Raw genomic sequence first — 56875 nt, 5'->3', positions numbered from 1 at the left:
GTTCGAGCCCGAGGAGCGCCGGGCGCTCGTGGAGCACGACTACGTGGCGCTGTTCGAGCAGGGGGCCCACTTCTTTCTCTGCCTCACCCTGTTCATCGCCGTCTACGACGAGGACTACGCCGCGTCGCAGGGTCCACTGTCCTTCCAGCGCGAGTACGCCGCGAAGCTCTCGCACTGGCTCGGCAAGGACTACCCGACCGTCGCCCTCTGACCCCTCCACCCCCTCCCTCACTGATCACTCCGGCAAAGGAGCCGCCCATGTCCACCCCCGCACCCGCCCTCCCCACCGACGGCCGACCGGTCGTCTTCCGCGACGCCCTCGTGCTCACCCTGAACGACTGGCACGACATCCTCCGGCACGGCGACGTGCTCGTGGTCGGCAGTGAGATCGTGGCGATCGGCGAAGCGCTCGCCGTGCCCGACGGGACCTTCGAGATCGACGCCGCCGGCGGCATCCTGATGCCCGGCATGATCGACACCCACCGCCACATGTGGCAGACGGCGATGCGCGGCTACGGAGCCGACTGGACGCTCACGCAGTACTTCGTCTGGTACTACCTGGAGTACGGCCAGCACTTCCGCCCCGAGGACATCTACGCCGGCAACGCCCTCTCGGCGCTCGACGCCATCGACGCCGGGGTCACCACCACGGTGGACTGGTCGCACGGCCTGCGCACGATCGAGCACGCCGAGGCGGCCCTGCAGTCGCTGCGGGACTCGGCGGGGCGCTTCGTGTTCGCGCCCGGCAACATCTTCGGGGCGCCGTGGGAGTGGGCGTCGAACCCCGATTTCCAGAGCTTCGTGCGCGCCAACGACACGGGCTCCGAGCTGCTGCGCTTCCAGCTCGCCTTCGACGTCACCGGTGACCCGGCGTTCCCCGAGCGCGGGGCGTTCGAGGCGGCGCGCGAGCTGGGACTGGCCGTCACCACCCACGCGGGCGTCTGGGGCGCCACGAACGACGACGGCATCCGCCTGATGTACGAGAACGGCTTCATGACGCCGGAGACCGTCTACGTGCACGCGGCGACGCTCAGCAACGACTCCTACCAGCGCATCGCGGCCACCGGCGGCTCGGTGTCGCTCGCGACCGAGAGCGAGCAGAGCTGCGGGCAGGGCTACCCGCCGTCGTGGGTGCTGCGCGAGCACGGCATCCCGATGTCGCTCTCGGTCGACACGAGCGTGTGGTTCTCGAGCGACCTGTTCACGGCGATGCGCTCGACCCTCGGGGCCGATCGCTCGTTCGAGCACCTGCAGGCCCACGAGAAGGGCGACACCGTCACCCACTCGCACCTGAGGGCCGAGCACGTCGTGGACTGGGCCACCCGGGGCGGCGCGAAGGCGCTGGGGCTGGATGCGGTGACCGGGAGCATCGAGGTGGGCAAGAAGGCCGACCTCGTGCTGCTGAAGAACGACGACTCGCCGTCGATGTTCCCCATCACGAACCCGTACGGCCACGTGGCGCTGCAGGTGGGCCGGGCGGACGTGCACACCGTCGTGGTCGACGGGCGCATCGCCAAGTACGACGGTTCGCTCGTCGGCCACGACCTCGCACGCACGCGGGCGGCCGTGGAGAACACGGTCGACTACCTGCAGTCGACGCTCGGTGCCGACACCTGGGACGCCGGCATGAATCCCGACATCCCCGAGACGAAGGTGCTCGACAACCCCTACATGTACACCGACTACCGCACGGCGGCCACGCACGCGGCCACGCCGGAGGGCTGAGCGCGCCGCCCCGGCTCGCGCCGCGCCCATGCGGGCATGGTAGACACGGAGGATGTCCACGACGAGCTGGCGGTTCTTCCAGCCGCGCAAACCCCCGAAGCTGCCCCCGAAGGGCGAGCCGTGGGGCGGGCTGCTGAGGCCGGCTACCTTTGTGACGCTCGGCATCGTGCTGGCCGTGGTGGCCGCGGTGTGGATCGGGGTGGCGACGGCGAGGTCGGATGCGCCCACCACGCTCGACGGCGTGACCGCCGAGGTCATGGTGGAGGTCGACGCCGTCACCGCCGCCCTCGCCGATCCCGGGGCGGTGCCGGCCGATTCGACCGCGGTCGTGCCCTGCCCGGCCGGCGGCGCGGGCCAGCAGTACACGATCACCCGCACCGTCCCGCTGCGGCCGGGGGTCAGCGGGGCGGATGCGCTGGCCGGCATCCGCTCGGACTACGAGTCGCGGGGCTGGAAGGTCTCGACCTCGTCGTTTGGCGGGCAGGGCGGCGTGCAGTCGGAGCTCATCGGCCTCAACCTCGTTCCGGTGACCGTCACGATCACCTCGGCCGACGAGCCGCTCTCGCTGCGCATCGAGAGCGCGTCGCGCTGCACGGCGCCGTAGCAGCTCGACGAGGTCGAGCGCGGCATCCGGCTGGTGCTCGCGCTGTAGGCGCGGACGACTGCGACCGGGCTGCCCGGGGCGGCAGCCCTCAGCGGCCCTGGCGCTTCTTGAAGGGCTTCGGTTCGCCCTTCACGACGGGGGCGCGGCCTCGGCCCTTCGAGGCCTTGGCCTTGCCGCCGGCCTTCGGTGCGGGAGGCGGGGCGGCGGCCACCCGGGCTCGGGCTTCGGGCCGGAACGCGATGCCCGCCGGGGTGAGGGTGAGCGACGGGGCACCGGCTTCGACCTCGGCCGGCTCGGTCTCGTGCACGAGCTGCTCGCCGCGCTCGGCCTCGAGGGCCGCGAGGGAGGCCTGGATGGTCGCCCGCGAGACGTGCGCGGCGTTCGCGGCGCGCGAGTAGTCGCCCTCGTCGGAGATCGCGAGGAAGTGCTTCAGCCAGTCGATGTCCACGCCCCGAGACTACGGGGTGAGCGGCGAAGAGCGACCACTCCATCGGCTCGCCCGCTGCGAACGGCCGGCCGCAGCATCCGTGATCCGCCCCGTCGACGACCACCTCGATCAGCGTGGGCCGAGCCTGACGGGGAGGGAGGAGCGGGGAGGCGGGTAATGCTGGGTCCTCCCAGCGTGGGCGCCGCGGACGTAGCGTCGAGGCATGAACGAGATGCTCACCCTCAACAACGGCGTGCGGATGCCCGCCCTCGGCCTCGGCGTGTTCCAGAGCTCGCCGGAGGAGACCGCCGCCGCCGTCACGGAAGCCCTGCACGTGGGGTACCGCCACATCGACACCGCGGCCGCCTACCTGAACGAGCGCGAGGTCGGCGACGGCATCCGCGCCTCGGGGCTCGACCGCGACGAGATCTTCGTCGAGACCAAGGTGTGGATCACCCAGTACGGCTACGACGAGACCCTGCACGCCTTCGACCTCTCGACTCGCAAGCTCGGCGTCGAGGCGCTCGACCTGCTGATCCTGCACCAGCCGGCCCCGTGGCTGTGGGAGTCGACCCTCGAGGCCTATCGCGCGCTCGAGACCCTGCTCGCCGACGGGCGGGTTCGCGCGATCGGCGTCAGCAACTTCAAGCCCGCCCATCTCGAGCGCCTGCTCGAGGTGCGCGAGGTGGTGCCCGCCGTCAACCAGATCGAGCTGCACCCCTACTTCGTGCAGAAGCAGACGCAGGCGGCGGATGCCGAGCGCGGCATCGTGACCCAGGCCTGGTCGCCGATCGGCGGCATCAACTTCTACCCCGGCTTCGGCGACGGCACCGCGAAGAACCCGCTGAACGACCCCGTGATCGCCGCCATCGGCGAGGCGCACGGCAAGACCGCGGCGCAGGTGATGATCCGCTGGCACCTGCAGCAGGGCCGCAGCGCCATCCCCAAGTCGGTGCGGCCCGCGCGCATCGCCGAGAACTTCGCCGTGTTCGACTTCGAGCTGACCGCGGCCGAGCTGGCGGCGATCGACTCGCTCGACCTCGGCATCCGGCGCGGACCCGAGCCCGACGAGGTGCGCCCGCCCTCGCGCATGTGGGAGATCCCCGAGGTCTGAGCCCCGAGGTCTGAGCGCCGAGGTCTGAGCGCCGAGGTCTGAGCGCCGAGGCTCCAGCGAGGTTGCGCGAAGTGCTGCCGGCGGGCTCCCGCAGAGCATTTCGCGCGACCTCGGCGGGACGGGGCGGGCGGATGAGCGCGAAGGGGGGACGGGCGGGAGGGGGCGGGTGGATGCGCGCGAAGGGTGAGAGGGCTCGCGTCAGGGGTTCGGGAGGCTGGCCACCGCCTCGATCTCCACGAGCGCGCCGGGCCGGGCGGGGGAGACGGCGAGCACGGTGACGGCGGTGCGCTGGGCGCCCCAGACCGCGGCGGTGGCGGCGTAGGCCTCCGTCGGGTCGATGCCGGCGGCGAGGTAGATGGTGAGCTTCGCCACGTGCTCGCGGTCGGTGCCGGCCTCGGCCAGCACCGCGAGCACGTTGCGCAGAGCCTGTTCCGTCTGGGCCTGGAGGCCGTCGAGCAGCGCGCCCTCGGCATCCGTGCCGTTCTGGCCGCCCACGTAGAGCGTCGGGCCGGCGGGGGCGAGCATGCCCTGCGCGAAGGCGGGGCTGCGGTAGAGCGTCGGCGGGTCGACGGGCACCGGATGCGTGGAGCCCGGCTGGCTGGTCATGGTGCGTCCCTTCCGCGCTGCGGGGCGTCTCGGGCCCGCGCGTCTCAGTTCCCCGAGTATCCCGCCGGGCGGCGCTGCTCGTCCACCCATTCGGCGAAGCGCTGCCGGCCGAGCTCGGCCGCCGGACCGGCGAGGAGGGTGCCGTCCCGCAGGGCCTTGCCGAAGCCCCCGGGGAGCGGAACCTCGAGCACCCGCCGGCGCCGCCCGGCCGTGGTCGGGGTCGCGGCCGCGGCCGCGTAGGAGCGCACCATATCGGCCATCCGCAGCACCTCGGGGCCCGCGAGATCGGGCGCCCGCCCGGCCGCGCCGCCCTCGGCCAGCAGCACGAGCTTCTCGCCCACCTCCCGCGCGGCGACGGGCTGCGACACCATCGTCGGCACCACGCTGACCGGTCCGAGCGAGAACTGCCCGAGCAGCTGCTGGGCGAACTCGTGGAACTGCGTGGCCCGCAGGATGGTGAACGGGATGCGCCCCTCGCCCACGAGCCGCTCCTGCAGTGCCTTGCCGGCGTAGTAGCCGAAGGGCGCCCGATCGCTGCCCACGATCGAGAGCGCGAGGTGATGGCCGACGCCGGCGGCCTCCTCGGCGGCGAGCAGCGTGCGGGTGACGGTGCCGAAGAAGCGCTCGGAGGCCGCGGCGGACTGCGTCTGCACCGAGGTGACATCGATCACGGCGGCCGCGCCACCGAGCATCCCTGCCAGCCGCGGATCGACCGCACCGGATCCGGCCGCGCCTGCGAGGTCGACGCCCACCGCCCGCGAGAGCACCACCACCTCGTGCCCGCGTTCGCGGGCGGCGTCCACCACGTGGCGCCCGACGGCCCCGGTGCCTCCAGCAACAGCGATCTTCACAACGACATCCTCTCCTCACGGGCCTGGCATCTCCATTCCGCTCACCCCTACGACGGCGTAGCCGGCCGCGATGTGAGGTGCCGCACACCGCGCACACCGCCCACGCCGACGGGGCATGTCCCCAGAACGTGGGGTCCACTGTTCGTTCACTCACCCCGGGCGTGTCCGACACCTGTTGGTAAATAGTTAGTCAATATGAAGTAACTAGGCGTTCTCCCAGGCGGTGTGAACTCGTCGAGGTCGCACGGACGCGGGCAGTCCTCCCTGTGCGGATGCCGCGCCGTCGCCCTTCCCTCAGCAGCAGAACCTGGAGACGCTCGGTGTCCAACCCCCTTCTTTCCCGCGCGGTCGCGACCTCTCTCGCGATGGCGCTCACCGCATCCGTCGCCGTGGCCGGGCTCGCGCAGCCCGCCTTCGCGGCGCCTGCGACCCTCTCGGCAACCGCATCCGCCGCACCCGCCGCATCCGGCCAGGGCGCTGTCGCCGACGCGAGCGGCCCCGACTACACCTCCTTCGTCGACCCCTTCGTGTCGACCGCGGGCGACACCGGCAACGACCTGCCGGGCGCCCAGGCGCCGAACGGCATCGCCAAGGTGAACCCGCTCACCACGCCGAATCGCACCCACTCGGGCTACGACTACACCGAGAACCAGATTGCCGGCTTCACGCAGACGAACCTCGACGGCGTGGGCGGTTCGGGCGGCGGCGGCGACATCCTCGTGGTGCCCACCGAGGTGAAGTACACCGCGCGTCCCGGCGCCGGCAGCTACGCCCACGACTACTCCCACAGCGACGAGACGGCGACCCCCGGGTACTACCAGGTGGGCCTCGGCGACATCGCCGGCACCGACAACGCCGTCACCGCCACGGGCGGCACCATCGAGGCGCAGGTCACCGCCACCACGCGCACCTCGGTGCAGAGCTACTCCTTTCCGCAGACCGGAGCCGAGACGCCCTCGCTCGTGCTCGACCTCGCGAACAACTTCACGAGCCGCACCGGATCGTCGGTGACGGTCGAGAAGCTGGCCGACGGCCGCGCCGGGCTCTCCGGCCGCATCGCCGGCAGCTTCAACGGCGCCGCCTACGAGCTCTTCTACTACGCCGAGACCACGCAGCCGACCACGACCGTCAAGACCTGGACCGACGGCGGCGCGCTCAGCGACACGATGAGCCAGACGGGCGCCGACACCGGCGCCATCCTCTCCTTCGATCCGGCCGCGGCCTCCGAGGTCGGCCTGCGCGTCACGATCTCACCGATCAGCTCCGAGCAGGCGCGCATCGACCAGGGGCGCGAGGTCGGCGGCCTGAGCTTCGACGACGTGAAGGCCCAGACGAAGCAGGTGTGGAACGATCGCCTCGGCACCGTCGACGTGTCGGCATCCGTTGCCAACGACCCCGACGGCTCGCTCAAGAAGCTGTTCTACACGCACCTGTACCGCATGTTCGCCATGCCGATGAACGCCACGAGCACCGACGGCACCTACAAGGGCGTCGACGGCGCCATGCACCAGGCCGACGGCTACACCTACTACGACGGCTGGTCGTCGTGGGACGACTTCCGCAAGTACTCGGTGTTCGCCTACGTGGACCCCACCATGTACCGCGACATGATCCAGTCGCTCATCACGTTGTTCGCCGACACCGCCTCCACCGGCAAGAGCCTCGGCTCCCTCACCCAGTCGGTGCCCTCGGTGCGCTGGGAGCGCTCTGCCGTGATCGTGGCCGACGCGATCTCGAAGGGCTACACCGGCTTCGACCGGCTCGATGAGGCCTACCCGGCGCTCAAGGACTACACCGGCTACTACACCGGTGAGCAACTCCGCCAGGGCTACATCACGAACGACCCGGGCAACTCGGTGCAGCGCGGCTACGACCAGTGGGCGCTCTCGATCGTGGCGGATGCGCTCGGCAAGTCCGATGAGGCGGCGAGTCTGCGCCAGCAGGCCGGCCTGCCCATCGCGAACCTGGTCAAGACGGGCGCCTGGACGGCCGGCGACGGCACCCCGGTGGGCCTGCTCACCCCGCGCGACGCGTCCGGGAACTTCGGCTCGGTGAACTACGAGCAGTTCGAGTCGTCCGGCCTCTACCAGGGCACGCTCTGGCAGTACAACTGGTACGACGCCTACGACATGGCCGGCCTCTCGTCCGCGATGGGCGGCACGGATGCGACCCGCCTCGCCCTCGAGCACATGTTCGGTGAGGACGACCCCGGCAACGGCCACGCCATGCTGCACTCGAACGCCAACGAGATCGACCTGCAGGCGCCCTACCTCTTCAACTACGTGGGAGAGCCGAGCCTCACGCAGAAGTGGGTGCGTGCGATCTACACGGGCGAGACCTGGAACCGCTACATCGCCACGGGCTCCACCGGCGAGGCGCCGAGCGGGGGCGGCGAGTTCACCCCGCCGATCAAGACGAAGGTCTACAAGCTCGACCCGCAGGGCTTCCTGCCCACCATGGACAACGACGCCGGCACGATGTCGACGATGTTCGTGGCCGCCGCGCTCGGCCTCTTCCCGGTGACCGCGGGCTCTTCGCAGTACCAGATCGGCTCGCCGTTCTTCGACTCGAGCACCATCCACTACGCCGGCGGCAAATCCTTCACGGTGGCCGCGAAGAACGTGACGCCCGACAGCTTCTACGTGCAGTCGGCGACGCTGAACGGCACCGATTTCGGCAACACCTGGCTCGACTACTCCGACGTGCTCGCCGGTGGCACCCTGCAGTTCTCGATGGGCTCGACCGCCTCCGACTGGGGCACGAAGACCACCCCGGCCTATTCGCTGAGCACCGCAGGAGACGGCGGCAGTGGCGGAGGCGTCGCGACCACCTATGCGGTCGCGGCCGACCGCACCTCGGTCGAGGCCGCCTCCGACGGCACCGTCTCGGCCTCGGTGGCACTGAAGCTCCCCGCGGGCGCCTCCTTCGCCGGCACCGCAGGCTCGAGCCTCGTCTCCGCCGGCTCCGCCACCGTCGCCGGGCTCCCGGATGGCGTGCACGCCGACGTGGTGCTGACGGATGCGCAGACCGCCTCGGTGCGCCTCGCCGGCTCCACCACGGCGAATGCGAAGTTCTTCGTGACCTTCACCGACGCCGCCTTCGCGAACGGCGTCACGGCGGGGCAGGTGACCGGGCAGGGCGTGTCGGACGTCAGCCCGCTCGCACTCTCCGTCGCCTCCGTCGATCGCACCGCCCTGCAGTCGCTCGTCGACGAAGCGGTGCTCGTGCGCACCGGTAGCTACTCCTACGCCAGCTACCAGGCCTTCACCGCGGCGCTCCAGAGGGCTCAGACCGCGGTGGCCGACTCCTCGTCCACCAGCGCCAAGCTCCGCAGCGCGAAGGACGCGCTGCAGTCGGCCGCCGACACCCTCACCCTGAACGAGGGCGCCTACCGCGTGCTGCAGGCGGAGACGCCCGACGAGTGGAGCGGCGGCCAGCTGAAGGCCGAGGCGTACTACTCCAACGGCGACCTCGGCGGCGTGACCGACGGATCCTGGATCCGCTACAACGGTCTCGACTTCGCCGGCGTCACCCCCGTGCGCCTCGACGTGCGCTACGCCAGCTCCGCGTCGAGCACCGGCGCCCCCAGCTCGGTCGACGTGCACGCGGGCGGCACCGACGGGCCGATCGTCGGCACGCTCGACCTTCCGGGCACCGACGGCTGGCAGTACTACACGACCGTCTCGACCACCATCACCGACCCGCAGGCGCTGATGGACGCCAAGCAGGTGAGCTTCGTCTTCCACGCCCCGGGCGGGCAGCAGTGGGTGTCGAACTTCGACTGGCTGCAGTTCGCCTCCACGGCGGCGCCCACCACGCCCACCGGCCCCACCTCAGTGGCGCTGCTCACCGCACCGAACGTGACCACCACGGGCAACGGCTCCAAGCCGCTGAACCTCGCGAACGGCCTGTTCGAGAACGTGGCCAACGGCTCCTGGGCCGAGTGGGCGGGCCGCGACCTCGGCGCGGGCGCCGACACGGTCTCGGTGGTCTACGACAAGCCCCAGTCGCGCGCAGCGAGCGACTCGCACATCGAGCTGCGGCTCGGGTCGAGGGATGCGGCGAAGAAGGTCGACATCCCGCTCGCCTACACGGGCTCCGGCTGGGGCACCAAGGGCACCGCGACGGCCGCGCTCGATCCTTCCCTCTTCACGGGCGTGCAAGACGTCTACGCCTCCTTCGTCTCCACCACGCAGACCGACGCGAACCCCTACGTCGCCAACATCACCTCTCTCGAGCTCACCCGCTCCCCGGTGACGGATGTGCGCATCCACGCCGCCACCTGGGTCGCGAACAGCGGCAACGGCCTCAAGTCGGAGATGAGCAGCTGGGACGACGGAACCACCGTCACCGACCTCGGCGGCACCACCAACGGCTCCTGGCTCGACTACGGCACCATCGACTTCGGCTCGACCCCGCGCACCCAGCTGTCGGTGCACTACGTGAACAACTCGAGCCGCTGCGGCACGAACTCGGCGATCCAGCTCTACCTCGACGGCTTCACCGCGGCGAACCCGGGCACCCCGTACGCCACGGTCCCGCTGCCGGTGACGGGCTCGGCCTGGTCGAACGCCGGAACCACCACGGTCGGCCTGCCCGCCACCACGGGTTCGCACCACGTCTGGATGCGCCTCGTCACCACGCCCGACGGCAGCCACCCCTACGTGGCCAACATCGACACGCTGACCTTCCTCACCGCCCCGGCGGGCACCCCCGAGCCGGTCGACTTCAGCGACCTGCAGGCCGCGGTCACCGAGGTCTCGCCGCTGGCCGCCGACGCTGCCCGCTACGGCAGCATCGACTTCGCGGTGTACACCCGTGAGCTCGCGGCGGCCGACGCGCTGCTCGGCTCCGCCACCGCGAAGCAGGATGCGGTGACGGCCCAGGCGCGCAGCCTCCGCCTCGCGGCGGGCCAGTTGGTGCCCCGCGTGCGGCTCGTGCTCGAGAACCAGCTCGACGCCGCCGCCCTCGTGGTGAACGCCCGCTACACGGACGAGTCGTGGGCGGCCTTCCAGGCGGCTCTCTCGGCAGGCACGGCGGCGGTGGCGGATGCCTCGGCCTCCGATGACGCGCTCGCTGCGGTCTCCGCGGCGCTCGCCTCGGCCTCCGGCGCTCTCGCCGTCAAGCCGCAGGTGGTGCCGCCCGCCCCGGCCTCCGTCTCGGCGGCGGTCGACGGCACGAGCGTGACCGTGGAGTGGGCCACTCCGACCGATGACGGCGGATCGCCCGTCACCGGCTACGTGGTGTCGCTCGACGACGGCCACAGCCTCCGCATCGACGACCCCACGCAGCACAGCGCGGTGTTCACCTGGCTGCCCGACGGGGCGGTGCGCCGGGCACACGTCACCGCGGTCAACGCGGTGGGCGAGTCGGCGGCCACGCCCGACACCGAGCCCTTCACCGTCGGCACCTCCACGCCGGTGCCGCCGCTCGTGAGCTCGGTCACCACGACCGGCGCCGAGACGGTGGTGGCCTGGCAGGCGCCCGTCTCGAACGGCGGCACGCCGGTTTACGCCTACCAGGTGTCGCTCGACGGCGGGGCGGCCCAGACGGTGCCCGCCTCCGCGCTCACGACGGTGTTCACCGGAACCAGCGGTGACGCCCACGTGGCCACCGTGGTCGCGATGAACGCACTCGGCGGCTCGGCGCGACCGGATGCGGTGGCGGCCGACCCGGCGACGACCGCAACGGCCTCGGCCGACGCGAGCGGTGCATCCGGAACCGGCTCGGCCTCGGCCGACGTGGCCGTGGCGCCCGCCGACTTCCCGGCGGCGCTCGCGGCGAGCTACAGCTCGGACTCCTGGCCGGCCACCCCCACCGGGCAGGGCGTGTTCACCTTCATGCTCCGCGGCCAGAAGGAGCTCGGGGCCGGGGTGCTCGCGCCGAACCAGACCGTGCCGCACACGCAGGACGCGACGGCCGAGAACGACACCATCGCGATGCAGATCAACAGCTCCGCCTCGGCGGCGCAGGTGGCCCGCGCCGTGACCGACGCCGACAACAGCCCCACGGTCACCATGGCCGACGGCTTCGGGTCGCACCTCGGGCAGATCTACCTGGCCGCGCTGCAGTCCGGCCGTCTCCCCGAGACGAACGCGCTCTTCGGGCGCGTGACCCAGGGCCTCGACGACACCGGCAGCGCGAAGGACGCCTTCGCCTACCAACGGCCGTACGTGCGCCTCGGCTTCGTCGGCGACGGCGGGAAGATCCGGGAGTCGGTGGAGGGTTCCTACGGCGGCCTGGCCGGCAACGGCTCCTTCCCGAGCGGGCACAGCTGGGGCGGTTACACCTCGGGCACCCTGCTGGCGACGCTCCTCCCGGAGGTGTCGTCGGGCATCCTGGCGCGCGCCTCGGAGTACGGCGACAACCGCATCGTGCTCGGCTTCCACTACCCGCTCGACGTCATGGGAAGCCGCATGATCGCCCAGGCGGCGATCGCGCACCGCTGGGCGGACCCGAGCTTCGTTCCGCTGCTCGAGGCGGCGCACGAGGAGCTCGAGAGCGTGCTGCTCGCAGACTGCAAGACGCAGGGCTACGGCGACACCCTCGCCGAGTGCCAGGGCGACAGCTATGACGGCCTGGACGTCACGGCCGCCGTGGCGCAATACACCAGCCGTCTCAGCTACGGCTTCTCCCAGCCGGGTGTCTCGGGCCAGCCCATCCAGGTGCCGGTCGAGGCGGCGGCGCTGCTGCAGAGCTCGTTCCCCGAGCTCAGCACCGAGCAGCGCCGGCAGATCCTCGCGCAGACCGCGCAGGACTCGGGCTTCCCGCTCGACCTCACCGCCCGGGGCGACGTGAGCTGGCAGCGCCTCAACCTCGCCGAGGCCATGACGGCGAAGTACACCCTGAACGCCGACGGCAGTGTCACGGTCACCAACTACGCCGACGAGACGCTCGCGAGCATCCCGGATGCAGGCAGCATCCAGGTGGGCGGGATGCCGGTCGACGGCTTCTCGGCCGCCACCGGCAGCTACTCGGTCGACTGGCCCGCGGGCTACGCGCTCCCCGCCGTCACCGCCACCGCGGCGGAGGCCGGTGCCACGGTCGCCGTCACCGGCGGCAGTGCGACGGTGACCGAGCCGGGAGCCGCCGTGGCGGGCCAGGTGAGCACCATCACGGTGACCTCGGCCAACGGGATGTTCACCCGCCAGTACGTGGTGCTCTTCCACACCACGGCCGACGATCACCTGCCGGCCGGCGTCGACCCGGGCAGCCCGGTGAACCCGGGCGACCCGGGCACACCGACCGATCCGGGAACCCCGACGACCCCCGGCGACCCCGGAACGCCGGCCGACCCCGGCACGCCGGGTGCGGGTGAGGGCTCCGGCGGCACGGGAGACGCAGGCGGAAGCGACAGCGGCGGCGCGGCCGGCTCCGGAAGTGCCGGCGCCGCCCAGGGCTCGGGCGACGGCTCGCTCGCCAGCACCGGATCGGACATCGCCTCCGTGGTCACGGGCGCCCTGCTCCTGCTCCTCCTGGGTGCCGGAACGCTCCTGGTTCGCCGCCGTCGCCGCGCATCCTGACCCCGACACCGCAGCGCCGGGKCGCGCGAAGTGCCCTCCCCGATCGGGAGCCCAGCACTTCGCGCGACCTGGCGCTGCGGTTAGGGTCGTGGCATGACGAACGAGCGCGAGTTCTGGGCCGATGTCGACGCGCACGTGCTGCGCTACGGAACGGCCTTCGTGCCCGAGATCATCGAGCGGGCCGAGGGCGGCTTCGTCTACACCGAGTCGGGGCGGCGCATCCTGGACTTCACCTCGGGCCAGATGAGCTCGATCCTCGGCCACGCGCACCCGGACATCGTGGCCACCGTGCAGCGGGAGATCGCGCACCTCGACCATCTCTACAGCGGCATGCTGTCGAGACCGGTCGTGGACCTCTCGCGCCGGCTCGCCGAGTCGCTGCCCACGCCGCTCGAGAAGACGCTGCTGCTCACCACCGGCGCCGAGGCCAACGAGGCCGCCATCCGGCTCGCCAAACTCGTCACCGGCGGCTACGAGGTGGTCTCGTTCGCGCGCTCCTGGCACGGCATGACGCAGGGCGCGGTGGGTGCCACCTACAGCTCGGGCCGGCGCGGCTACGGGCCGGTGGCGCCCGGCAACATCGCCATCCCGACACCCTACGCCTACCGGCCCGACATCGTCGACGCGGAGGGCCGGCTCGACTGGCGGCGCCAGCTCGACCTGGCCTTCGAACTCGTCGACGCGCAGTCGACCGGCGCGCCGGCGGCGTGCATCGTCGAGCCGATCCTCAGCTCCGGCGGCATCATCGAGCTGCCCCTCGGCTACCTCGCGGCGCTCAAGCGGAAGTGCGTGGAGCGCGGGATGCTGCTCATCCTCGACGAGGCGCAGACCGGCCTCGGCCGCACCGGCACGCTCTACGCCTTCGAGCGCGACGGCGTGGTGCCCGACATCCTCACCCTCTCGAAGACCCTCGGCGCCGGGCTGCCGCTTGCCGCCGTGATCACCTCGGCGGAGATCGAGCAGGCCGCCGCCGACCGCGGCTTCCTGTTCTTCACCACGCACGTGTCCGACCCGCTCGTGGCGGCCGTGGGCAACACCGTGCTCGACGTGATCGAGCGCGACGGGCTCACCGCCCGGGCGGCCCTCCTGGGGGCGCAGTTGCGCGAGGGGCTGCTCGAGATCCAGCGCCGGCATCCCGTGGTGGGCGACGTGCGCGGGCGGGGCCTGCTGCAGGGGCTCGAGCTGGCTCCGGATGACGGCACCCAGGCGGATGCGCTCGGTGCGGCCGTCACCCGCCGGGCCTTCGAGCTCGGGCTGCACATGAACATCGTGCAGCTGCCCGGCATCGGCGGCACCTTCCGCCTCGCCCCGCCCCTCACGAGCAGCCCCGAGGAGATCGCGCTCGGCGTGGAGCTCATCGACCGCGCGCTCACCGACGTGCTCGCCGGCCGCGGGGCGTAGCGTCGCAGCATGACCGTCGTCATCGCGTTCCTCGCCAACATCCTCGTCGCGGTCGCGAAATCGGTGGTGGCCGGGCTCACCGGCTCGGCGTCGATGCTCGCCGAGGCGGCGCACTCGTGGGCCGACGCGGGCAACGAGATCTTCCTGCTGATCGCCGACCGGCGGGCCGGCAAGGAGCGCGACGCCGCACATCCGCTGGGCTACGGGCGCGACGCATACATCTTCTCGCTGTTCGCGGCCTTCGGCATCTTCACGGTGGGTGCCGTGGTGTCGGTCTACCACGGCATCCAGAGCCTGGCCGCGCCGGAGGCCGTCGAGGACTTCACCCTCAACTACATCGTGCTCGCGGCGGCTTTTCTGCTCGAGGGGTTCTCGCTGCTCCAGTCGGTGATGCAGGGGCGGCGGGTGTCGGGGCGCATCCGCCGCGGCTTCTTCGACTACGTGGTGAACGGCTCGGACAGCACGCTGCGCTCGGTGTTCTTCGAGGACTCGGCGGCGCTCGTCGGCCTCGTCCTCGCGGGCACCGGCATCGGGCTGCACCAGGCCACGGGCGACCCGATGTGGGATGCGCTGGGCTCGATCGCCATCGGCGTGCTGCTCGGCGGGGTGGCGCTGCTGCTGATCAGCCGCAACCGGCGTTACCTGCTGGGCGCCGGGCCGACCGAGCAGGGGCGGCTACAGGCCGGGCGGGCGCTGCTCGCGCTTCCGGAGATCCAGCGGGTGACCTCGCTCTATCTCGAGTTCAGCGGGCCCGGCACGCTCTTCCTCGTGGCGGCCGTCGACCTCGTGGGCGACCAGCCCGAGCACGGCGTCGCCGCGGAGCTGCGCCGGCTCGAAGCCGGGCTCGAGCGCGACCCGCTGATCGGCAAGGCCGTGCTCACGCTCTCCGTCGCCGACGAGCCCTCCCTCGACTTCCCCGGGTGACCGGGCTTCAGCGTCTCTAGAGCGACAGACGGGCCGTGGACGCCGCGCGAAGCACGGCGCCCACGGCAGCTAGCACTCCTAACCCCGCGCGCGGATCAGGCGCTGCGGCCCGTCCTCCTGCAGCTCGGCCACGTCGGAGCGCGAGGAGAGGAAGTCGGTGAAAGAGCGGTAGCCGAGCGGTTTCTCGTTGAACGAGGGGTCCATGCGGCGCATCTGGTTCTTCACCGTGCCGGTGTTGAGCCACTCGTCGGCGTCGCCCTTGGCGTGGCCGATCTGCAGGGCCCGCTTGAGCAGCTCGGTGGCGACGGTCTGCGGGTCGATGTCCTCGCCGGGTTCCGGCTCGTCGAACTGGGCGTCCTCGGTGTGCGAGAACATCGGGATGGTGGTGACGCGGCGGCTCTTTGCGGGTGCCTTCTTGGCGGGCGCCTCGGCGGGGGCGGTCTGCGCATCCGGCTGGGCCGCATCCGGTGCCGCCGAGGCCTTCTTGGCGGATCCTCCCCGGCCGCCGCCCGTGGCGGGCGGGGTCGCCGCGACCTTCTCGATGCCCGGGATCGAGTCGTAGTGCTCGAACTCGTCGCAGGCGGCGGCGAGCGAGGTGCTCGTGGAGCCCGCGACGCCGATGCCCACCACGAAGCGGCCGAGACGCTTCGACTTCTGGGCGAGCGCGATGTAGTCGGAGTCGCCCGCGACGATGATGACGTGGGTGAGGTCGGGCAGGCGGAAGAGGTCCTCGACAACGTCGACGGCGAGACGGATGTCGGCGCCGTTCTTCGTGCCGCGGGTGGTGGTGGTGAACAGCTGGGTGAGGTCGACCGCGCGGGTCATCAGCTGGCGCTGGTAGCTCGCGTTCACGGGCACCGACCAGTCGGCGTAGGCGCGGTTGACGACGATGGTGCCGAAGGATGCGGCGAAGTCGACGATCGCGTCGAAGTCGACCGTGGCGGCGGCGAGGCGGGCGGCGATCTCGGGGTCGGCATCCGGTGCGTTCTTGTCGAAGTCGCGGATGCCGTCGCGCTGGAAGGCGTTGCGGCCGTGCAGCTGCTGGTAGCGCGAGATGACGATGTTGTCGAAGTCGATGTAGAGGCCGATGCGGGATTCGTTCGGTTCGGTCATGGGGGGAGCTCCTCAGCTGTCGGCGGGCCGGTTTTCCGGCGATGCGGCGGAAGACTCGGTGCGATCCGGCGTCTTCAGTCTGCTGTGCGCGCTGCGGTGAGGCAACTCGTGGGGGTGCGGGTGCGAGGTGCGAGGCGCGGGGAGTGCCGGTGCGCAGGTCAGTCGAGCTCGAGCTCGTAGTAGAGGGCGAGGGGCCCCSMSCCGCGGCCCTCGTGGCAGTCGAAGCCGTGCTTCTCGTAGAGATGCCGGGCGGCCTCGTCGGATTCGCTGGTGTTGAGATCGAGGAAGGATGCGCCGCGCCGGCGGGCGTGGTCGATGACGGCGCCGAGGAGGGTCGTGCCGATACCGCGGTCGCGCAGCGCGGGGCGCACGTAGAGCTCGGCGAGGTAGGCCTCGAGGGCGGGAGTCCACGTTCCGGTGCGGAAGCGAAGCACAGCGACGCCGGCCGGGTGGGGCGAGGCATCCGGAGCCCGGGCGGTGTGCGCGAGCAGCACGCTCGTGTCGCCGCGCGCCACCAGCTGTTTCAGGTGGGTCGCCAGCGGACCGGGCTCGGGTGCCGGCTCGCCGTACTCGGCGTTGAACGCGACAAGCATTTGGGCGGCCTCGGCGAAGTCGGCCGAGGTGCCGGCCGGCCGAACGGATGCTCTCGCCATACCGGCGACGTTACTCGCGGCGGCGGACGCTTTCCACGGCACGCCAGGAGCGTGACCGCGGCGAGGCAGGTACCGGCAGGGCCTCCCGACGCGGCGGTCGGCGACGTACCGTTGAGGCATGGCGGACATGCGAGGCGAGATCCGGGAGTTCCTGAGCTCGCGGCGCGCCCGCATCACGCCCGAGCAGGCGGGGCTGCCCGCCTACGGCGGCAACCGACGTGTGGCCGGGCTTCGGCGCGAAGAGGTCGCGATGCTCACCGGGGTCTCGGTCGACTACTACGTGCGGCTCGAGCGCGGAAACCTGGCCGGAGCCTCCGAGAGCGTGCTCGACGCCCTGGCCCGCACCCTGCAGCTCGACGACGCCGAGCACGAATACCTGCTGAACCTCGCGCGGGCGGCCGGCCCGACGCGACGCTCGGCGGCGCGGCCGCGCGCCGCGGCGACCGTGCGCCCGGCAGTGCAGCAGATCCTCGACGCCATGCCCGAGGCCCCCGCCTGGGTGCGCAACGGGCGGCACGACATCCTCGCGGCCAACACGATGGGCCGTGCGCTCTACGCGCCCGTCTTCGACGACCCGCGGCGCCCCACCAACACCACACGCTTCACCTACCTCAACCCGGCGGCCCGCGAATTCTGGCGCGACTACGACCAGATCGCCAACGACGCCGCCGCCATGCTGCGTCTGGAAGCCGGGCGCAACCCGCACGACGCGGAGCTCATCCGGCTCGTCGGCGAGCTCTCCACCCAGAGCGAGCTGTTCCGCGAGCGCTGGGCGTCGCGCGACGTCGTGTTCCATCGCAGCGGCGTGAAGCGGCTGCGGCATCCGGTGGTCGGCGATCTCGACCTCGACTACCAGTCGATGGAGCTGCCGGGCGAGCCCGGGCTCGTGCTGAACGTCTACACCGCGGCCGCGGGGTCGCCCACCGCCGACGGCCTGCGCCTGCTCGCCACCTGGGCGGCCACGAGCCTCGCCGAGGCCGAGGCCGAGGCCGCGGCCGGCGCCGCCGGAGCGGATGCGGGCGCCGAGGCCCGCTGACCCGTCCGCACCCCGCACCCGGCCCCCCGGCATCGGCATCGGCATCGGCAGACCGTTCGTAGCGGTGAGCGTCCCCCCGGCGAGCCGGTGTCACGCTCGGCCTCAGTCGCGCGGCAGCACCTTCAGAGTGGTGGCGAGCACGTCGCTGCCCGTGATCGCGCCGACCGGGCCGGGGCCGAAGCGGTCGTACTTCTGGTGGAGCGCTGCGTCGAGCGGGCGCTGCACGGCGGGGTCGGCGAGCTCGAAGGTCACGTCCTTCTCCACACCGCCCGCGCTGATGTGACCGGCACCCGCGCGCTCGGCGCGGCGGAACCATCCGTTCTCCGGGCCGTGGGCCGAGCGGATGTACACGGCGCCGTCGACGACCCCTACCCAGATGGTGACGGCCGGGCGCAGCGAGCCGTCGTCGCGCCGCGAGCTGACTCGCAGCTCGGTGGCCGCTGCGATGCGGTCGAGTTCTGAGGGGGTCCAGTGTGCCATGGGATTCTCCGGCTCCGATTCGGGGGTGCTGCGTCCAGTCAACGGCATCCGCCCCGCGCCGGACAGGCCCCGTCAGAACCCCTGTCACGATGACGTCAGCGCCCCGGATGAGGCCGCCCCGCGGACCGGCGTCCCAGAGCCGTCCCGTAGGGTTGACCCCCGTGAGCCTGATCCGCCTGAACGACGTGACCATCGAGTTCGACGGGCGACCCGTGCTGCGCGAGGCCTTCCTGAAGCTCAAGGCCGGCGACCGCATCGGCCTCATCGGCAAGAACGGCACCGGCAAGACGAGCTTCCTCGAACTCGTCCTGGGCCGCCTCGAGCCGACCGCGGGAACCGTCGACGTGACGCTCGGCACCACCATCGGCTACTTCTCGCAGTTCTCCGAGCTCGACGGCGAGCGCAGCATCCGCGAGATCCTGAGCGACCACTTCGCCGCGGTGCACGAGACGCAGGGCCGGCTGGATGCGATCGGCGAGCTGCTCGCCGACCCCGCGCTGGCCGACGGCGCCGCGGGCATGGCCACCATGACCGCCCTCCTCGCCGAGCAGGGCGAACTGTTCGAGCGCATGGATGCGATCGACGGCTGGTCGTTCGAGAACACCGTCGACACCGTGCTCACGAGCCTCGGTTTCGACGAGTCGCGGCGCGAGCTGCCCGTCGACAGGCTCTCCGGCGGCTGGCGCAACCGGGCGGCGTTGGCGCGCATCCTCATCCAGTCGCCCGACGTGCTGCTGCTCGACGAGCCCACCAACTTCCTCGACCTCGACGGCGTGCGCTGGATCGAGAACTGGCTCGCCCGCTATCAGGGCGCCGTGCTCGTGGTCAGCCACGACCGGCAGTTCCTCGACGGCGTGGTCACCCGCATCGTCGAGATCGAGAACTACCGACTGCAGGAGTACGAGGGCGACTACTCGGCCTACGTGCACGCCAAGCAGTCGCGCCTCAAGATGCTCGAGCGGCAGTTCGCGCACGAGGAGGAGCTGCTCGCCTACGAGCAGGCCGCCAGCGCCGCCCGCCGTGAGGCCGCGCGCAACCCGGCCAACGCGGTGGCCCGCCGCCTGGCCGACATCAAGAAGCGCCAGGCGCCGCGCCCGATCGACCAGATCATCACCGACATCTACGGCGGGCTGCGCGTGAGCAACGACCTGCTCGAGGTGGTGAAGCTCACCAAGAGCTTCGACGACGGCGCCCCCCTGTTCGAGAACCTCACCTTCAGCCTGCACCGCGGCGACCGCGTAGCGGTGCTCGGCTCGAACGGCTCCGGCAAGTCGACACTCCTCGACGTGCTCACCGGCGAGACGGATGCCGACGCCGGCCAGGTGCGCTGGGCCAAGGGAGCGCGGTTCGTCTCCTACAACCGCGTCTACGCGTCGCTGGATCTGACGGACTCGGTCGGCCACGCCGTCAACGCCTACCCCGATTCGCTCGCTTTCAGCGCCACCAAGAAGAGCGTCGGGCGCTTCCTCGCCATGCTGCAGTTCTCGGATGCGGAACTCCAGCAGAAGATCGGCACCCTGTCGGGCGGTCAGCGGGCTCGCGTGGCCATCGCCCAGTGCCTGCTCTCGGGTGCGGCCGTGATCGTGCTCGACGAGCCCACGAACCACCTCGACATCACGAGCACCCAGGTGATGGAGCGCGCGCTCACGCACTTCCCCGGCGCGGTGCTCGTGGTCTCGCACGACCGCTTCTTCGTCGACAAGCTCGCCGACCGCCTGCTCGTCTTCGACGGCACCCCCCACGTCGTCGAGCGCGCCGCCTCCGGCGCCCTCTGATCGCCTCGGGCGCCGGCTCCGAGCCCCTCGGGCGCCGGCTCCGAGCCACCGAAACGACGGAGATTCGCGCGTCCGAAGGGCTGAGGCTCCGTCGTTTCCGCGGTGTGGCGCGAGGCTCCGTCGTTTCGGCACCGGGATGCCCCGGATGCCAGGCCCGGGTGGGCCGGATGCTCAGCCCAGGTGCGCGGCGACGGCCGGCGCGCCGTCGTGCGGCTGCGGCAGCAGTTCGTCCTTCTTGCCCCGGATGAGGAACACGGCGATCAGCGACGCCACCACCAGGGCGACGGCGGCCGCGAGGAACACGGCCGCGTAGCCGTCGGTCAGTGCCTGCAGCTGGGGACTGCCCGAGGCGAGCGAACCGTCGAGCGCCCCGACGTAGACGACGGTGAACACCGAGAGGCCGATCGATCCGCCGATCTGCATCGCCGAGTTGACGGTGGCGGATGCGGCGCCCGCGTCATGCGCGGCGACTCCCGTGAGGGCCAGGTTCTGCAGCGGCACGAAGATCATCGCGAGCCCGATGCCGAGGAGCGCGAGGGCGGGCAGAACCTGCGTCCAGTAGGAGCCGTCGGGGGTGATGAAGCCGAGGTAGAGCATCCCGCCCGCCGCGATCAGCGGCCCGGCGATCATGAACGGGCGCGGGCCGATCACGGGCAGGAACCGGGTGACGACGGGTACCACCAGGAGGATGACCACGGTCATCGCCACGTTCGCGAGGCCGGCGGCGAGCGGCTCCATCCCCATCACGATCTGGAAGTGGAAGGTGAGGTAGAGCGTCGCGCCGATGAGCACGCTGCCGACGATGGCCTGGATCAGGAACGCGCCGCCGCGCACCCGGTCCAGCACCACGCGCAGCGGCAGCAGCGGCTGGGCCACCCGGGTCTCGATCCACACGAAGGCCACCAGCAGTGCCGCGCCGAGCGCCAGGAAGCCGATGGTGCCGAGGGAGGCCCAGCCCTCCTCGGCGAGGCTGAAGCCGTACACCAGCGAGCCGAGCCCGAGCGTGACGGTGACGGCGCCCCACACGTCGTAGTGGTTGTCGCCCGAGGCCTTGCTCTCGGTGAGCAGCAGGATGCCGCCGATGAGGCCGACCACCACGAAGAACACGTTCACCAGAAGGCACCAGCGCCAGCTGGCGAACTCCGTCAGCACGCCGCCGAGCACGAGGCCGACCGCCGCGCCACCGCCGCCGATGGTGCCGAACACGGCGAACGCGGTGTTGCGGTCGCGGCCGGAGGCGAAGGTGATGGTGAGCAGCGCCAGGGCCGCCGGGGCGAGCAGGGCGGCGAACAGGCCCTGGAAGCCGCGGGCGATCACGAGTTCGAGCCCGCTCTGCGAGAGCCCGCCGAACACCGAGGCCACGCCGAAGCCCACCATGCCCACGAGGAAGGTGCGCTTGCGCCCCCAGTAGTCGGCCACCCGCCCGCCGAGCAGCAGCAGCGCGCCGAACACGAGGGCGTAGGCGGTGACGACCCACTGGCGCTGGCCGTCGGTCAGGCCGAGCTCTTGCTGCGCCTGAGGAAGGGCGATGCTGACGATCGTGCCGTCGAGCACCACCACGAGCTGGGTGAGGGAGAGGACGGCGAGCACCCACCAACGGCGGGTTCCGCGCACAGTTCCGGACATGAAGAAACCTCCAGGCTTCTCGAGAGAATGCTGGAGGTTTCAAGCCTCGGACCGGTCATCCGTGCGGATGTCGGCCTCCCCGAGCCACGTGGCTGGTCAGACCACCAGGTTACAGGACGCTAGAAGAGCGTGGCGTCGCTCGGGGCCGGGACGGCTTCCGGCGTCGCATCGGATGCGGCGGACGGGATGCGCGCATCCGGCGCCGCGGGCGCCCCGGGGAAGCCGGGCCCGGTGTCGGGGGTGCGGCCGCGCTGATAGGCCTCGGCCGCTCCGCGTGCCCGGATGTCGGCGGCCTCGTTGAGCTCGTGCCCCACGTGTCCCTTCACCCACTCGAAGGTGTACCGGCGGCCGCGGATGGCCTCGTCGATCTCCTTGATGAGGTCGAGGTTCATCACCGGCTTGCCGTCGCCCTTGCGCCAGCCCTTGCGCTTCCAGCCCGGCATCCATTTCGTCACCGTGTTGATGACGTACTGCGAGTCGCAGAGGATGTGGAGATCGTCGTCGACGTGCGCCGTCGCGCGGAACAGCTCGAGCACCGCCTTCAGCTCGCCCATGTTGTTGGTGCCGTGCGGCCAGCCGCCGGCGGCCCAGGTGCGGTCGTCGATGTACCAGGCCCAGCCGGCCGGGCCGGGGTTGCCGAGCGCGGAGCCGTCGGCGGAAGCGGTGATGGTCATGGCTTCCCAGGGTAGCCGCGATGGCGGGGCGGGGTGCGCGCCGGGTGCGCATCCGGTGGCCGACGCCCGCGGCGGCGGATGCGCATCCGGTCGCCGCGGGCCAGAATGGCGAGCGGGGCGCCGCCGTGCGACCCAGGAGGAGACGATCATGATCGACACCACCAAGGGCTTCACTCTCACGCGCGAGCTGGATGCGACCCCGGACGCCATCTGGTCGGCGTGGACCGAACCCGACCAGGTCGCCGCCTGGTGGCACGGCCGGGGCGGCACCACCCCCCGGGAATCGGTGCACCTCGACGTGCGCGCCGGCGGCGAGTACTCGTACACGATGGTGGACGGGATCAGCGGCGAGGCCGTGGTGACCGCCGGGGTCTACCGCGAGATCGAGCCCGGCGAGAGGCTCGTGTTCAGCTGGGGACTCCCGGATGCGCCCGACGACGACCGCCCGGTCGTCACCGTGACCATCACCCCGCTCGGCGAGCTCACGCGCCTCTCTGTCGAGCTGCGCGGGGTCGACGGCGTCGCGGGCGACGGCTTCTACTACGACGGCTGGGCGAGCGTGCTCGACGAGCTGGTGCAGCACCTCGGCCAGATGGAGGTGTTCGGCTAGGCCAGGAGAGCCCAATGAGCCCGGTGGCCCCGGCTCCGGAGCCCCCGCGCCCAGCTCGGGGGCATTCCGCGCGGTGACGCGAGAAGCTACGCTCGGTCTCGCGCGTCCGAGCCTGGAGGCGCTCCCCGCAACGCCCCGCGGGGTTCGGCCACCCGACCGAAACGGACCGCAGCGATGCCCGGACTCTCCCGACGGCAGTTCCTGTTGCACGCCGCCGCCCTCGCAGCCGCCACGGGGCTGAGCGCCGAGATGCTGACGCCGCGCCTGGCGGCCGCGGCGGCCGCGAGCGGCGGTGCCGGCGCATCCGGAGCCCTCCGTGCGGCCCGCGCTGCAGGCGCGACCCTCGGCGACGTGCCCACCACCCTGCTGCAGACCATCCGCCAGGGCACCGTCACCACCGGCAGTTACCGGGCGCTCACCACCGGGCCCGGCGAGCCCTACATCCCGCGCCTCGACGTGCTGGGCGTCGCGCCGCACCCGGCCCGCACGCAGACCCGCCGCTCGCTGCTCTATCTCGGCCACCTCTCCGACCTGCACGTGATCGATGCGCAGTCGCCCGGCCGCATCGAACCGATGATCGAGCAGAACCACTCGGCCTGGGGCTCGGCCTTCCATCCGCACGACCCGCTCAGCCCGCACGCCACCGCCGCGATGGTGCAGTCGTTCGCGGATGCCCGCTACAGCCCGCTCACGGGAGCCCCGATGGGCGCGGCGATCGTCACGGGCGACAGCGCCGACATGCACTCGCACCTCGAGCTGCGCTGGTACATCGACCTCATGGACGGCCTCGCGGTCGATCCCGCGACCGCCGGCCGGGGCGCGGGTTACCAAGGCGTGCAGGCCTGGTCCGAAGCGACCTGGGCCTACCGCCCGGGCGACCCCGGCGGCGGTCCCTTCGGCGACTACGGCTTCCCGCGCCTGCCCGAGCTGCTCGCCCAGGCCATCGCTCAGCCGGTGGAGTCACCCGGCCTCCCCGCCCCCTGGTACGCCGTGTACGGCAACCACGACACGCTGCTGCTCGGCACCTTCGACCTCAGCCCGCAGCTGCACGCCCTCGCGGTGGGCGGCCAGAAGTCGTACAGTCTCGACGGCACGGCCGGCGGCATCCTGGGCGGCTACGCGGCCAGTGGCGGAGCGTTCCCGCAGGCGATGGATGCGCTCGGCATCGCCCTCGGAATCGGCCGGCCGGGGTTCAAGGCGGTTCCGTCGAACCCCGAGCGCTTCCTCTTCGAGCAGCGCGACTTCATGGCCGAGCACTTCGTGACCGAGCCCACCCCGGGCCCCGTGGGCCACGGCTTCACGCAGCACAACCTCGACTCCGGCGAGACCTGGTGGAAGGCCGAGCTCAGCCCGGACATCGTCGGTCTCGGTCTCGACACCTGCAACCAGGTCGCCGGGCCCGACGGCGCCGTGCCCGACGTGCAGTTCCGCTGGCTCGAGGCGCAGCTGCAGCAGGCGACGGCCGACAAGAAGCTCGCGCTCGTGTTCAGCCACCACAACAGCCTCACCCTCGAGAACCGCGCGCAGCGGCCGGGAGCCACCGAGGTGCTGCACGGCGCCGAGGAGTTCGTCGACCTGCTGCTGCGCTACCCGGTGGCGATCGGCTGGCTGAACGGGCACACGCACCTCAACCAGATCCTCGCGCACACGAGGCCCGGCGGGGGCTTCTGGGAGATCACCACGGCATCCTGCATCGACTTCCCCCAGCAGCAGCAGGTGGTCGAGGTCGTCGACAACCGCGACGGCACCCTCTCGCTGTTCACCACAGTGCTCGACCACGCCTCGCCGGCCGTGCCGGGCACGAGCGGCAGCCGCTCCGACCTCGCCTCGCGCAGCCGCGAGTTCGCCGCCAACGACTGGGCGGAGACGCCGATGATGCGCCGCGGCTCGCCGCTGGACCGCAACACCGAGCTGCTGCTGCCGGCGCCGTTCGACCTCTCGAGCATCACGGATGCCTCGCTCGAAGCCCAGCGCATGACCGAACAGGCGCGTCTCACGGCCTACGAGACGGCGAGGGGCCTGTGAGCGCCCGGGCGCGGGTGGCTGCGGCGGCCCGGGTGGCGGCGGCCGTGCTGATGGTCGGTGCCGCCGGGATGCTCGCGGGCTGCTCGCAGGTGGCGGCCCTCGCGCCCGTGGGCGGCAACCACGAGACCGAGGTGCGCTACGCGGCCATCGACGTACTGACGACCGCGGATGTCTCCGTGCTCACCGCGCCGGTCTGCGCGACCGCCGCCGGCGCGGTGACCTGCAGCGGCACGACCGTCTCGGGCGAGACCGTCACGGTCGTCTCCCCGGCCGACGACCCGGTGGTGCTGACCGTCACTGTGGGCGAGAAGCAGCTCTACTCCGGATCGATCATGGACGTGCTCGACGCGGCGGCGAGGTCCACCTCGTGAGCGCGGAGCGCGCCGGTGACCGGATGCCGGTGCCGGGCCGGGTCGGCGGAGTCCGCGTGGTGGGCCGCAGCTGGCGCGTCACGGTGCCGGTCGTCGTCGGCAACGCGCTCGTGCAGGCGGCCACCGCCTGGCCGTTCCTCACGCCCGGATTCGCCCCGGGGTTCCTGGCGCTCGTTCTCGTGTCGTTCGCGGCGCTCGCCGCCGGGGCCGCGCTCGTGGCCGCCGCGTGCACCGCCGTGACCGAGCCCCGAACGCGATTCCGGATGCCGGGGCTGCGCCTGTGGGTCACCGCTGCGGCGGCGGTGCTCGCGATCGGGCTCTCGGCGGTGGTCGCCGCACCGCTGTTCGTGCTCACCACGAGCGCCGCCTTCGTGGTGCTGCCCTCGGTGGCAGGCGGGGCACGCGCCTTCTCCGGGTTCCGGGCGTTCGCCCGGGCGCCGTTGCGCGCGATCGGGCTCGCGCTGCTCACCGTGCTGGTGCTGCTCGTGCTCTGGCTCGGCGGCCTGCTCTCGGGCTTCTTCATCACCGGCGCCGCATCCGCCCTGCTCAGCTGGCTCGGGTTCGGTGTGGCCGGTGTGCTGCTGCTCGGCGGCTGGACCGCCTTGCTGCGCCGGACGCTCGGCTAGCGAGCGCCCGGCTGCAGGTGGGGGGAGGCCGCGCCGAGGCGGCCGGCCCCTCAGGCCCTCAGAACGAGCACGGTGTCAGCGCCGCGACCGCCGGACTGAGCGAAGCGGGGCCGCCGATGAGCGTGACGTTGCTCGTTCCGTTCGTCGCGATGAGCGAGAGCACCCCGCGCGGAACGCAGTCGCCCGGCACCACGAACATCGGCGAGATCGTCTTGGCCGCCAGTACTCCGCCCGCGAGCGCATCGGGGAAGTTCGCCCCCGTGACGAGGTAGACGGTGGAGTAGTTGGTGGCGAAGGCCGTGGCGAGGTTCAATGACACCTCGTAGCGGTTCGCGCCCGAGACCCTCGGCACCCAGCCGTCCGGGAGGAGCGTGTTCAGCACTCCGTCGGAGACCGAGAGCGGGCCGCCCACGACCGTGGCGACGTGCACGCCCAGGCCGTGCAAGAGCGTGCGGGTGGCGGAGTCGGCGGCCGGAGCGGCACCGTCGACGAGGATCACGGGAAGGGAGTTCGCTCCCGCGACGGCTCCGACCGCGAGGGCGTCGGGGAAGTCCCGGCCGGTCGCGATCCCAGCGCCGTAGGCGCCTGCCCCGAAGGCGTCGGCCACGACCTCGCGGCTGACCGCGTAGCGGTCGGCCCCCCAGATGCGGGAGACCGTCGCGCGCGGGACGAGGGCGTGCACGGTGGCGAGCACCGCATCCGACACCGTCGCGGGGCCACCGACGACCTTGACCACGCGGGGATCGAGACGGATGAGTGACGCCGCCACCGAGGCGGGCACCGAGTCCGGAGCCACGAGGAGCAGCGGAGCGGAGCTCGCGACGGCGGCCGGACCGGCGCTCAAGGCGTCGGGGAAGGTGGCGCCGGAGGCGAGGTAGACCGTGTTCGACGACCCGGGGCTCACCCGCCGCGCGAGCTCGGCGGCGAGGTCGTAGCGGTCGGCGGCGGTGATGCGCGACACCGTCGGGCCGGGTCCGGCGTCGCTCGTCGGCGGTGTGTCGGTCGGTCCCGGCGTGCCCGTGGGCGACGGATCGCTCGGGGGCGCGCCCCCATCCGCGTGCAGGGCCATGGCGGCGGTCCCGCCTCCCAGCAAGCTCGAGGCCGCCAGGGCCGCAGCGAGGAGCGCGACCACCCCCGCACGCGCCCTTCGCCGCCGCCGAGCGGTTTGACGGCACGTTGAAGACTTCGATTGAACACCCATGATCGACTCGATCCCCATCCAGCGCCCTCTGCCTCAGCAGCCCCTGACCCTGATGGCTCGACCATATCGACGGCTGTCCATTAAGTCGAGGAATCCTCGACCCCCCTTTGTGGGGTCAGCGCCACGGAGTCCGGCGCCGGAGCGGGGGCCGCGATCGAGCACGAATGGAGAAGCGCCGTCGCGAGGCGCCGCCTAGCGTTGCCGTCATGACCTCCATCAGCTCCATCTCCTCCGTCACGCTCGACGTGGCCGACCTCCCCGAGGCCGAGTCGTTCTACTCCGCCGCCTTCGGTCTCGGTGACCGGCTGCGGTTGCGGGCATCGGATGCGCCGAGCACCGGATTCCGCGGCTTCACCCTCTCGCTGCTGGTCGCCCAGCCCGCCACCGCGGCCGCCTTCCTCGACGCGGCGCTCGCCGCGGGAGCCACCGAGATCAAACCGGCGAAGAAGTCGCTCTGGGGCTTCGGGGGAACCGTTCAGGCCCCCGACGGCACCCTCTGGAAGGTGGCCACCTCGGCCAAGAAGGACTCGGGGCCTGCCACGCGCGAGATCGACGCCCTCGTGCTGCTGATCGCCGCCGCCGACGTCGCGGCCAGCAAGCGCTTCTATGCCGACCGCGGCCTCGCCGTGGGCAAGAGCTTCGGCAAGTACGTGGAGTTCGCCCTGCCGTCGAGCCCGGTGGGATTCGGCCTCTACAGCCGTAGCGCCCTGGCGAAGGATGCGGGAGTCGCCCCCGAGGGCAGCGGCTCGCACCGCCTCGCGGTGAACAGCGATGCGGGTGCCTTCACCGATCCCGACGGCTTCGCCTGGGAGGCCGTGGCCGCAGCGACGGGCGCGGGCGCGGACTCGGCGGCCGCGGCCTGAACCCCGTTCGCGCCGATGCGCGGCTCAGGCGCTGAGACGCTCCAGCAGCAGCACCGCGTCATCGAGCGTGCCGTGCCCGCCGTCGGGACCGACGCCCTCCCGGGAGCGCACCTCGCTCGCGAGCACACGCCACTGGGCGGGGTCGAGTCCGAGCGCCTCGTGCACCTCGGCGGGAGTGGGGAGGTGCTCGTCGTGGTGGTGCTCGGCGTTCGCCCACGGCGGGGGAGCCGCGTGCCCCACGATGAGCAGTGCGCCGCCGGGGGCGACGGCCGTCGCGGCGCGCTGCAGCACCGACTCGCGGGCGAAGCCGATCTGCGCCGGTGCGTGCAGGAAGCACGCCGACACGAGTTCGTAGAGCCCGTCGGGCTGCCAGTCGGTGAGATCCGCCTGGACCCAGCGGATGCTCCCCTCGGCGATCCCCCGCGCGGCGGCGGCTCCGGCGGCGCGGGCGAGCGCCGTCGCCGAGAGGTCGATGCCGGTGACCTGCCAGCCCTGCTCGGCGAGCCAGATCGAGTCGCCGCCCTCCCCGCTGCCGAGGTCGAGCGCCCGGCCGGGCGCGAGCGTGCGGGCGACATCGGTGAGCACCTGGTTCGCGCGGCCGCTCCAGAGCTGCGGGCGTTCCTGGTAGAGGGTCTCCCAGAACTCCACCGCGTGGGTGGGTGCGTCGGCGGGTGCGGACTCGGGCGAGGGATGCGGGTGCTCGGTCATGCCTCCAGCCTGGAGCGCGCCGCGCCACAGCACAAACGCGTGCCGAATCGGCACGTTCCCGACTTCCACGATTGAGGACGGAATCCGACCTCGATCGGCGCGAGCCTGTCTGCGCAGCCGGTGATCGCCGGTGGAGGCGGCCAGAAGGCCGGCCCGCGCATCCGTTCTCCAACGAGGAGTCGTCATGACCGTCCGTGCCACCACCCACCTCAACTTCCGCGGCGAGGCCCGCGCCGCCCTCGAGTTCTACCAGTCGGTCTTCGGCGGAGAGCTCACCGTGTTCACCTACCAGGACTTCGGTGCCGTCGAGGTTCCGGAGGAAGCCGGCAACGTCATCTGGGGGCAGGTTGCGGTGGCGAACGGCTTCCGCGTGATGGCGTTCGACGTGCCGGGCTCGAAGGAGTGGAACCCCGGCGTGAACCCGTTCTACCTCTCGTTGCGAGGCACCGAGTCCGGGGAGATCGCCGCGCAGTGGGAGAAGTTGAGCGAGGACGCCGAGGTGCTTCAGCCGCTCGGTCCGGCGCCGTGGGCGCCCGTCTACGGCATGCTGAAGGACCGATTCGGGGTGACCTGGGTGGTCGACGTCGAGGTGCCGTACGGGGAGTGACCGTCGCGCCTCAGGCGGGCAGCGGGGCGATGCGCTCGATGATCTTCGTGAGCCGGGTGTGGAGCTCGGTGAGCTCGTCGAGGTCGACGCCGAGTGCCGCCACCACCTGGGGCGGCACCTGCTCGGCACTGGCCCGCAGTGCCCGCCCCTCGGGCGTGAGCGTGACCGCGAGCTGGCGTTCGTCGCCCGCTGCGCGCTGCCGGGTCACGAGGCCGGCCGCCTCGAGCCGCTTCACGAGCGGGGAGAGCGTGGCCGGCTCGAGGCGCAGCACCTCGGCGAGCTCGGTGAGCGAGCGCGGGTCGCGCTCCCAGAGGGCGAGCATCACCAGGTACTGCGGATGCGTGAGGCCCATCGGCTCGAGGATCGGCTTGTAGGCGCCGATCACCGAGCGCGAGGCCACCGCGAGCGCGAAGCAGAGCTGGCGGTCGAGGGCGAGCAGGTCGTCGTGCTGTGCGGGTGCCCTGGTCTCCATATTGCTTAGTATACTAATCGTTATGGCACGAAACAAACGGCCCGACCCGATGAACCCCTTCGACGGCAAACCCGGCTTCTACAACGGGTTCAACCGTTTCATCTACCGCTTCACGGGACCTGCCCAGATCGGCGCCGGGCATCCGGAAGCCCCGTATACGCCGCCCGCCGATCCGCGCTGCCCGCTCTGCGGCCGCAGCATGGCGCTGCACGACATCGACCGTTCGGGCGAGCGCACGCAGCTGCACTGCCCGGCGCCCGCCTGAACCGCGCCCGCCACTCGCCCACGGCGGTGACGGCGGTGACGGCGGCCCGGACGGCGGCGGTGGCAGACTGAGCCCATGACCGGCACCGCGCCCACCGCCACGCTCGAGGGCTGGGCGCGCACGCCGTTCAGCGCCGGCGAGCTCGTCTTCGACTGCTTCGAGAAGGGGTCGGGCCCGGGAGTGGTGCTCATCCCGGAGCTGCCCGGCATCACGCCCGAGGTGCTGGGGCTCGCCGAGCATCTCGTCGACGAGGGGTTCACCGTGGTGGTTCCCTCCCCGTTCGGCACCCCCGGCAAGCCGCAGACCCCGGGGTACACCCTTCGCGCGGTGGCGCGCATCTGCGTGAGCGCCGAGTTCCGCGCCTTCGCCGTGAACGCCCATCGGCCGATCACCGTCGCGCTGCGGGCCGTCGCCGCCGAGCTCGCCGCGCGCACGCCGGGCACCGGCGTCGGAGTCATCGGCATGTGCTTCACCGGCGGCTTCGCCCTCGCCGCCGCGGTCGACTCCACGGTGCTCGCCTCGGTGGTCAGCCAGCCGGCCGCCCCCTTCCCGCTCGGGCGGGCACGCCAGCGCGACCCCGGGCTCTCCCGTGAGGAGCTCGACCGGGTCGCCGAGCGCGCATCCGGTGAGGGATTCTGCGCCCTCGGCCTGCGCTTCTCCGACGACGCCAACTCGCCGCGCCCGCGTTTCGACGCCCTGAAGGCCCGGCTCGGCGACGCCTTCGAGGTGATCGAGCTCGACTCCTCACCCGGCAACCCCGGCGGATTCTCCCGCCGTGCGCACTCGGTGCTCACGAGCGAGGTGCGGGAGGTTCCGGGGCACCCGGCCCTCGCCGCCCGGCAGCGCACCGTCGAGTTCCTGCGAACTCGGCTCTCTCCGAGCTGAGCCCGGATGCGGGCTGCCGACAAGCTGAGACGGCTCCGAGGCGACCCCGAGGATCGCCTCGCCGTCGCCGCTCCCGCCGTGACCTTCCCTCTGCCGGGCTTCCACCCGAACCCGGTGTTCGACCCCGTCGTGTTCGGCGCCGCGCCGCTCGGCTCCGAGGCACCCGGGTTCATCATCGCCGTCGATAGCATCGGAGGGATGCCCGGTCACGCTCCGCGTGGGTCGCGCGGGCACCACTGCCGAACACACCGAGGGGGACATCGATGGGCGACGCCGGATCCGGCCTGCCGAACCGTGCACAGGATGCGCGCCGAGGGCGCGGGGCGGCACCGGTGCTGCGGGCCTCGCGGCTCGGCGCCGGTGTCATGGCGGCCGTGTTCGCGGCGATGCTGCTGGCCCCGGCCGCCGCGCAGGCCGAGCCGGCGGCTGCGGCGGATGCCTCGGCCGACGCGTCGGCGGAGAGCGGCAGCAGCGTCGAGACCGTCGGGCTCTCCGACCGGCTGGAGGCTCTCACCGCCCTGCCGGCGGGTACCGACCTGACCGCGCCGTCGACCGCCGGCGAGCTGGGCCTCGCCGACACGGGTGCGGGCAGCCTGCAGGTGGATCGTGGGGCGGTGGCCGTCTCGATCCTGTACCGGGTGCGGCCGAGCGCCGCCGATTTCGCCGCCCTCGCCGCGCTCGGCACCGTGGAGGCGAGCTCGGCCGAGCTCGCCCGCGCGAGCGCCTTCGTCCCGCCGGCGAACCTGGCCGCGGTCGCGGCGCTGCCGGGGGTGGCCTCGGTGACCGAGGCGCTGAGGCCCGGCGACTCCGGGGTGGTGGGGAGCGCCGGCGCGGCATCCGCGGAGCTCGGGGCCATCGCGACGGCCGCATCCTGCCGGGCCGTCGAGGCCGTCGGCGCCACCGCGCTGAACGCCGAGCTCGCCGGCGCGCTGCACGGCGTCGACGGCACCGGCGTGACGGTCGGCATCATCTCCGACTCCTTCGCCTCGAGCAACAGGGCCGCCTCGACCCCGGCGCAGGACGTGGCCGCGGGCCTGCTGCCCGGGCCCGGGAATCCCTGCGGCTACGAGCATCCGGTGTCCGTGCTGACCGACGCGACACCCGGCACGCGGAGCGACGAGGGCCGTGCGATGGCGCAGGTGGTGCACAGCGTCGCGCCCGGCGCCGCGCTCGCCTTCGCCAGCTACGGCATCGACGAGCTCACCATGCACGACGCCGTGCTCGCGCTCGCCGCCGCCGGCGCCACCGTGATCGTCGACGACGTCTTCCTCTTCGGCGAGCCCTTCTACCAGCCGGGCGCCGTGGGCGTCGCGGTCGAGCAGGTCGCCCGTCAGGGCGTCAGCTACCTCACGAGCGCCGGCAACTACAACGATGTCGGGGAGGCCGGGTACCCGAGCGCCGGCTATCCGGTGAACGGCTGGGCGACGGATGCCTACCGCCCCACCACCTGCCCCGCCGAGGTGCTGGCGCGGCTCGCCGCGGACGGCCCCGGCCCCTACGACTGCATGGACTTCTCGCAGGGCGGATCGCCCGACGCGACCGACACGCTCACGCTCCCGGTGTCGACCAGCCCGCAGAGCTACTCGGTGCAGTGGGCGGAGCCCGTGGGCGCCACCCAGGGAACCTTCGCCCTGGCTCTCACCGACCCCGACGGCGACACCAGTGTGCTGCGCGACGGCACCGCGAACCTGCCCGTGCTGACGGGCGCCGTGCAGTTGTCGGATGCGGGCGACTACGCCTTCTCGATCGTGCGCGACCTGTCGGCCGGCCCGCAGGCGGCGGTGACGCCGGCCCTCACCTGGCTCTGGTCATACACCGACATCGTCGCGGCGGAGTACTTCGGGGTGACCGCGCACGACCGGGTGGGCAGCACGATCGCCGGCCACGGCGGTCTCGCCGCCGCCATCTCGGTCGCGGCCGTGCCCTCGGACGCGCCGGGCACGGTCGAGGACTTCAGCTCGCTCGGTCCGGCGACCCAGTACTTCGGCTACGACCCCGCCGTCTCCGCGGCGGCCCAGCCCCTGCCCGGTCCGGTGCAGCGCGCCAAGCCCGACCTGGCCGGCGCCGACCGCATCCTCACGAACTTCTTCAGCCCGAGCCGTCCGGTCGACGGGCGCCCCGGGGTGCACTCCTTCTGGGGCACCTCGGCGGCGGCGCCCACGGTGGCGGGCGTGGTGGCGCTCGGCCGGCAGTACTCGCCGGCGACGACGGCCGAGCAGCTGCGGCGGACGCTCACCGCCACGGCGGCGGAGGTGTCGAGCGGGTTCCCGGTGGTGGAGGCGGCGGATGCGGCCGGGGCCGGGCGGGTGGATGCTACGGCGTTCCTCGCCGCACTCCCGGCACCGGCTCCTGCGCCCGGGCCGGTTCCCGCGGTGGTGCCGGCCGGCGGTGGGGCGCAGCTCGCGGCGACCGGTCTCGGCCTGCCGCTCAGCGCATCCGTGGCCCTCGCGGGACTGCTCACGCTCGCCCTCGGCGCTGCCCTGCTGCGACGGGGGAGGCGACCGGCAGAGGGGCGCAGCCCGGCCCTGCGGCGCCCGCGGTCTCATCCCTTCGGCTGAATCCGGCTGCGGGGCCTGGGCCCCGGCGTGCCCGAGCGCATAGCGTGTCGGCATGTCGTCACTCACGGAGCGCCTCAACCTGTTCATCGAGCCGGTGATCGGCGTCGTCTTCCTTCTGCTCTGGATCAACGCCGAGGTCGGCCGCACGCACGAACCGGGGTTCTTCATCGGCCTCGGCCTGTATGCCGTCGCGATCGCCGTCTGCCGCCTGCTGCCGGTGGTGTCGCTAGCGATCATCGGGGGAGTGCCGCTGCTGCAGCTCGCCGGCGTGCTCTCGGCGCCCGAGTCCACCACCTGGCCGATCTACGAAGCGGCGCTCGTCGTCGGGTTCGTCGTCGCGCTCAGCGCGACATCGCGCATTCGCTGGGCTGCACTGGCCGTGGGTGCCGTGCAGGCGGTGACCGTCGGGATCGTGCTCGTCTGGGTCGGGGACTGGGCGAGCTGGACCGGAGGGATGTCGCTCCTCCTTCTCGGCGTTCCGCTCGGCGCAGCGCAGCTCGCCATCGGCCTCATGGTCCTCGGCGGAGTGCTCTATCTCCTGGCCTGGGGCGCGGGGGCGGCCTTGCATGCCGGCAGCCGCCGGCGCGCGGAGCGGCAGGCGCTCGCCGAGGCCGAGGCGGCCCTCGTCGCCGCGGACTTCGAACTGCGGAGCGTCAGGGAGCGCAGCGAGCTGGCCCAGGAGGTGCACGACGTGCTGGCCCACTCGCTCACCGTGGTGGTGGCCGTGGCCGACGGCTCGCGCTACCTGCGCGCCTCCGGGGCAGCGGCGCTGGAGCCCTCCGAGCCGGGCGAGCTCCCGGAGCAGGACGCCATCCCGGAGGCGGATGCCGTCCCGGAGCAGACCGACGAAGCACTGCGCCGCATCGCCGACACGGCGCGGTCGGCGCTCACCGACCTGCGGGGCCTGCTCGAAGGCCTGCACGACGACGGCACCCGGCCGCAGCCGGGGCTCGCCGAGGTCGACGCGCTCGTCGAACGGGTGTCGCTCACCGGGATGACCGTGCAGCTCGAGCGCCTCGGCGAGCCGGGGATGCTCACCCCGGCCCAGGAGCTGAGCGTCTACCGGATCGTGCAGGAGAGCCTCACGAACGCGCTCAAGCACGGCGGCAGCCGGCCGGCGGCGTCGGTGTCGCTCGCCTGGGGCGGCGACGGGCTCGTGCTCACGGTGACGAGCGCGGCGTGCGCGGTGCCGGAGGCGGGGGCGGCGGCGACGGCGGGACGCACCTTCGGCATCCGGGGCATGACCGACCGTGCGCGGCTCGCGGGTGGCTGGCTCACCGCCGCGCGCGACGAGGAGGAGGGCGTCTTCGTGGTGACGGCATCCATCCCCTTCTACGAGGCCGCCGAGCGGCGAGCCGCCGGAGTGGCCGCATGAGCGCCGCCCGGGCGTCCGCGGCCGGTGGGGCGGAGCTCGCGGCCGAGGATCGGCGCATCCGCGTGGTGGTGGTCGACGACCAGGAGCTGTTCGTCTACGGCCTGCGCATGCTCATCGACTCGCAGCGCGACCTCGACCTCGTCGGCACCGCCGGCGACGGCGCTGCGGCGGTCGATCTCGTGCGGCGCACGCGCCCGGATGTGGTGCTGATGGACATCCGGATGCCCGGCACGAACGGCATCGAGGCGACCCGCCTGATCGTGGGCGAGCGCGATCCGGATGCCGCCGGTGCCGGTGCCGGTGCCGGTGCTGGTGCCGACGGCGTCGGCGGCGACCCGAGCGCTGCGCCGGCACCGCAGGTCGTCGTTCTGACCACCTTCCAGCAGGAGGAGGCGGTGTTCCAGGCGATGCGCCACGGGGCGAGCGCCTTCGTCACCAAGGACGTGACGCCCGAGGTGCTGCTCGACACGATCCGCGCGGTGCACGCGGGCGACGCCCCGCCCGTTCCCGTCGGGACCGTGGTGCGGGAGTTCGCGCGGCCGGCCGGCGGGGCCGATGTCCCCGATGCTCTGGCGGCCCTGTCACCGCGCGAGCGGGACGTGTTCCTGCTCGCGGCCACGGGGATGCGCAACAGCGAGATCGCGCGCGCCGCGTTCGTGAGCGAGGCCACGGTGAAGTCGCACGTCCGCGCCGTGCTGCACAAGCTCGGGCTGCAGAGCCGGGCCCAGATCGTGGTGCACGCCTACGAGAACAGGCTGCTCCGGCGCTGAGCACGGCAGGCGACCGGGATCCGCCCGCTCGTCATGCAGAGCCACGCCGGCTCACCAGCCGGTGGGCCCCGCGCTCCCGGCCGAATACTCCTCGAGCGGGGTCTCGCCGGCGGCCCAGGCCGAGAGGATCGGCGTCACGATGCGCCAGCACTGCTCGGCCACGTCGCCGGGCACCGAGGGCAGCGTGTCGCGCTGCAGGATGCCCGCCAGCACCTGCGCGTAGGCACCGAGCTCCGGTTCGCCGGGTCGCGCCTCGAGGGGGATGCGCTCGAGGGCGTCGGGCGTGGCCGAGCCGTGCACGAGCAGGTCGAGGTCGACGTCGCCGTTCTTCAGCGAGATGCGCAGCACCGTGCCGCCCGGGCTGTCGGCCGGTGCGGCGATGCCCGCGGGCGGTGACGCGGCGCGGAAGTGCAGGGCGACCTCGGCCCGCGGGCTGCCGATCGCCTTGCCCGAGCGCAGCACGAACGGAACGCCCTCCCAGCGGGGGACGTCGACCTGCAGCAGCACCTGCGCGAGGGTCTCCGTGCCGCGTGCGCCGTCGACATCGGGCTCGTCGGCATACGACGGGAAGAAGCGATCGTCCACGCGGCCCTCCGTGTAGCGGGCGCGTCGGGCGGTCGACGGGTCGTCGCGCCACACGCGCACCGCGCCGAGCACCTCGGCCACACGGGCGTGCACGGAGGCGGAGGTGACCGCATCCGGTCGTTCCATCGCGGTGAGCGCGAGCACCATCAGCAGGTGGCTCTGGAGCATGTCACGCAGGGCCCCGGTGTGATCGTAGAACGCGGCGCGGCCCTCGAGGCCGAGCTCCTCGTCGTAGACGATCTCGACCTTCTCGACGGTGTCGCGGTTCCACGCCGACTCGAGCAGCGCGTTGCCGAAGCGCAGGCCGAGCATCCCGTGCACGGTGGCGTTGCCGAGGAAGTGGTCGATGCGCCAGAGGCGGCCCTCTGCGCCGCCCGACGGGGCCAGTGCCTCGGCCAGCTCCCGGTTGAGGGCTTCGGCGTCGGCCAGGTCGTCGCCGAAGGGCTTCTCGATCGCCACGAGCAGCTCGGGCGGCAACTCGATCTGCGCGAGCGCGGCGGCGACCTTGTGGCCCATCGATGGTGGCAGGGCGATGTACAGCACCGGGGAGGTGGAGCACGCGTCGAGCAGGGCCTTCAGCTCGGCCGGGTCGGAGGCGTCGGTGGGCACGAACTCGGCCGTCGACGCGAGCGTGCGCACCGTGTGTGGCGAGACCCCGGCCGCCTCGAGGCTGCGGCGCACGAGCCCCTGCCAGTCCTCACGGGACTGCGGGGTGCGGGCCGCGCCGACGAGACGCAGCTCGACGTCGCGCCCCGCGTCCACCACCTGGCCGAGCCCCGGCAGCAGCAAGCGCTCGGTGAGGTCGCCGCCGGCGCCGAGGATGGCGATGGTGTGCGCCGTCGACGGGATGCCGGCGGCGTCGGGGATTCCGGCTCGTCCGGAGGTGTCGGCGCTGCCGCCGGTGCCGGGGCCCTCGCTCACGCCGGTGCTCGTGTCGGCCGTGGCTCAGGCGCCGATCTTCTTGGCGATCTTCGTCGCGGCCTTCTCCGCCTGCTTGTAGCTGCGCTTGCGAGCCTTCGCCACGGCCGGGTCGTCCCAGAACTTCTTGGCGACGCCGCTGATCTCGCGATAGCGCGAACGACCGGCCTTGGTGCCGGCGACGTAGGCCCCGGCGGCCACGGCGACGAGGAGGAGGAAGGCGACGGGCTTGGGCATGGTGCACTCCTTGCGTTCGGTGTCGCGCGCGGCTTCGTGCGTCGCGACTCCCTGTCGACGCTATGCCCGGGCGCGTCTCGCGCCAATGGTCACTCGGCGAGTCAACAGGATGCGGAGGTGGATGCGTGCAGAGGGTGCTGCGCGCCCCCGGGCTCAGCGCTGCGCGATCACCGGATGCGGCACCGCACGGTAGGCCGCCACGCAGGCGAGCGCGAGCCACGCCCAGCCGGCGAGTACGGCGAGCCAGAGCAGCCCCACGCCAGGAGAGGGCAACCCCCGGCGACCGGCGGTCCGATCCGCGGCCGCAGCGCTCGCGGGAGCGCATCCTCGATGCGGCGACGGCGCACTTCGCCCTCCGCGGCTTCGTCGGGGCGAACGTCGACGAGGTGGCGGCGGAGGCCGGGGTCGCGAAACGCACCGTCTACAACCTCTACGCGAGCAAGGACGAGCTCTTCCGGGCTGTGATCGAGCGCGTCACCGAGACCGCCGAGGGGTTCATGACCCGGGATGCGGAGGCCGTGATCGGCCATCGGCCCGTGCGGGAGGAGATCGGTGACTTCGCGGAAGCGCACGCCCGTGCCGTGCTCGCCCCCCGCGTGCTGGCCACCCGTCGTCTGCTCGTGGGCGAGTCCGTCCGCTTCCCGGAGCTCGCGGCCGACTACTACGAGCGCATCCCGGCTCGCGTGATGCGGGCGATCGGCCGGCGGCTCGCGCGCTATCACGACGCAGGTCTCTTGCAGGTACCCGACCCGGACCTCGCCGCCGAGCACTTCGCGTTCCTCGTTCTCGGTGCCTCCCTCGACCGTGCGATGTTCGACAGCACCGCGCTCGCCCCCGTCGTCGTCGTGCAGCGGGCCCGCGCGGGCGCCGACGCCTTCGTGCGCGCCTACCGGTGACGAGACCGGGAGCCCCTGCGCGGACGCGGACGACCGCCGCTAGGTTGAGAACATGGAACCGTTGCAGCGGGTGACCGCTCCCACCGTCGACGTGCTGACGATYCTCCTCGAGGGAGAGGGCCCGATGTTCGGGCTGCAGATCATGCAGCTCAGCGGGCGGCCGTCGGGCACCGTCTACCCGATCCTCGAGCGCCTCGAGCGCCAGGGCTGGATCTCCTCCGAGTGGGAGGAGCACACCGACACGCAGCTGCGCCGCCGCCGCGTCTACGCCTTCACGCCCGAGGGTGCGCCGGCGGCCCGGGCCTTGCTCGCCACCCGCCTCGCCGCAGGGCAGCGCTCGTGACCGGGCGGCTGTTCGCGGAGAGCTCCGGCAGCAGCGCGGCCGACCGCGACGCTGTCGGCCGCAGCGATGACGGCGCCGTCGGTGCCGACCTCAACTGGGCCGGCAACTACCGCTTCACGGCTCCCCGCCTGGCGGAGCCGCAGAGCGTCGCGGAGCTGGCCGCCGTCATCCGGCAACCCGGCCCGGTGCGCGCGCTCGGCACCCGTCACTCCTTCAACGACATCGCCGACACGAGCGGCACCCTGATCTCCACCGCGGGGCTCCCCGCAGGCGTCGAGATCGACGCGGATGCCCGCCTCGCGACGGTCGGCGCCGGCATGCGCTACGGCATCGCGGCCCGGGCGCTCCAGGAGCACGGCTGGGCCCTGCACAACATGGGCTCGCTGCCGCACATCTCCATCGGCGGCGCCGTCGCCACCGGAACGCACGGATCGGGCAACACGAACGGCACGCTCTCCTCGGCGGTGCACGCTCTCGAGTACGTCGATCACCGCGGCGAGCTCGTGGTGACCGACCGCGGTCATCCGGATTTCGGAGCCCTCGTGGTGGCAGCCGGCGCCTTCGGCGTCACGACCCGCCTGACCCTCGACGTCCAGCCGAGCTACCTCGTGCAGCAGGACGCCTGGGACGGCATCGCCTGGGCCGACTTCCTCGCCGACCCGGATGCGCTGCTCGGCTCCGGCTACAGCGTGAGCGTGCTCACCCACTGGGGCGTGCCCGAGCTCGAGCACGTGTGGGTCAAGACGCGGCTGAGCGAGGAGGAGGCTGCCGTGGGGCTGGCGCCCGAGCGCTCGCTGCTGGGCGGCATCCGGGAGCCCGCGGGCCTCGCCCTCGAACCCAATCTCACCGAGCGCGGAGTCCCCGGCCCGTGGAACGAGCGGTTGCCGCACTTCCGGCTCGAGACGGTGCCCTCCCGCGGGGAGGAGCTGCAGACGGAGTACTTCGTGCGGCGCTCGGATGCCGCGGCCGCGCTCTCCGCGGTGCGCGAGCTCGCCGGCGTGATCGACCCGCTGCTCGGCCTCAGCGAGTTCCGCACGGTGGCGGCCGACGAGCAGTGGCTGAGCGGGGCCTACGGGCGCGACACCCTCGCCATCCACTTCACCTGGCTGCCCGACGACGCGGGGGTGCGGGCCGTGCTGCCGCTGATCGAGCGCGCGCTCGAGCCCTTCGGCGCCCGGCCGCACTGGGGCAAGCTGCACCTCTTCGACGCCGAGCGCATCGCGGCCGTGGTGCCGCGCCTGGCCGACGCCCGGGCGGTCTACGAGCGCCTCGACCCCGAGGGCCGTTTCGCGAACGCCCACCTGCGCAGGCTCGGCATCCGCTGAGTCGCTAGTGCGCGGGCCCGAGCAGGATGGCCACCATGGCGGCCGCACCGCCCACGATGAACAGAAGCGTGCCCACCTGCATGGTGCGGGTCTTGTTGTGGTCGGCCACCGGCACGCTCACCTCGAGGATCGGGCAGCCCGACCAGCCGATCAGCCCGATGCTGAGCGCCACGAACGCCGAGCCCACCCAGAACAGCACGCCGCCGCCCTCGGTGAGCACCGAGGGGCGCCAGCCCGAGGCGAGCAGCGGGCCCATCACGATGGCCACGGATCCGACCGCCGCGGCGAACCAGGCGGTGCCGGTCCACATGATGCGCTGGACGTTCTTCTCGGGGGTCATCAGGTCGTGAGTCATCGGGCGGCTTTCTCTAATTGGTCTACGTCAACTATTCTCGCGCCTTTCGGGCCGCACACAACTTCGGGCCCGTGGCGCCATCTTTCGCTCGTAATGTACATAATCAGCGAGATCGGGGTAATATTCCGACTATGAGCGTCATCACCATCACGGATGCGCGAGGCAAGCTCGCCGCTCTCGTCGACGACTCGCATCGTGAGCCCGTCTATCTCACCCGCCGCGACCGCCCCGTCGCGGCCATCGTCGATGCCGAGCAACTGCAGCAGCTGCTCGCCGACGCCGAGGAGCTCGCCGACATCCGCGCGGTCGATGCGGCGTGGGAGGAGACCGAGCGTCTCGGTGAGACCCCGATTCCCTGGGACGAGGTCAAACGCGACCTCGGCCTGGCATGACCCGGTACGACGTTCAGGTTCTCCCTACAGCCGTTCGAACACTCCGCACACTGCCCCCCGAGGCCAAGCGCCGCATCCAGGCCGTCATCGAGCTGCTCGCCGACGACCCGCGGCCGCCGGCCGCGAGGAAACTCGTCGCCCGCCCCGAGTGGCGCGTGCGCACCGGCGACTACCGGGTGATCTATCGCATCGACGATGGGGTGCTCGTCATCGTCGTGGKCGATCTCGGCCACCGGCGCGAGATCGACCGCTAGCCGGCATCCGCCGGAAAAGCGGATGCCCGCCCCGCGGTCCGAAGACCGGGGACGGGCATCCGTGGTGCGGGTCGGGACTCAGCCGGCTGCCGAGTACAGGGCCGGCGCGGTACGCGCCTTCGTGGCCTGCTCGAAGGCGTAGGTGAGGCCGATCAGCGAGCCCTCCGTGTAGTCCTTGCCGAGGAACTCGAGGTTGACGCCGCCACCGGGGTTGGCCTCGGTCGGGCTCGCCTGGCCCATCGGCACGGTGACCGCCGGCATGCCCGTGTTCGGGCTGAGACGGAGGTTCGTGGAGAAGGTGCCGTACGGCGTGCCGCTCGGGTACACGATCGCGTCGATGGCGTTGTCGGTCATGAGCTTCGTGACGAGGGCGTTGCCGGTGGCGATCTGCGTGGTGTGCGTGCCCGTGGTGGGGTTCGCCCAGAGATCGTACTGCGACGGCGTGACGTTGTTGCGCTGCACGTAGGTGCTGTTGCGCGAGGTCACGAAGTTGCCCGAGGCGATGATGTCACCGAGCGAACGGCTCGTCACGGCCGAGCTGAGGTGGTTCGCGATGTACACGTCGAGGTCGTGCTTGAACTCGTTCGTGCTGCCGCTGCCCTCGTTGAGCACCTTGTTGAAGTCGGCGGTCGGGAACGGCACCGCGGTCGTCGTGAGGTCGACGACGGTCGCGCCCTGAGCCTCGAGGGTGAGCTTCGCGGCATCCCAGAGGCGCTTGTCGGTCGGGTTGCTCGAGGCCATCATCGACGGCACGAAGCCGATCCGCTTGCCCTGAAGGGCGGTGGGGTCCAGGTACGAGGTGTACGAGTCCGGCACGAGGCCCGTCTGCTCGGAGGTGATCGGGTCGTTGGCGTCGACCCCGACGACCGCGTCGAGCGCGACCGCAGCATCCGTGACGCTGCGAGCGAGCGGACCACCGGTGTCCTGCGTGAGCGCAAGCGGGATGATGCCGTCGCGGCTCGTGAGCCCCACCGTCGGGCGGATGCCCACCAGCTGGTTGTAGGAGGAGGGCACGCGGATCGAACCGCCCGTGTCGGTGCCGAAGCCGAGGGCGGCGAAGTTCGCCGAGATCGAGGCGCCGGTTCCGCCGCTCGACCCTCCCGCGGACTTGGTGGTGTCGTAGGGGCTGGCGACGAGGGCCGACTTCTGCTTGGTGGTGCTGGAGTCGATCCCCTGGAAGGCCGAGAACTCCGAGACGAAGCCGTAGGCGAACTCGTCGAGGCTGGCCTTGGCGAGGATGACGGCGCCCGCGTCGCGGAGGCCGGCGACCATCTTCGCGTCGGTCGTGGTCTGGTTCGCCTCCCAGCAGGCGCATCCGCCGGTCGTCACCATGTCCGTGGTGTCGTAGTTGTCCTTCAGCGCGATCGGAATGCCGAGCAGCATGCTCGTCATGCCGTCGGCGGCGCGGGTGGCGTCGGCGGCCGCTGCCGCCTGGAGGGCGACGGTGCTCGTGGTGATGATCGAGTTCAGCGGGCGCTGCAGGTTGCCGGTGGTGGAGGAGCCGGTCGTCGTGGTCGGGCCGTCGAAGTCGACCTTGTCGAGCGAGGCGATGCGGTCGAGGTAGGCCTGGGTGAGCTGCACCGAGGTGATGACTCCCGCGTTCATGGCGGCCTGCATGTCGAGGGTCGAGGCCTCGATCAGGGTGAAGGGGCCGTCGTCGTAGATCATGCGCTCGGAGACGGCGGCGAGGTCCTTGACCGTGATGACGCCGTCGGCGTCGACATCGGCCACCGAGACCGAGGGCCAGTCGGCGGAGGCGGGGGTCGCGCCGATGTGGTCGGTGACCACCTGCAGGTCGAGCGTGGTGACCTGCTTGTCGCCGGTGAGGTCGAGCGCCGTGTAGTAGGGCGCGAGCATCGACGCGGCGGGGGCGCCGGGTGCGGCTGCGGGGTCGGCGTTCGCCGGGGTGGCGACGACGGTTCCCGCCGCGAGCACCGCGAGGAGGCCCGCGGAGGCGGCCGCCGTGGTGCGTGCGCGTCGGAAGGCGCTGGATTTCACGGAATCGTTCCTCGAGGAGAAGGGGGACCGAGCGGCCCCGGAGACGGGGGAAGGGGTGCGGCGGCTCATCGGGCGCTCGCAGACCGGCGGCGCACGACCACCAGGATTCCGGCGGCGAGGGCCGCGACGGCGAACAGCACCAGGGCGCCGATGCTGAGACCGGTGAGCGCGAGCGATCCGGAGTCGCCCGAGGCCACGGCGGCCGGGGTCGACGTGGCGGTCGCGGTGGGCTCGGCGGTCGGAGTGACCGTGGGGGTGGGCGTGGGGGTGGGTGTCGGCAGCGCCTCGATGACGACGGCGAAGGCGGCCGCATCGGTGAGGGTGTCGGTTCCGCCGGTGGTGTCGACCACGGTGACGCTCGGCACGGTGATGTTCGCGGCTCCGCTCGCCAGCGAGGTGAACTGCAGCGTCAGCGGGATGTCACCGCCGATCGCGGGTGAGGTGCCGAGGCGGGTGTACAGCAGGTGCACGCCGTCGGCGCTGTCGGTGGCGGAGGTGAAGCCGCCGGCCGGGCCGTCGCTCGCGCTGCCGGCGACGTAGCTGAGAGCGGCGTGGTCGTAGCCGACCACGATCTCGTAGGAGAACACGTCGGCGGTGCCGGCGAGGCTGAGCTCGACGTCGACACTATCTCCGACGGTCACCGTGGGCGTGGCGTAGAGCGTGACCGTGCCGGCGGTGGGCCCGGCGGCGAACGCGGGGGCTGCGCCCACCAGGGAGAGGCCGAGGGCGAGCCCGCCGGCCACGAGGGCCGATCGCAGGCGCCGGCGGCGCGGGGAGGATTCGTGCATCGTGGCGGTGTCCTTCTTTCTTCGGCAGGATCCGCCGTCCAGGCACGCCGAAGAGCGCCGGTGCAGGGGCGCGAGAACCTCACGGGAGGACGTCGGCGCCGAGCGAGGCGCTTGATGTTTCTTCGGGATTTTGGGGCGGATGCTCAGCTAGGTGCAAGGAGCCTTACGCTAATGCGCAAAAAGTATGCAAATCGTTTCACCAGTGTTTCGCGGATGTAAAGAGACAGACGAGACAGAGGTTTCGAACGCAAGGCGATCAAGAATTCCGGCCTGGTGCTCAGGGCGTGGCGGGGCGCAACAGGATCGTGTTGTCCCACGGGTCGGCCACGGTCACACTGCGGCCGTCGTTCGCCGTCTGTAGGCCGAAGTGGCGCAGGCGCTCGTCGGTGGCGCCGAGTTCCGCCGCATCCGGCAGTACGATCTCCACCTGGCCGAGTCCGAGGGTCTGCTGCCGGCGACCGGCGCCGAGCGAGTTCCACACGTTCATGGCCATGTGGTGGTGGTAGCCCCCGGCCGAGACGAACAGTGCCGAGGGGCCGTAGGTGGTGGTGACCTCGAAGCCGAGCTTGTCGACGTAGAAGTCGCGCGCCTGGGCGACGTCGCCCACCGAGAGGTGCACGTGGCCGATCGAGGCTCCGCCGACCCTCGGGTCGTCGACGATCTCCTGGGTGAGGTTCTGCTGCAGGAAGGCGTTCGGGTCGAGGAAGAGCGTCGACATCTCGATCTGCCCGTGCGTCCAGCTCCACTCGGTGCGGTCGCGGTCCCAATAGAGCTCCACCCCGTTGTTCTCGGGGTCGTTGAAGTAGAAGGCCTTCGACACCAGGTGGTCGCTCGAGCCTGTGAACGACTGCGGGAAGCGGGTGGCCACCGAATAGACGGCCGCGGCGAGCGCCGCCTCCGACTCGAACAGGATCGCGGTGTGGAAGAGTCCCGCGGCCCGCGGCTCGGGGTTCTTGAGCTCCGGGGCGTGCTGCAGGATCATCGCGGGCACCCCGCCGCGGCCGAGCACCGCGCTGTCCCCATGCTGCGCGATCACGTCGAGCGTCACGGCGTCGCGGTAGTAGGCGATCATGCCGTCGAGGTCGCCGACCCGCAGGGTCACGGCGCCCATCGCGGTGTCGGGAGCGAGGAGATCGGATGCGTTCGTCATAGTGCTCATTAAAACACTTGTACCGACAACTAAATTCCCCACCCGAGGGGCGGCGCGCCGGGCAGCGGAGTCAGTGGCGGGTGAGGGCGGTGTCGGGCAGCGGCGGGGCGCTCGCGCGGAACGCGACCGGCGACATCCCGTGCACCGCCTGGAAGGCCCGCCGCAGACGCGACGCCGAGCCGAAGCCACAGGCGGCCGCGATCTCGTCGAGCGTCGAGGACCGCCAGCCCGGGTCGCCGAGGTAGGCGGCGGCGGTGCGCAGTCGGCAGGCCCGGATCTCGTCGCTCACCGAGGTGCCGGCGGCGCCGAGCACGCGCTGCAGATGCCGCACCGAGATGCCGAGGGCCGTGGCCACGTCGGCGGCGTCGAGATCGGGGTCGGCCGCGTTGCTCTCGATGAAGGCGACCGCGCGCGCGAGACGCTCGGCGTGGCCCTCCACCTCGTCGGTGCTCGCGTAGGCACTCACGAGCATGCCCACGAGCATCGTCTGCAGAGCCCGCTGGGTGGTCATGCCCTCGGCCGAACCGGGGCGGGGGAGGTCGTCGGTGAGTGCGAGCAGGAAGGCCGCGGCCGCGCTCGTGAGGACGCTGCGTGGGAGCTCACGGGTGTCGCGCTCGAAGTCGGGAACGCCGAAGCGCGCCAGCGCGTTGCGGGCGAGTGTCACCGCGGCCGCGTCGTAGTCGTCGCCGCCCTCGATCTCGTAGGGCTCGAACCCGTTCAGGATGGCCACGCTCCCCGGCGAGAGCGCCAGCTCGTGGCCGCCCTGGCGCGCGGTCGCCCGGCCGCGGTGCAGGAACACGAAGGTGGTGCCCACGTCGAGGGCGTCGACATGGGCGGCGGAGCGCACCTGACGCCCGGCCGAGAGGCGGCTGCGCGCGACCGAGGTCTCGTCGAACACCACGATGCTCAGGGAGCCGCGGAACGCCTCCGGATCGGCGACGCCGATGGCCGAGTGCCAGCCCATCAGCTCGATGCCCTCGCGGCCCACGAGCTCGGTGTGTGCGGGCTTGCGCGGGGTGAACCGCCGCAGAGGACGAGGCATGGCCACAGTATGCCGTACTGCGCCATGATGAGTTCATCCTGCGCCATGATGCGGAGCGCGCGAGGCCCCGGCCCTAGTGTGACTCTTGATCGGCCAGGTGCCGTTTCCCAAGCGAGTCGGGGGCATCCAGAATGTCAGCAGGATCAGTGCAGAACACCACCGCCGCGCGGGTCGCGCGGGCCTCCTGGTTGCCACTCATCGTGGTGGTGCTGACCCAGATCCAGGCCTCCTTCGCCGTGAACACCCTCACGGTGTCGATGCAGGGCATCTCGACCGATCTCGACATGCCCGCCACGAGCATCGGCACGGCCATCACCACCGGCACCTTCGCGATGGCGGCGTTCATCCTGCTCGGCGCGAAGATCGGCGCCAAGTTCGGCACGCGGCGGGTCTTCCAGATCGCCGTCGTCATCCACGCGGCCGCGATGGCGGCCATCGCGCTCGCCGTGAGCCCCGTGATGCTCTTCGTGGCGCAGGCGGCCTCCGGCGCGGTCATCGCCCTCATCGCGCCGGCCCTCGTGGTGTTCATCTCCACCAACTACCGCGGCGACCAGCAGGCCAAGGCCATCGGCTACCTCGCCGCCGCCATCCCGGCCGCCGGCGTGCTGGCCCTGCTCATCGCGGGCTCCTTCGCTTCCACCATCGGCTGGCGCTACTCCTTCGCCCTCATCGCGGTGCTCGGGGTGATCAACCTCGTGCTGAGCTTCCGCTTCTCGCCGGTGGCGCCGCAGAAGGAGCTCTCGATCGACATCGTGGGTGCGCTGCTCGCGGCCGCCTCGATCATCCTGCTCAGCTTCGGCTTCTCGGGCCTCACCTCGTGGGGCGTGTTCCTCGCCACCCCGAACGCGCCGTTCGACGTTCTCGGCATCTCGCCGGCGCCGATCCTCGTGCTGCTCGGCGCCGTCGGCGGCCAGTGCTTCTTTCTCTGGCTGCGCCGGCGCAAGAAGGCGGGGCTCCCGCAGATCTTCGACCTCGATGTGCTGAAATCGGGCGCCGAGCGCGCCACCACCTTCTGCATGGCCGCGATGCTGTTCATCGGAACGGCTGCGAACTTCCTCATCCCGCTCTACATCCAGATCGTGCAGGGGCGGTCGAGCTTCGAGACCTCGCTGTCGATCATCCCCTACACGATCTCGATCTTCGTGGCGAACACCGTGGTGGCCAGCTTCTACAAGCGCTTCCCGCCCCGGGTCATCGCCCGCGCCGGCTTCGTGATCGTGGCGCTCGCGCTCGTGATCATCGCCTTCACCGTGCGGAACGACTGGGGTCAGTTCTTCGTGGTGGTGGGCCTCATCCTGCTCGGCCTCGGGCAGGGCGCCATCGTGGCGCTCGTGTTCAACACCCTGCTCTCCTCGGCGCCCAAGCGCCTGGCCGGCGACGTCGGCGCCTGGCGCGGGCTCGTGCACAACATCTCGGGCAGCGTCGGCATCGCCGTGATGACGGTGTTCGCGGTCGGGATGCTGAGCTCCTTCATCGCGTCGGGCCTGGCTGACCACCCGAGCATCCCGCCGTCGCTGCAGGCCGAGGTGCCGCTGGACAGCGTGAACTTCATCACGAACGACCATCTGCGAGCCGTGATGGACGCGACCAGCGCCACCCCGGCCCAGGTCGACGAGGCCGTCGCCGTGAACGAGCTCGCCCGCCTGCAGGCGCTCAAGGTGTCGCTGCTCGTGCTCGCCGGCATCGCCGTGCTCGCCATCGTGCCCGCCGGCCGCATGCCGGCGCGCATGGGCGGAGGGGAGCCCGACGGCGCCGAAGGCGAGTCCCTCGAGCTCGAAGACGCCCGCGACGACGACTAGGCAGCCCCGCCCGTGAACCCGATCGCGATCACCCTGATCGTTCTACTGCTGGCCATCGTGGCCTTCGTGTGGAACAAGATCCCCGTGGGAATCGTGGCGATCGGCGTCGCGCTCGCGCTCTACGTCACGGGCATCAACAGCTTCGAGCAGACCATCGCCGGCTTCGGCGACCCCGTCATCATCTTCATCGCCGCGCTCTTCGTGGTGGGCGAGGGCCTGGATGCGACGGGGGTCACCACCTGGGCCGGCCAGCAGCTGACGGCGCGGGCCGGCACCAAGCGCTCGCGCATCGTCGTGCTGGTGTCGCTGCTGGTCGCCGTGCTCACGGCGCTGATCAGCGTGAACGGAGCGGTGGCCGCCCTCGTTCCGATGGTGGTGGTGCTCGCCCTGCGCATCAAGCAGCCGCCCTCGCAGCTGCTCATGCCGCTCGCCTTCGCGGCCCATGCCGGGTCGCTGCTCCTGCTGTCGGGCACGCCGGTGAACGTGCTGATCTCCGAACTCGCCGTCCCGGCCGCGGGACGCCCGATCGGGTATTTCGAGTTCGCTCTCGTGGGCATCCCGCTGCTGGTCGGCACGGTGCTGATCATCGTGCTGTTCGGCCCCCGGCTGCTGCCGCACCGCGAGGCCGAGCACGCCGCCCGCGACCTCAGCAGGCACGCCGAGACCCTCGTGGCCCAGTACTCGCTCGACCCGGCGCGGCCGGTGCTCGACCGGGAGTCCGGCCTCACCGAGGTGGTCGTGGCGCCGCGCTCGGAATTCATCGGCGAGACCGTGTTCCCCGGCATGGTGACCGAGAGCGGCCGGCTCGTGATCGTCGCCGTGCAGCGCAGCGGCGAAGACCAGGGGCGCACGGTGCTGGCGGCCGGCGACGTGATGCTGCTGCAGGGAACGTGGGAAGCACTGAGCGCCGAGGCGGTGGCCGACCCCAACGTCGTGGTGATCGACGACCCCGACCAGGTGCGCCGGCAGGCCGTGCCCCTCTCCGGCCGGGCCTGGGCGGCGATCGCCATCCTCGCCGGCATGGTGCTGCTGCTCGCCATCGGCATCGTGCCGCCGGCCATCGCGGCCCTCGTGGCGGCGGGCGCGATGGTGCTGCTGCGGGTGGTGACGGTGGCGCAGGCGCACCGCTCGATCTCATGGACGACGCTCATCCTGGTGGCGGGCATGATCCCGCTGTCCACCGCCATCCAGGGCTCGGGCGCCGCCGACCTCATCGCGAACGGCATCGTCGACGCGCTGGGCGGCGCGAGCCCTTACCTGCTCGTGCTCGGGCTGAGCCTGGTGACCGTGATCCTCGGGCAGCTCATCAGCAACATGGCCACCGCGCTCATCCTCGCCCCGATCGCCGTGGCGGTGGCCGCGGAGACCGGCATCTCCCCGCTGCCACTGCTGATGGCCGTGGCCGTCTCGGCCGCCGCCTCCTTCCTCACCCCCGTGGCCACTCCCGCCAATACGATGGTGCTGGGCCCCGGTGGCTACCGCTTCGGCGACTACTGGAAGCTCGGACTGCCGCTGGTCGCACTCTTCGTCCTCGTCGCCACGCTCGTGGTGCCGATCTTCTGGCCGTTCTGACTTCTGCACACGAATGGAGACACCCACCATGCCCGACTCCTCGCACCGGCTGATCCCCGCCGGGTTCCCCCTGCTCCCCTCGCTCGGCGCGGTGCCGGCCGTGACGGTCGCGTCCGCCGCGAGCACCGCATCCGTCGCCGTCGGCTACCCGGTGGCGCCCGACGGCGCCCTGCCCGCCGAACTCGGCCTCGACTGGGAGGCCCTGCGGGTCTACGGCTTCGAGGGCAAGCCCGGCCAGACCTTCGCGGTGCCCAAGCTCGGTGCCCCCGACGTCGTGGTCGTGGGCATCGGGGCCGACGACGTGCGCACCGAGGCGAAGCTGCGCGACGTGGTGGCGGCCTTCGTGCGGGCCGAGCGCCGCGCATCCGCCTTGTCGTTCGTGGTGGGCGAGAGCTACCCGCTCGACGAGGTCACCATCGGCCGCGCCGTCGCCGAAGCGGCCGTGCTGGCGCGCTACGCCTACACGCCCCTGAAGACCAGCTCGAAGCACGTGGCGCTCGCCGCCTTCGAGATCGTGACACCGCTGGACTCCGGGCTCGTCGAAGACGGCGTGCAGGAGGGCCTCGTGCTCGCCCGGGCCGCCGCCGTCGCCCGCGACCTCGCCAACACGCCCCCCGGCCACCTCACCGCCGCGGTGTTCGCCGACCTCGCCGTGAGCGTCGGCCCGAAGTACGGCCTCGAGGTGACGGTGGCCGACAAGGCGGAGCTCATCGCGCTCGGCTGCGGCGGCATCCTCGGCGTCAACGCGGGAAGCGTCGAAGAGCCGCGCATGATCGTGCTGCACTACGTGCCCCAGGGCGGCGCCACCGCGAAGACGCACCTCGCGCTCGTGGGCAAGGGCATCATGTTCGACTCGGGCGGCATCTCGCTGAAGCCCTCCGACCCGATGCACCTGCTGATGAAGATGGACATGGGCGGTGCGGCCGCGGTGTTCGGGGCCATGACGGCGCTGCAGGACTCCGGATGCGCGAGCGAGGTCACGGCCTACCTCATGTGCACCGACAACATGCCCTCGGGCTCCGCCACGAAGCTCGGCGACGTGCTGACCATCCGCGGCGGGACGACCGTCGAGGTGAAGAACACGGATGCGGAGGGCCGGCTGGTGATGAGCGACGCGCTCGTGCTCGCCTCGGAGCTGAAGCCCGCCGCGATCATCGACATCGCCACCCTCACGGGTGCGGCGCTGATGGCGCTCGGGCCCTCGACGGCGGCGCTGTTCGCGAACGACGTCCCGCTCGCCACGCGCGTCGCCGCTGCGGCTTCCGCCACCGACGAGCCGGTCTGGCAGCTGCCGCTCGAGAAGAAGTACCGCCCGCAGATCGACTCCGACATCGCCGACCTCTCGAACCTCGGCGGCAAGTACGCCGGGGCCACGACGGCGGCGCTCTTCCTCGCCGAGTTCGTGGGCGACATCCCGTGGGCGCACCTCGACATCGCGGGCACCATGAACTCCGACACCGACGACTCCTGGCGCTCCAAGGGCGCCACCGGCTACGGCGCGCGCCTGCTCGCCCGTCTGCTCGTCGACTACCCCACGAGCTGATCGGCGGCTGATCCCATGACCACTCCTGCTTTCCTCACCGGCGGCCCGTTCCGCGTCGGCTTCGTCGCCACCCTCGGCGTGCTGCTCGCCCTGCTGCTCGGCGCCGCGGTGGCGTCGCTCAGCACGGCGCTGACGCTCATCTTCGTGGCGTTCTTCGTGTGCCTCGGTCTCTACCCGACCGTGCGATGGCTCGAGCGCCGCAAGTTCTCGCGCACCGGCGCGGTGCTCACCGTCATCGCGGGCTTCATCGTGGTGGTGGCGCTGCTGCTCTGGCTCGTCATCCCGATCGTGGTCGACCAGCTCACCCAGCTGTTCACCTACCTGCCGAAGGGCTTCGACGACGTCGAGAACCAGCAGTGGTTCATCGACACGAACGCCTCCTTCGGTGGGGCGTTGACCCCCGTGGTCGAATGGCTCTCCTCGTCGCTGAGCGACCCGAACCTCTGGCTCACGGTGGGCGGCGGTGCGCTGAAGGTGGGCGCGGGCTTCGTCAACGGCGTCTTCGGGGTGATCTTCGTGATCGCGCTGACCATCTACTTCGTGGCCGGTCTCGAGACCATCAAGACGAGTCTCTACGCGCTCGTGCCGCTCTCGAAGCGGCCCGGCGTGATGGAGCTCGGCGAGACCATCATGGAGTCGGTGGGCAAGTACCTGGGCGGGATGGTCATCCTCGCGGCCATCAACGCGGTGTTCACCTTCATCCTGCTCACCGCGGCCGGGGTGCCGTTCGCGCCGGTGCTGGCGGCGCTCGCCTTCCCGATCACGCTCATCCCGCTCGTCGGCAGCGTCATCAACCTCATCATCGTCACCATGGTGTCGCTGTTCGCCTCGCCCGGCACGGCGCTCGTGGTGGGGCTCGTGATGCTCGTCTACGTGCAGTTCGAGGCCTACTTCCTGACGCCGCGCATCGTGGGCAAGGCCATCAGCATCCCGGGGTCGCTCGTGCTCATCGGCGCGATGATCGGCGGCACGCTGCTCGGGCTCCTCGGCGCGCTGATCGCGTGCCCGGTGACCGCATCCGTTCTGCTCATCATCAAGAAGGTCGTGGTGCCACGGCAGAACCTGGCGTGAACGGGGTGCTGAGCGGGAGCGTGCGGATGCGCGGGGCCGGCGGCCGCTCGTGACCGGCCTCGAGGTGGGTGAGACCACCGCGCTCGTGCTGCTGGCGGCGCACATCGTGCTCGGCTTCGTGGCCACCGTGCTCGTGTCGGCGAACCGGCGGCCCTCGGCGGCGATCGCCTGGGTGCTCACGATCGTCTTCATCCCGTTCCTCGGGGCGCTCGCCTACCTGCTCGTGGGCCGCAGCCGGCTGCCGCGGGCGCGGCGCGAGAAGCAGGCCGAGGTGAACGAGCTCGTGCTCGCGCGTACCGCCGGGCTGTCGCTGGTGTCGCACGGCGACGAGTGGCCGTCATGGCTGCACTCGGTGGTGGCGCTCAACCGCAACCTCGGGGCGCTGCCGATGGTGGGTGGCAACACGGCCGAGCTGATCGACGACTACGAGGGCTCGCTGCGAGCGATGACGGCGGCCATCGACGGCGCCACGGAGTCGGTGCACGTCGAGTTCTACATCCTCGTGCTCGACGACGCCACGCGGCCGTTCTTCGAGGCGCTCGCGCGGGCCGTCGCCCGCGGGGTCGAGGTGCGGGTGCTCTCCGACCACCTCGCCGGGTTCCTGCAGTCGAACCGGCGGGAGACGCAGGCCTTTCTGCGCGGCGCCGGCATCCCGTGGCAGGGCATGCTGCCGCTCCGGCCCCTGCGCGGCCAGTGGCAGCGGCCGGATCTCCGCAACCACCGCAAGATCGTGGTGGTCGACGGGGCCGTGGGGTTCACGGGTTCGCAGAACCTGATCGACTCGAGCTACCTCAAGCCCAAGAACGTGAAGCGCGGGCTGCACTGGCACGAGGTGATGGTGCGGCTGACCGGGCCCGTCGTGCGCGAGCTCGACGCGGTGTTCGTGACCGACTGGTACTCCGAGACCGACGAGCTGCTGCCGCTCGACACGGCGCCCGTGGTGCTGCCGGTGCCCGCACCCGCACCGGTGTCGCCCGGCGTGCCCGGAGCATCCGACGGCCTCGTGGATGCGCAGGTGCTGCCGAGCGGGCCGGCCTTCGAGAACGAGAACAACCTCAAGCTCTTCGCGGCGCTGATCCACAAGGCCGAGCGGCGGGTCAGCATCACGAGCCCGTATTTCGTGCCCGAGGAGTCGGTGCTGCTCGCCATCGTCACCGCCGCATCGAGGGGGCTCGCGGTCGAGCTCTTCGTCTCCGAGATCGGCGACCAGGCGCTCGTGCACCACGCGCAGCGCTCCTACTACGAGGCTCTGCTGCGGGCGGGCGTGCGCATCTACCTCTACCGGCCGCCGACCGTGCTGCACTCGAAGCACTTCACGGTCGACGAGGAGGTGGCGGTGATCGGCTCGTCGAACATGGACATCCGCTCGTTCAGCCTCAACCTCGAGGTGTCGGTGCTCGTGCACGGACGCACCTTCGTCGACCGGATGCGGGCGATCGAGGACTCCTACCGCGCCGAGTCGACCCTCCTCACCCTCGATGCCTGGCTCGCGCGGCCCGTGCGCGGCAAGGTCTGGGACTCGCTGGCGCGGCTGACCTCGTCGCTGCAGTGAGGGGAACGACCGTCCCCTCCCCGAAACGACGGACTTCTCGCGCGTATCGCGGAAACTACGGACTCTCCGTCCGTCCGGGCTGTTGCGCTCCGTCGTTCCGGCGGGCGCGCGAACGTCGGCGGGCGTGCGGATGTCGGTGGGAGCGTGGATGTCGGCGTGGGCGAAGTGGGAGACTGTCTCTGCGATGAGCGAGGTGCTGGGGCGGGCGACGGTGGTCGTCGTCGGGGCGGGGCAGGCGGGGTTGTCGGCGGCCTACCACCTGCAGCGGCAAGGGTTCGTGAGCGCACTCGAGGCGCAGAATCCGGAGTCCGGAGGCGGGGCCGGCGCGGCCGATGCGCCCGACGGGGCCGCGCGCAGTTATGTGGTGTTCGATGCGAACACGACGCCGGGCGGGGCGTGGCAGCACCGGTGGGAGTCGTTGCGCATGGCGACGGTGAACGGCATCTTCGACCTCCCGGGTTCTCCGAAGCCGCCGCTCGACGACGACGAGCCCAGCCGGGAGGCCGTGCCACGGTACTTCGCGGCCTACGAACGCGAGCACGGGTTCCCGATCGTGCGGCCGGTGCGGGTGACCTCGGTGCATCCGGCCCCCGGCGAGGATGCGCGCGACGGTCTGCTCGAGGTCGAGACGGAAGGCGCTGGGGCGGGCACGTGGATCACGCGCTACGTCATCAACGCCACCGGCACCTGGACGAATCCGCTGCTGCCGCACTACCCCGGCCAGGAGACCTTCCGAGGCCGCCAGTTGCACACGAGCGACTATGTCTCGCTCGAGGAGTTCCGCGGGCGCCGGGTGGCGGTGGTGGGTGGGGGCATCTCGGCGGTGCAGCAGCTCGAGGAGATCTCCCGAGTGGCCACGACCCTCTGGTACACCCGGCGCGAGCCCGTCTTCCTCGACGTCCCGTTCGAGCACGAGACCCTCGGCCGCGACACCATCGCGAAGGTGGTGGCCGACGTCGAGGCGGGTAAGCCCACCCGCAGCGTGGTCTCGTACACCGGCCTGGTCTGGACGCCCTACGCGCTCGCTGCCCGCGAGCGCGGTGTGCTCGTGCGGCGCCCGATGTTCACCGCCATCGAGCCCTACGGCGTGCGCGAGGCCGACGGCAGCTTCACCTCGGTGGACACCATCCTCTGGGCCACGGGATTCCGGGCCGCGCTCGGCCACCTCGACCCGTTGCGCCTGCGCAACGAGCTCGGGGGCATCACGATGGACGGCACGCGCGTGGCGGCCGACCACCGCATCCATCTCGTGGGAATCGGGCCCTCGCAGTCGACCGTCGGGGCCAACCGCGCGGGGCGGGATGCCGTGGCCGCGATCGCGCGCGAGCTGCGGCCGAGGCATCCTGCCGAGTGAACTCTTTCTCCTAAAGCTATTGCCAATAGCTTTAAAGCTAGGTACAGTAGCCACATGAACGCAACGCAGAACCCCATCAGCGAACTCCGCTTCCTCGACCGAGGGGAGGGCCGGCTCGCCTACAGCGTCGCCGGAGCATCCGATGCGCCCCTCGTCGTGACCTCGCCCGGCATGGGCGACCTCCGCAGCACCTACCGTGCCCTCTCCCCGCAGCTCGTGGCCGCGGGCTACCGCGTCGCCGACGCCGAGCTGCGTGGGCACGGCGACAGCGACACCGGCTTCCGCGCCTACGGCGACGAGGAGACGGCTTCCGACCTCATCGCCCTGATCGAGGCCCTCGGCGGCGGCCCGGCCGTCGTCGTGGGCAACTCGATGAGCGCGGGCGCCGCCGTGATCGCTGCCGCTCGCCGCCCCGAACTCGTCGCCGGCCTCGTGCTCGTGGGAGCCTTCGTGCGCAACCCGCCGATGAACCCGGTGATGGGCGCGCTCTTCCGCGTGATGATGGCCCGCCCGTGGGTGGCCCCGGTGTGGAACGCCTACCTGCCCACCCTCTACGCCGGCCGCAAGCCCGACGACTTCGCCGCCTACCGTGCCTCGGTGCGGGATGCGCTGCGCCGGCCCGGCCACGCCGCCGCCTTCTCCGCGACCACGCGGCTCTCGCACGACCCGGCCGAGGCTGTGGTGGGCCGGGTGCAGGCGCCGGCCCTCATCGTGATGGGGGAGCGCGACCCCGACTTCCGCGACCCCGCGGCCGAGGCGGCCTGGATCGCGGAGGCGCTCGGGGCTCCCGCGGAGGTGCTGATGGTCGCCGAAGCGGGTCACTACCCGCACGCGCAGCAGCCCGAGATCGTCACGCCCGCGGTCGTCGGCTTCGTCGGCCGCGTCTTCGGCTCCGCCGCGGGCGGCTCGGCGGAGAGCGGGGCGGCGAGTGCCTAGGGCCGGTGTCACGCGCGAGCGCGTCACGGAGGAGGCCGAGCAGCTCGCCGACGAGGTGGGCTTCGACGCCCTCACGCTCGCGGCCGTCGCGGTGCGCCTCGGCATCAAGCTGCCGAGCCTCTACAAGCACATCGACAGCCTCGCGGCGCTCCGCGACTCGGTGTCGGAGCGCGCCATCCACGAGCTCGCCGGCGTCATGGCGCGGGCCACGGTGGGCAAGGCGGGGGCGGATGCCGTGGCGGCGCTCGCGCACGCCAGCCGCGAGTGGGCGCACGCGCATCCGGGCCGCTACGCGGCCACGGTGTCGGCGCCGCGCCGGGTCGCTGCGGCGCCCGGGCGCGGTGTCGACGCGGCGTCGGCGCCCACTGTCGGCCCGCCCGACGGCGCTGCCGCGCCGGCGAGCGGCGTGAGTGCCGCGACCGGCACGGTCGGCTCCGAGGCCGGGCCGGCGGCAGAGGAGTTCGGTCTGCCCGAGGCCGCTGCCGCGGCGGCTGTCGCCGTGGGGGTGATCTACGACGTGCTCGCCGGCTTCGGCCTCGAGGGCGACGACGCGATCGACGCCACCCGCGGCCTGCGTTCGCTGCTGCACGGCTTCGTGGCGCTCGAGGCCGCGGGTGGTTTCGGGCTGCCGGCCGACGTCGACCGGAGCTTCGATCGCCTGGTCGACGCGTTCATCCGCTCGCTCCCGGGCTACCGCACGGCCTGAGTGAGTAGTTCTGCACATTCTGCGTGCGACCGAGCCCTATAGCGCGTCGGTCGCACGCAGAATGTGAGCAACTAATCAGTGGCACGAGTGAGGGCCCCTCCGGAAGCGGAGGGGCCCTCGCCGTCGCCCGGGACGGGCGCGTGCTCAGTGCTGCACTACGAGGCGCACGGCGTGAGCGACTGCACGGCCTC

52 protein-coding genes (2 of these 52 cut by a window edge) are annotated in these 56875 nt (G+C 71.9%); 33 read left to right on the top strand and 19 right to left on the bottom strand.

Translation table 11 applies throughout. The features are described 5' to 3' along the window. The 3 genes in view from VD659_RS04530 to VD659_RS04520 are tightly spaced (at most 52 nt apart) and all read left to right on the top strand, a layout consistent with a single transcriptional unit that may run on beyond the window. Positions 1–211, top strand: the 3' portion of a protein-coding gene (locus VD659_RS04530) for a hypothetical protein (protein WP_423259925.1). The gene continues 164 nt to the left of window position 1, outside the view; only the last 211 of its 375 coding nucleotides appear in the window; its start codon lies beyond the left edge, outside the window; its stop codon occupies positions 209–211. 47 nt (positions 212–258) lie between these two features. Next, positions 259–1725 (top strand): amidohydrolase family protein, encoded by a 1467-nt coding sequence (locus VD659_RS04525; protein WP_423259924.1) that lies wholly within the window; start codon positions 259–261, stop codon positions 1723–1725. 52 nt (positions 1726–1777) lie between these two features. Further along, on the top strand, positions 1778–2329 hold the full coding sequence (locus VD659_RS04520) for a hypothetical protein (RefSeq protein ID WP_423259923.1): 552 nt from the start codon (positions 1778–1780) through the stop codon (positions 2327–2329). 88 nt (positions 2330–2417) lie between these two features. Here VD659_RS04520 and VD659_RS04515 read toward each other — a convergent pair whose 3' ends face one another. Next, positions 2418–2777 carry a helix-turn-helix domain-containing protein gene (locus VD659_RS04515; protein ID WP_423259922.1) on the bottom strand — a complete coding sequence of 120 codons (360 nt, stop codon included), beginning with the start codon at positions 2775–2777 and terminating at the stop codon, positions 2418–2420. A gap of 202 nt (positions 2778–2979) precedes the next feature. Here VD659_RS04515 and VD659_RS04510 point away from each other — a divergent pair, with 202 nt between their 5' ends. Further along, positions 2980–3870 carry an aldo/keto reductase gene (locus VD659_RS04510; RefSeq protein WP_423259921.1) on the top strand — a complete coding sequence of 297 codons (891 nt, stop codon included), beginning with the start codon at positions 2980–2982 and terminating at the stop codon, positions 3868–3870. A 198-nt stretch (positions 3871–4068) separates the two neighbouring features. Here the strand turns inward: VD659_RS04510 and VD659_RS04505 are convergent, their stop codons facing one another. Beyond that, positions 4069–4476, bottom strand: a complete 408-nt coding sequence (locus VD659_RS04505) for a RidA family protein (protein WP_423259920.1) — start codon at positions 4474–4476, stop codon at positions 4069–4071. A 44-nt stretch (positions 4477–4520) separates the two neighbouring features. Beyond that, complete coding sequence (locus tag VD659_RS04500) at positions 4521–5327, bottom strand: SDR family oxidoreductase (RefSeq protein ID WP_423259919.1); 807 nt, start codon at positions 5325–5327, stop codon at positions 4521–4523. Positions 5328–5647: 320 nt separating this feature from the next. Between VD659_RS04500 and VD659_RS04495 the strand changes: the two genes are divergently transcribed. From VD659_RS04495 to VD659_RS04485, 3 genes are all read left to right on the top strand, one after another. After that, positions 5648–12850, top strand: a complete 7203-nt coding sequence (locus tag VD659_RS04495; RefSeq protein WP_423259918.1) for a glycoside hydrolase domain-containing protein — start codon at positions 5648–5650, stop codon at positions 12848–12850. 93 nt (positions 12851–12943) lie between these two features. Beyond that, the gene (locus tag VD659_RS04490; protein WP_423259917.1) at positions 12944–14251 is read left to right on the top strand and encodes an aspartate aminotransferase family protein; all 1308 of its coding nucleotides are present in this window, start codon (positions 12944–12946) and stop codon (positions 14249–14251) included. Between the two features lie 9 nt (positions 14252–14260). Continuing rightward, a complete protein-coding gene (locus VD659_RS04485) occupies positions 14261–15175 on the top strand; it encodes a cation diffusion facilitator family transporter (RefSeq protein ID WP_423259916.1) in 915 nt (304 codons plus the stop codon). 78 nt (positions 15176–15253) lie between these two features. On the opposite strand, the gene VD659_RS04480 is transcribed toward VD659_RS04485, so the two are convergent. Together VD659_RS04480 and VD659_RS04475 are read right to left on the bottom strand one after the other, a co-directional pair. Beyond that, on the bottom strand, positions 15254–16288 hold the full coding sequence (locus VD659_RS04480; protein WP_423259915.1) for an NYN domain-containing protein: 1035 nt from the start codon (positions 16286–16288) through the stop codon (positions 15254–15256). A gap of 158 nt (positions 16289–16446) precedes the next feature. Beyond that, entirely contained in the window at positions 16447–16941 is a 495-nt protein-coding gene (locus VD659_RS04475; protein ID WP_423259914.1) for a GNAT family N-acetyltransferase, read from the bottom strand. A 118-nt stretch (positions 16942–17059) separates the two neighbouring features. On the opposite strand from VD659_RS04475, the gene VD659_RS04470 reads away from it, so the two are divergent. Then, on the top strand, positions 17060–17977 hold the full coding sequence (locus VD659_RS04470; RefSeq protein ID WP_423259913.1) for a helix-turn-helix transcriptional regulator: 918 nt from the start codon (positions 17060–17062) through the stop codon (positions 17975–17977). Positions 17978–18079: 102 nt separating this feature from the next. On the opposite strand, the gene VD659_RS04465 is transcribed toward VD659_RS04470, so the two are convergent. Further along, positions 18080–18457 (bottom strand): DUF2255 family protein, encoded by a 378-nt coding sequence (locus VD659_RS04465; RefSeq protein ID WP_423259912.1) that lies wholly within the window; start codon positions 18455–18457, stop codon positions 18080–18082. A 161-nt stretch (positions 18458–18618) separates the two neighbouring features. Between VD659_RS04465 and VD659_RS04460 the strand changes: the two genes are divergently transcribed. Next, positions 18619–20232, top strand: coding sequence for an ABC-F family ATP-binding cassette domain-containing protein (locus VD659_RS04460; protein ID WP_423259911.1), 1614 nt, complete (start codon positions 18619–18621; stop codon positions 20230–20232). Positions 20233–20403: 171 nt separating this feature from the next. Here VD659_RS04460 and VD659_RS04455 read toward each other — a convergent pair whose 3' ends face one another. Both VD659_RS04455 and VD659_RS04450 read right to left on the bottom strand, forming a co-directional pair. Further along, entirely contained in the window at positions 20404–21858 is a 1455-nt protein-coding gene (locus VD659_RS04455; RefSeq protein ID WP_423259910.1) for an MFS transporter, read from the bottom strand. A gap of 119 nt (positions 21859–21977) precedes the next feature. Further along, on the bottom strand, positions 21978–22532 hold the full coding sequence (locus VD659_RS04450) for a ribonuclease H family protein (RefSeq protein WP_423259909.1): 555 nt from the start codon (positions 22530–22532) through the stop codon (positions 21978–21980). Between VD659_RS04450 and VD659_RS04445 the strand changes: the two genes are divergently transcribed. From VD659_RS04445 to VD659_RS04430, 4 genes are all read left to right on the top strand, one after another. Next, the gene (locus VD659_RS04445) at positions 22531–23142 is read left to right on the top strand and encodes an SRPBCC family protein (protein WP_423259908.1); all 612 of its coding nucleotides are present in this window, start codon (positions 22531–22533) and stop codon (positions 23140–23142) included. The genes VD659_RS04450 and VD659_RS04445 overlap by 2 nt on opposite strands. 174 nt (positions 23143–23316) lie before the next feature. Beyond that, a complete protein-coding gene (locus VD659_RS04440; protein WP_423259907.1) occupies positions 23317–25167 on the top strand; it encodes a TIGR03767 family metallophosphoesterase in 1851 nt (616 codons plus the stop codon). Then, complete coding sequence (locus tag VD659_RS04435) at positions 25164–25538, top strand: hypothetical protein (RefSeq protein WP_423259906.1); 375 nt, start codon at positions 25164–25166, stop codon at positions 25536–25538. The genes VD659_RS04440 and VD659_RS04435 overlap by 4 nt, the downstream gene beginning before the upstream one ends. Further along, a complete protein-coding gene (locus VD659_RS04430; RefSeq protein WP_423259905.1) occupies positions 25535–26164 on the top strand; it encodes a hypothetical protein in 630 nt (209 codons plus the stop codon). Before VD659_RS04435 ends, VD659_RS04430 begins: the two co-directional genes overlap by 4 nt. Before the next feature lie 58 nt (positions 26165–26222). Here VD659_RS04430 and VD659_RS04425 read toward each other — a convergent pair whose 3' ends face one another. Then, on the bottom strand, positions 26223–27296 hold the full coding sequence (locus tag VD659_RS04425; protein WP_423259904.1) for a cell wall-binding repeat-containing protein: 1074 nt from the start codon (positions 27294–27296) through the stop codon (positions 26223–26225). Positions 27297–27571: 275 nt separating this feature from the next. Here VD659_RS04425 and VD659_RS04420 point away from each other — a divergent pair, with 275 nt between their 5' ends. Beyond that, on the top strand, positions 27572–28228 hold the full coding sequence (locus tag VD659_RS04420) for a glyoxalase (RefSeq protein ID WP_423259903.1): 657 nt from the start codon (positions 27572–27574) through the stop codon (positions 28226–28228). Between the two features lie 24 nt (positions 28229–28252). On the opposite strand, the gene VD659_RS04415 is transcribed toward VD659_RS04420, so the two are convergent. After that, positions 28253–28936, bottom strand: coding sequence for a class I SAM-dependent methyltransferase (locus VD659_RS04415; RefSeq protein WP_423259902.1), 684 nt, complete (start codon positions 28934–28936; stop codon positions 28253–28255). A gap of 184 nt (positions 28937–29120) precedes the next feature. Between VD659_RS04415 and VD659_RS04410 the strand changes: the two genes are divergently transcribed. After that, entirely contained in the window at positions 29121–29543 is a 423-nt protein-coding gene (locus tag VD659_RS04410) for a VOC family protein (RefSeq protein ID WP_423259901.1), read from the top strand. A 10-nt stretch (positions 29544–29553) separates the two neighbouring features. On the opposite strand, the gene VD659_RS04405 is transcribed toward VD659_RS04410, so the two are convergent. Then, positions 29554–30015, bottom strand: coding sequence for a MarR family winged helix-turn-helix transcriptional regulator (locus VD659_RS04405; protein WP_423259900.1), 462 nt, complete (start codon positions 30013–30015; stop codon positions 29554–29556). 22 nt (positions 30016–30037) lie between these two features. Between VD659_RS04405 and VD659_RS04400 the strand changes: the two genes are divergently transcribed. The 5 genes from VD659_RS04400 (at position 30038) to VD659_RS04380 (ending at position 35868) form a co-directional block, all read left to right on the top strand. Beyond that, positions 30038–30280 (top strand): hypothetical protein, encoded by a 243-nt coding sequence (locus tag VD659_RS04400; protein ID WP_423259899.1) that lies wholly within the window; start codon positions 30038–30040, stop codon positions 30278–30280. Positions 30281–30355: 75 nt separating this feature from the next. Then, on the top strand, positions 30356–31165 hold the full coding sequence (locus tag VD659_RS04395) for a dienelactone hydrolase family protein (RefSeq protein ID WP_423259898.1): 810 nt from the start codon (positions 30356–30358) through the stop codon (positions 31163–31165). Between the two features lie 263 nt (positions 31166–31428). Further along, a complete protein-coding gene (locus VD659_RS04390; protein ID WP_423259897.1) occupies positions 31429–33723 on the top strand; it encodes a S8 family serine peptidase in 2295 nt (764 codons plus the stop codon). A 52-nt stretch (positions 33724–33775) separates the two neighbouring features. Then, positions 33776–35098 carry a sensor histidine kinase gene (locus tag VD659_RS04385; RefSeq protein ID WP_423259896.1) on the top strand — a complete coding sequence of 441 codons (1323 nt, stop codon included), beginning with the start codon at positions 33776–33778 and terminating at the stop codon, positions 35096–35098. Continuing rightward, positions 35095–35868, top strand: a complete 774-nt coding sequence (locus VD659_RS04380; protein WP_423259895.1) for a response regulator transcription factor — start codon at positions 35095–35097, stop codon at positions 35866–35868. Before VD659_RS04385 ends, VD659_RS04380 begins: the two co-directional genes overlap by 4 nt. Before the next feature lie 51 nt (positions 35869–35919). Here VD659_RS04380 and VD659_RS04375 read toward each other — a convergent pair whose 3' ends face one another. Continuing rightward, positions 35920–37374, bottom strand: coding sequence for a glucose-6-phosphate dehydrogenase (locus VD659_RS04375; protein WP_423259894.1), 1455 nt, complete (start codon positions 37372–37374; stop codon positions 35920–35922). A 24-nt stretch (positions 37375–37398) separates the two neighbouring features. After that, the gene (locus VD659_RS04370; RefSeq protein ID WP_137838246.1) at positions 37399–37608 is read right to left on the bottom strand and encodes a hypothetical protein; all 210 of its coding nucleotides are present in this window, start codon (positions 37606–37608) and stop codon (positions 37399–37401) included. A 323-nt stretch (positions 37609–37931) separates the two neighbouring features. Here VD659_RS04370 and VD659_RS04365 point away from each other — a divergent pair, with 323 nt between their 5' ends. Genes VD659_RS04365 through VD659_RS04355 form a run of 3 tightly spaced genes read left to right on the top strand, consistent with a single transcriptional unit; the run spans position 37932 to position 40172 of the window. Further along, complete coding sequence (locus VD659_RS04365; protein WP_423260047.1) at positions 37932–38504, top strand: TetR/AcrR family transcriptional regulator; 573 nt, start codon at positions 37932–37934, stop codon at positions 38502–38504. A 52-nt stretch (positions 38505–38556) separates the two neighbouring features. Further along, entirely contained in the window at positions 38557–38847 is a 291-nt protein-coding gene (locus tag VD659_RS04360) for a PadR family transcriptional regulator (RefSeq protein WP_423259893.1), read from the top strand. Then, positions 38844–40172 (top strand): FAD-binding protein, encoded by a 1329-nt coding sequence (locus VD659_RS04355; protein ID WP_423259892.1) that lies wholly within the window; start codon positions 38844–38846, stop codon positions 40170–40172. The genes VD659_RS04360 and VD659_RS04355 overlap by 4 nt, the downstream gene beginning before the upstream one ends. A 4-nt stretch (positions 40173–40176) precedes the next feature. Here VD659_RS04355 and VD659_RS04350 read toward each other — a convergent pair whose 3' ends face one another. Next, the gene (locus VD659_RS04350; protein ID WP_137838249.1) at positions 40177–40527 is read right to left on the bottom strand and encodes a hypothetical protein; all 351 of its coding nucleotides are present in this window, start codon (positions 40525–40527) and stop codon (positions 40177–40179) included. A gap of 131 nt (positions 40528–40658) precedes the next feature. Here VD659_RS04350 and VD659_RS04345 point away from each other — a divergent pair, with 131 nt between their 5' ends. Both VD659_RS04345 and VD659_RS04340 read left to right on the top strand, forming a co-directional pair. Next, positions 40659–40919, top strand: coding sequence for a type II toxin-antitoxin system Phd/YefM family antitoxin (locus VD659_RS04345; protein ID WP_423259891.1), 261 nt, complete (start codon positions 40659–40661; stop codon positions 40917–40919). Next, on the top strand, positions 40916–41173 hold the full coding sequence (locus VD659_RS04340) for a type II toxin-antitoxin system RelE family toxin (protein WP_423259890.1): 258 nt from the start codon (positions 40916–40918) through the stop codon (positions 41171–41173). Before VD659_RS04345 ends, VD659_RS04340 begins: the two co-directional genes overlap by 4 nt. 78 nt (positions 41174–41251) lie before the next feature. Here VD659_RS04340 and VD659_RS04335 read toward each other — a convergent pair whose 3' ends face one another. The 4 genes from VD659_RS04335 to VD659_RS04320 form a co-directional block, all read right to left on the bottom strand. Next, on the bottom strand, positions 41252–43171 hold the full coding sequence (locus tag VD659_RS04335; protein WP_423259889.1) for an amidase family protein: 1920 nt from the start codon (positions 43169–43171) through the stop codon (positions 41252–41254). A 65-nt stretch (positions 43172–43236) separates the two neighbouring features. Beyond that, positions 43237–43959, bottom strand: a complete 723-nt coding sequence (locus VD659_RS04330; RefSeq protein WP_423259888.1) for a cohesin domain-containing protein — start codon at positions 43957–43959, stop codon at positions 43237–43239. A 277-nt stretch (positions 43960–44236) separates the two neighbouring features. Then, the gene (locus VD659_RS04325) at positions 44237–45118 is read right to left on the bottom strand and encodes a VOC family protein (RefSeq protein ID WP_423259887.1); all 882 of its coding nucleotides are present in this window, start codon (positions 45116–45118) and stop codon (positions 44237–44239) included. Between the two features lie 61 nt (positions 45119–45179). After that, complete coding sequence (locus VD659_RS04320; RefSeq protein WP_423259886.1) at positions 45180–46151, bottom strand: helix-turn-helix domain-containing protein; 972 nt, start codon at positions 46149–46151, stop codon at positions 45180–45182. A gap of 146 nt (positions 46152–46297) precedes the next feature. On the opposite strand from VD659_RS04320, the gene VD659_RS04315 reads away from it, so the two are divergent. The 8 genes from VD659_RS04315 (at position 46298) to VD659_RS04280 (ending at position 56684) form a co-directional block, all read left to right on the top strand. Then, positions 46298–47950, top strand: a complete 1653-nt coding sequence (locus VD659_RS04315) for an MFS transporter (RefSeq protein ID WP_423259885.1) — start codon at positions 46298–46300, stop codon at positions 47948–47950. 12 nt (positions 47951–47962) lie between these two features. Further along, positions 47963–49522, top strand: a complete 1560-nt coding sequence (locus VD659_RS04310) for an SLC13 family permease (protein ID WP_423259884.1) — start codon at positions 47963–47965, stop codon at positions 49520–49522. A 28-nt stretch (positions 49523–49550) separates the two neighbouring features. Next, entirely contained in the window at positions 49551–51065 is a 1515-nt protein-coding gene (locus tag VD659_RS04305) for a leucyl aminopeptidase (protein ID WP_423259883.1), read from the top strand. Between the two features lie 15 nt (positions 51066–51080). Then, on the top strand, positions 51081–52136 hold the full coding sequence (locus tag VD659_RS04300; RefSeq protein WP_423259882.1) for an AI-2E family transporter: 1056 nt from the start codon (positions 51081–51083) through the stop codon (positions 52134–52136). Between the two features lie 49 nt (positions 52137–52185). Then, positions 52186–53688 (top strand): cardiolipin synthase, encoded by a 1503-nt coding sequence (cls, locus tag VD659_RS04295; RefSeq protein ID WP_423259881.1) that lies wholly within the window; start codon positions 52186–52188, stop codon positions 53686–53688. Positions 53689–53872: 184 nt separating this feature from the next. Then, complete coding sequence (locus VD659_RS04290; protein ID WP_423259880.1) at positions 53873–55042, top strand: NAD(P)-binding domain-containing protein; 1170 nt, start codon at positions 53873–53875, stop codon at positions 55040–55042. Between the two features lie 54 nt (positions 55043–55096). After that, the gene (locus VD659_RS04285) at positions 55097–55978 is read left to right on the top strand and encodes an alpha/beta fold hydrolase (RefSeq protein ID WP_423259879.1); all 882 of its coding nucleotides are present in this window, start codon (positions 55097–55099) and stop codon (positions 55976–55978) included. Further along, complete coding sequence (locus VD659_RS04280; protein WP_423259878.1) at positions 55971–56684, top strand: TetR/AcrR family transcriptional regulator; 714 nt, start codon at positions 55971–55973, stop codon at positions 56682–56684. Before VD659_RS04285 ends, VD659_RS04280 begins: the two co-directional genes overlap by 8 nt. A 155-nt stretch (positions 56685–56839) precedes the next feature. Here the strand turns inward: VD659_RS04280 and VD659_RS04275 are convergent, their stop codons facing one another. Then, positions 56840–56875: the 3' portion of a cell wall-binding repeat-containing protein gene (locus VD659_RS04275; protein WP_423259877.1), read on the bottom strand. 2205 nt of this gene lie beyond the right edge of the window; the window shows 36 of its 2241 coding nt (coding positions 2206–2241); its start codon lies off the right edge, out of view — the gene reads right to left on this strand; the stop codon is at positions 56840–56842.

The sequence above is a fragment of the Herbiconiux sp. 11R-BC genome (genome assembly GCF_049472555.1).
Classification (GTDB): Bacteria; Actinomycetota; Actinomycetes; order Actinomycetales; family Microbacteriaceae; genus Herbiconiux.
This window is presented reverse-complemented; position numbering and strand designations above follow the sequence as displayed.

Coding starts and splice junctions, on each gene's coding strand:
- VD659_RS04525 (WP_423259924.1), top strand. CDS start 259: ATGTCCACCCCCGCACCCGCCCTCCCCACCGACGGCCGACCGGTCGTC.
- VD659_RS04520 (WP_423259923.1), top strand. CDS start 1,778: ATGTCCACGACGAGCTGGCGGTTCTTCCAGCCGCGCAAACCCCCGAAG.
- VD659_RS04510 (WP_423259921.1), top strand. CDS start 2,980: ATGAACGAGATGCTCACCCTCAACAACGGCGTGCGGATGCCCGCCCTC.
- VD659_RS04505 (WP_423259920.1), bottom strand. CDS start 4,476: ATGACCAGCCAGCCGGGCTCCACGCATCCGGTGCCCGTCGACCCGCCG.
- VD659_RS04490 (WP_423259917.1), top strand. CDS start 12,944: ATGACGAACGAGCGCGAGTTCTGGGCCGATGTCGACGCGCACGTGCTG.
- VD659_RS04485 (WP_423259916.1), top strand. CDS start 14,261: ATGACCGTCGTCATCGCGTTCCTCGCCAACATCCTCGTCGCGGTCGCG.
- VD659_RS04480 (WP_423259915.1), bottom strand. CDS start 16,288: ATGACCGAACCGAACGAATCCCGCATCGGCCTCTACATCGACTTCGAC.
- VD659_RS04470 (WP_423259913.1), top strand. CDS start 17,060: ATGGCGGACATGCGAGGCGAGATCCGGGAGTTCCTGAGCTCGCGGCGC.
- VD659_RS04465 (WP_423259912.1), bottom strand. CDS start 18,457: ATGGCACACTGGACCCCCTCAGAACTCGACCGCATCGCAGCGGCCACC.
- VD659_RS04455 (WP_423259910.1), bottom strand. CDS start 21,858: ATGTCCGGAACTGTGCGCGGAACCCGCCGTTGGTGGGTGCTCGCCGTC.
- VD659_RS04445 (WP_423259908.1), top strand. CDS start 22,531: ATGGCTTCCCAGGGTAGCCGCGATGGCGGGGCGGGGTGCGCGCCGGGT.
- VD659_RS04450 (WP_423259909.1), bottom strand. CDS start 22,532: ATGACCATCACCGCTTCCGCCGACGGCTCCGCGCTCGGCAACCCCGGC.
- VD659_RS04440 (WP_423259907.1), top strand. CDS start 23,317: ATGCCCGGACTCTCCCGACGGCAGTTCCTGTTGCACGCCGCCGCCCTC.
- VD659_RS04420 (WP_423259903.1), top strand. CDS start 27,572: ATGACCTCCATCAGCTCCATCTCCTCCGTCACGCTCGACGTGGCCGAC.
- VD659_RS04415 (WP_423259902.1), bottom strand. CDS start 28,936: ATGACCGAGCACCCGCATCCCTCGCCCGAGTCCGCACCCGCCGACGCA.
- VD659_RS04410 (WP_423259901.1), top strand. CDS start 29,121: ATGACCGTCCGTGCCACCACCCACCTCAACTTCCGCGGCGAGGCCCGC.
- VD659_RS04405 (WP_423259900.1), bottom strand. CDS start 30,015: ATGGAGACCAGGGCACCCGCACAGCACGACGACCTGCTCGCCCTCGAC.
- VD659_RS04400 (WP_423259899.1), top strand. CDS start 30,038: ATGGCACGAAACAAACGGCCCGACCCGATGAACCCCTTCGACGGCAAA.
- VD659_RS04395 (WP_423259898.1), top strand. CDS start 30,356: ATGACCGGCACCGCGCCCACCGCCACGCTCGAGGGCTGGGCGCGCACG.
- VD659_RS04390 (WP_423259897.1), top strand. CDS start 31,429: ATGGGCGACGCCGGATCCGGCCTGCCGAACCGTGCACAGGATGCGCGC.
- VD659_RS04385 (WP_423259896.1), top strand. CDS start 33,776: ATGTCGTCACTCACGGAGCGCCTCAACCTGTTCATCGAGCCGGTGATC.
- VD659_RS04380 (WP_423259895.1), top strand. CDS start 35,095: ATGAGCGCCGCCCGGGCGTCCGCGGCCGGTGGGGCGGAGCTCGCGGCC.
- VD659_RS04370 (WP_137838246.1), bottom strand. CDS start 37,608: ATGCCCAAGCCCGTCGCCTTCCTCCTCCTCGTCGCCGTGGCCGCCGGG.
- VD659_RS04350 (WP_137838249.1), bottom strand. CDS start 40,527: ATGACTCACGACCTGATGACCCCCGAGAAGAACGTCCAGCGCATCATG.
- VD659_RS04345 (WP_423259891.1), top strand. CDS start 40,659: ATGAGCGTCATCACCATCACGGATGCGCGAGGCAAGCTCGCCGCTCTC.
- VD659_RS04330 (WP_423259888.1), bottom strand. CDS start 43,959: ATGCACGAATCCTCCCCGCGCCGCCGGCGCCTGCGATCGGCCCTCGTG.
- VD659_RS04325 (WP_423259887.1), bottom strand. CDS start 45,118: ATGAGCACTATGACGAACGCATCCGATCTCCTCGCTCCCGACACCGCG.
- VD659_RS04320 (WP_423259886.1), bottom strand. CDS start 46,151: ATGCCTCGTCCTCTGCGGCGGTTCACCCCGCGCAAGCCCGCACACACC.
- VD659_RS04305 (WP_423259883.1), top strand. CDS start 49,551: ATGCCCGACTCCTCGCACCGGCTGATCCCCGCCGGGTTCCCCCTGCTC.
- VD659_RS04300 (WP_423259882.1), top strand. CDS start 51,081: ATGACCACTCCTGCTTTCCTCACCGGCGGCCCGTTCCGCGTCGGCTTC.
- VD659_RS04290 (WP_423259880.1), top strand. CDS start 53,873: ATGAGCGAGGTGCTGGGGCGGGCGACGGTGGTCGTCGTCGGGGCGGGG.
- VD659_RS04285 (WP_423259879.1), top strand. CDS start 55,097: ATGAACGCAACGCAGAACCCCATCAGCGAACTCCGCTTCCTCGACCGA.